50 protein-coding genes and 5 pseudogenes (1 of these 55 cut by a window edge) are annotated in these 56,299 nt (G+C 70.9%); 24 read left to right on the top strand and 31 right to left on the bottom strand.

The features are described from left to right. The 3 genes from AB0C75_RS24950 to AB0C75_RS24940 all read left to right on the top strand — a co-directional run. Positions 1-934: the 3' portion of an amidohydrolase gene (locus AB0C75_RS24950; protein WP_362893920.1), read on the top strand. 290 nt of this gene lie to the left of the window's left edge; only the last 934 of its 1,224 coding nucleotides appear in the window; the start codon falls outside the window, past its left edge; the stop codon is at positions 932-934. Between the two features lie 397 nt (positions 935-1,331). After that, a complete protein-coding gene (locus tag AB0C75_RS24945; protein ID WP_362893919.1) occupies positions 1,332-2,657 on the top strand; it encodes a hypothetical protein in 1,326 nt (441 codons plus the stop codon). Further along, entirely contained in the window at positions 2,654-3,886 is a 1,233-nt protein-coding gene (locus AB0C75_RS24940) for an MFS transporter (protein ID WP_362893918.1), read from the top strand. Before AB0C75_RS24945 ends, AB0C75_RS24940 begins: the two co-directional genes overlap by 4 nt. 204 nt (positions 3,887-4,090) lie before the next feature. Here AB0C75_RS24940 and AB0C75_RS24935 read toward each other — a convergent pair whose 3' ends face one another. From AB0C75_RS24935 to AB0C75_RS24890, 10 genes are read right to left on the bottom strand one after another with little or no spacing between them, the layout of a single operon-like run. Further along, positions 4,091-4,984 (bottom strand): aminoglycoside phosphotransferase family protein, encoded by an 894-nt coding sequence (locus tag AB0C75_RS24935; RefSeq protein WP_362893917.1) that lies wholly within the window; start codon positions 4,982-4,984, stop codon positions 4,091-4,093. 14 nt (positions 4,985-4,998) lie between these two features. Continuing rightward, entirely contained in the window at positions 4,999-6,282 is a 1,284-nt protein-coding gene (locus AB0C75_RS24930) for an MFS transporter (protein ID WP_362893916.1), read from the bottom strand. After that, complete coding sequence (locus AB0C75_RS24925) at positions 6,275-7,459, bottom strand: ATP-grasp domain-containing protein (RefSeq protein ID WP_362893915.1); 1,185 nt, start codon at positions 7,457-7,459, stop codon at positions 6,275-6,277. Before AB0C75_RS24925 ends, AB0C75_RS24930 begins: the two co-directional genes overlap by 8 nt. Further along, complete coding sequence (locus AB0C75_RS24920) at positions 7,456-8,679, bottom strand: ATP-grasp domain-containing protein (RefSeq protein WP_362893914.1); 1,224 nt, start codon at positions 8,677-8,679, stop codon at positions 7,456-7,458. The genes AB0C75_RS24925 and AB0C75_RS24920 overlap by 4 nt, the downstream gene beginning before the upstream one ends. Positions 8,680-8,727: 48 nt before the next feature. Continuing rightward, complete coding sequence (locus AB0C75_RS24915) at positions 8,728-9,954, bottom strand: ATP-grasp domain-containing protein (RefSeq protein ID WP_362893913.1); 1,227 nt, start codon at positions 9,952-9,954, stop codon at positions 8,728-8,730. Positions 9,955-10,002: 48 nt separating this feature from the next. After that, on the bottom strand, positions 10,003-10,794 hold the full coding sequence (locus AB0C75_RS24910; protein ID WP_362893912.1) for an SDR family NAD(P)-dependent oxidoreductase: 792 nt from the start codon (positions 10,792-10,794) through the stop codon (positions 10,003-10,005). 43 nt (positions 10,795-10,837) lie between these two features. Further along, positions 10,838-11,830, bottom strand: coding sequence for an aldo/keto reductase (locus AB0C75_RS24905; protein ID WP_362893911.1), 993 nt, complete (start codon positions 11,828-11,830; stop codon positions 10,838-10,840). Further along, positions 11,812-13,101, bottom strand: coding sequence for an FAD-binding protein (locus tag AB0C75_RS24900; protein ID WP_362893910.1), 1,290 nt, complete (start codon positions 13,099-13,101; stop codon positions 11,812-11,814). The genes AB0C75_RS24905 and AB0C75_RS24900 overlap by 19 nt, the downstream gene beginning before the upstream one ends. Further along, the gene (locus AB0C75_RS24895; RefSeq protein ID WP_362893909.1) at positions 13,098-14,147 is read right to left on the bottom strand and encodes a polysaccharide deacetylase family protein; all 1,050 of its coding nucleotides are present in this window, start codon (positions 14,145-14,147) and stop codon (positions 13,098-13,100) included. Before AB0C75_RS24895 ends, AB0C75_RS24900 begins: the two co-directional genes overlap by 4 nt. Positions 14,148-14,158: 11 nt before the next feature. Further along, positions 14,159-14,968, bottom strand: a complete 810-nt coding sequence (locus AB0C75_RS24890; RefSeq protein WP_362893908.1) for a phytanoyl-CoA dioxygenase family protein — start codon at positions 14,966-14,968, stop codon at positions 14,159-14,161. A gap of 202 nt (positions 14,969-15,170) precedes the next feature. Between AB0C75_RS24890 and AB0C75_RS24885 the strand changes: the two genes are divergently transcribed. Then, positions 15,171-16,421, top strand: a complete 1,251-nt coding sequence (locus AB0C75_RS24885) for an ATP-grasp domain-containing protein (protein ID WP_362893907.1) — start codon at positions 15,171-15,173, stop codon at positions 16,419-16,421. Between the two features lie 66 nt (positions 16,422-16,487). Here the strand turns inward: AB0C75_RS24885 and AB0C75_RS24880 are convergent, their stop codons facing one another. Then, positions 16,488-17,366, bottom strand: coding sequence for an aminoglycoside phosphotransferase family protein (locus AB0C75_RS24880; protein WP_362893906.1), 879 nt, complete (start codon positions 17,364-17,366; stop codon positions 16,488-16,490). Between the two features lie 15 nt (positions 17,367-17,381). Beyond that, positions 17,382-17,600 carry a hypothetical protein gene (locus AB0C75_RS24875; RefSeq protein ID WP_362893905.1) on the bottom strand — a complete coding sequence of 73 codons (219 nt, stop codon included), beginning with the start codon at positions 17,598-17,600 and terminating at the stop codon, positions 17,382-17,384. A 295-nt stretch (positions 17,601-17,895) separates the two neighbouring features. On the opposite strand from AB0C75_RS24875, the gene AB0C75_RS24870 reads away from it, so the two are divergent. Further along, a complete protein-coding gene (locus AB0C75_RS24870) occupies positions 17,896-19,125 on the top strand; it encodes a helix-turn-helix domain-containing protein (RefSeq protein WP_362893904.1) in 1,230 nt (409 codons plus the stop codon). 148 nt (positions 19,126-19,273) lie between these two features. On the opposite strand, the gene AB0C75_RS24865 is transcribed toward AB0C75_RS24870, so the two are convergent. From AB0C75_RS24865 to AB0C75_RS24850, 4 genes are all read right to left on the bottom strand, one after another. Next, a complete protein-coding gene (locus tag AB0C75_RS24865; protein WP_362893903.1) occupies positions 19,274-20,284 on the bottom strand; it encodes an alpha/beta hydrolase in 1,011 nt (336 codons plus the stop codon). A gap of 239 nt (positions 20,285-20,523) precedes the next feature. Next, positions 20,524-20,943 carry a RidA family protein gene (locus AB0C75_RS24860; protein WP_362893902.1) on the bottom strand — a complete coding sequence of 140 codons (420 nt, stop codon included), beginning with the start codon at positions 20,941-20,943 and terminating at the stop codon, positions 20,524-20,526. An 89-nt stretch (positions 20,944-21,032) separates the two neighbouring features. After that, on the bottom strand, positions 21,033-22,205 hold the full coding sequence (locus tag AB0C75_RS24855) for a cytochrome P450 (protein WP_362893901.1): 1,173 nt from the start codon (positions 22,203-22,205) through the stop codon (positions 21,033-21,035). Then, entirely contained in the window at positions 22,202-25,405 is a 3,204-nt protein-coding gene (locus AB0C75_RS24850; RefSeq protein ID WP_362893900.1) for an amino acid adenylation domain-containing protein, read from the bottom strand. Before AB0C75_RS24850 ends, AB0C75_RS24855 begins: the two co-directional genes overlap by 4 nt. Positions 25,406-25,588: 183 nt before the next feature. On the opposite strand from AB0C75_RS24850, the gene AB0C75_RS24845 reads away from it, so the two are divergent. Next, entirely contained in the window at positions 25,589-28,564 is a 2,976-nt protein-coding gene (locus AB0C75_RS24845) for a type I polyketide synthase (protein ID WP_362893899.1), read from the top strand. Positions 28,565-28,655: 91 nt separating this feature from the next. Here AB0C75_RS24845 and AB0C75_RS24840 read toward each other — a convergent pair whose 3' ends face one another. Beyond that, on the bottom strand, positions 28,656-30,659 hold the full coding sequence (locus tag AB0C75_RS24840; RefSeq protein ID WP_362893898.1) for a prolyl oligopeptidase family serine peptidase: 2,004 nt from the start codon (positions 30,657-30,659) through the stop codon (positions 28,656-28,658). A 43-nt stretch (positions 30,660-30,702) separates the two neighbouring features. Next, the gene (locus AB0C75_RS24835; protein WP_362893897.1) at positions 30,703-31,599 is read right to left on the bottom strand and encodes a TauD/TfdA family dioxygenase; all 897 of its coding nucleotides are present in this window, start codon (positions 31,597-31,599) and stop codon (positions 30,703-30,705) included. A gap of 180 nt (positions 31,600-31,779) precedes the next feature. Here AB0C75_RS24835 and AB0C75_RS24830 point away from each other — a divergent pair, with 180 nt between their 5' ends. From AB0C75_RS24830 to AB0C75_RS24805, 6 genes are read left to right on the top strand one after another with little or no spacing between them, the layout of a single operon-like run. Beyond that, positions 31,780-33,792 carry a non-ribosomal peptide synthetase gene (locus tag AB0C75_RS24830; protein ID WP_362893896.1) on the top strand — a complete coding sequence of 671 codons (2,013 nt, stop codon included), beginning with the start codon at positions 31,780-31,782 and terminating at the stop codon, positions 33,790-33,792. Next, positions 33,789-34,583 (top strand): thioesterase domain-containing protein, encoded by a 795-nt coding sequence (locus AB0C75_RS24825; RefSeq protein WP_362893895.1) that lies wholly within the window; start codon positions 33,789-33,791, stop codon positions 34,581-34,583. The genes AB0C75_RS24830 and AB0C75_RS24825 overlap by 4 nt, the downstream gene beginning before the upstream one ends. 58 nt (positions 34,584-34,641) lie before the next feature. Beyond that, the gene (locus AB0C75_RS24820) at positions 34,642-35,631 is read left to right on the top strand and encodes a cupin domain-containing protein (RefSeq protein ID WP_362893894.1); all 990 of its coding nucleotides are present in this window, start codon (positions 34,642-34,644) and stop codon (positions 35,629-35,631) included. Then, positions 35,628-36,947, top strand: a complete 1,320-nt coding sequence (locus tag AB0C75_RS24815) for an MFS transporter (protein ID WP_362893893.1) — start codon at positions 35,628-35,630, stop codon at positions 36,945-36,947. Before AB0C75_RS24820 ends, AB0C75_RS24815 begins: the two co-directional genes overlap by 4 nt. Continuing rightward, entirely contained in the window at positions 36,944-37,081 is a 138-nt protein-coding gene (locus tag AB0C75_RS24810; protein ID WP_362893892.1) for a hypothetical protein, read from the top strand. Before AB0C75_RS24815 ends, AB0C75_RS24810 begins: the two co-directional genes overlap by 4 nt. A 4-nt stretch (positions 37,082-37,085) precedes the next feature. Further along, the gene (locus tag AB0C75_RS24805; RefSeq protein WP_362893891.1) at positions 37,086-38,468 is read left to right on the top strand and encodes a YcaO-like family protein; all 1,383 of its coding nucleotides are present in this window, start codon (positions 37,086-37,088) and stop codon (positions 38,466-38,468) included. Between the two features lie 237 nt (positions 38,469-38,705). On the opposite strand, the gene AB0C75_RS24800 is transcribed toward AB0C75_RS24805, so the two are convergent. Then, positions 38,706-39,611, bottom strand: a complete 906-nt coding sequence (locus AB0C75_RS24800) for a helix-turn-helix transcriptional regulator (RefSeq protein ID WP_362893890.1) — start codon at positions 39,609-39,611, stop codon at positions 38,706-38,708. A 161-nt stretch (positions 39,612-39,772) separates the two neighbouring features. Here AB0C75_RS24800 and AB0C75_RS24795 point away from each other — a divergent pair, with 161 nt between their 5' ends. From AB0C75_RS24795 to AB0C75_RS24785, 3 genes are read left to right on the top strand one after another with little or no spacing between them, the layout of a single operon-like run. Next, complete coding sequence (locus AB0C75_RS24795) at positions 39,773-40,555, top strand: SDR family oxidoreductase (protein ID WP_362893889.1); 783 nt, start codon at positions 39,773-39,775, stop codon at positions 40,553-40,555. Positions 40,556-40,596: 41 nt separating this feature from the next. After that, positions 40,597-41,511 (top strand): SDR family oxidoreductase, encoded by a 915-nt coding sequence (locus AB0C75_RS24790; protein WP_362893888.1) that lies wholly within the window; start codon positions 40,597-40,599, stop codon positions 41,509-41,511. Between the two features lie 36 nt (positions 41,512-41,547). Next, positions 41,548-41,778 carry a 4-oxalocrotonate tautomerase family protein gene (locus tag AB0C75_RS24785; protein ID WP_362893887.1) on the top strand — a complete coding sequence of 77 codons (231 nt, stop codon included), beginning with the start codon at positions 41,548-41,550 and terminating at the stop codon, positions 41,776-41,778. A 377-nt stretch (positions 41,779-42,155) separates the two neighbouring features. Here AB0C75_RS24785 and AB0C75_RS24780 read toward each other — a convergent pair whose 3' ends face one another. The 3 genes from AB0C75_RS24780 to AB0C75_RS24770 all read right to left on the bottom strand — a co-directional run bounded on the left by AB0C75_RS24780 (position 42,156) and on the right by AB0C75_RS24770 (position 44,078). Then, entirely contained in the window at positions 42,156-43,295 is a 1,140-nt protein-coding gene (locus tag AB0C75_RS24780; RefSeq protein WP_362893886.1) for a serine hydrolase domain-containing protein, read from the bottom strand. Between the two features lie 174 nt (positions 43,296-43,469). After that, positions 43,470-43,880, bottom strand: a complete 411-nt coding sequence (locus AB0C75_RS24775; RefSeq protein WP_362893885.1) for a MerR family transcriptional regulator — start codon at positions 43,878-43,880, stop codon at positions 43,470-43,472. 69 nt (positions 43,881-43,949) lie between these two features. Continuing rightward, positions 43,950-44,078, bottom strand: a complete 129-nt coding sequence (locus tag AB0C75_RS24770; protein WP_362893884.1) for a hypothetical protein — start codon at positions 44,076-44,078, stop codon at positions 43,950-43,952. Between AB0C75_RS24770 and AB0C75_RS24765 the strand changes: the two genes are divergently transcribed. Beyond that, positions 44,077-45,015 (top strand): alpha/beta hydrolase, encoded by a 939-nt coding sequence (locus AB0C75_RS24765; protein WP_362893883.1) that lies wholly within the window; start codon positions 44,077-44,079, stop codon positions 45,013-45,015. The two genes, AB0C75_RS24770 and AB0C75_RS24765, sit on opposite strands and share 2 nt — an antisense overlap. Before the next feature lie 142 nt (positions 45,016-45,157). Next, positions 45,158-45,335: pseudogene (locus AB0C75_RS24760) on the top strand (transposase); the annotation flags it as partial. Between the two features lie 1,242 nt (positions 45,336-46,577). Here AB0C75_RS24760 and AB0C75_RS24755 read toward each other — a convergent pair. Next, a complete protein-coding gene (locus AB0C75_RS24755) occupies positions 46,578-46,946 on the bottom strand; it encodes a hypothetical protein (RefSeq protein WP_362893882.1) in 369 nt (122 codons plus the stop codon). Positions 46,947-46,954: 8 nt separating this feature from the next. After that, positions 46,955-47,212: a hypothetical protein gene (locus tag AB0C75_RS24750; RefSeq protein ID WP_331763007.1), complete on the bottom strand. Its 258-nt coding sequence runs from the start codon at positions 47,210-47,212 to the stop codon at positions 46,955-46,957. Between the two features lie 250 nt (positions 47,213-47,462). Between AB0C75_RS24750 and AB0C75_RS24745 the strand changes: the two genes are divergently transcribed. From AB0C75_RS24745 to AB0C75_RS24725, 5 genes and pseudogenes are all read left to right on the top strand, one after another. Beyond that, the gene (locus AB0C75_RS24745; RefSeq protein ID WP_362893881.1) at positions 47,463-47,609 is read left to right on the top strand and encodes a hypothetical protein; all 147 of its coding nucleotides are present in this window, start codon (positions 47,463-47,465) and stop codon (positions 47,607-47,609) included. A 35-nt stretch (positions 47,610-47,644) separates the two neighbouring features. Next, positions 47,645-47,812, top strand: coding sequence for a hypothetical protein (locus AB0C75_RS24740; protein WP_362893880.1), 168 nt, complete (start codon positions 47,645-47,647; stop codon positions 47,810-47,812). A gap of 207 nt (positions 47,813-48,019) precedes the next feature. Beyond that, positions 48,020-49,504: an aldehyde dehydrogenase family protein gene (locus AB0C75_RS24735; protein WP_362893879.1), complete on the top strand. Its 1,485-nt coding sequence runs from the start codon at positions 48,020-48,022 to the stop codon at positions 49,502-49,504. Positions 49,505-49,990: 486 nt separating this feature from the next. Then, a complete protein-coding gene (locus AB0C75_RS24730; RefSeq protein WP_362893878.1) occupies positions 49,991-50,164 on the top strand; it encodes a hypothetical protein in 174 nt (57 codons plus the stop codon). A 224-nt stretch (positions 50,165-50,388) separates the two neighbouring features. Next, positions 50,389-51,417: pseudogene (locus AB0C75_RS24725) on the top strand (Tn3 family transposase); the annotation flags it as partial. A 365-nt stretch (positions 51,418-51,782) separates the two neighbouring features. On the opposite strand, the pseudogene AB0C75_RS24720 reads toward AB0C75_RS24725, so the two are convergent. The 5 genes and pseudogenes from AB0C75_RS24720 to AB0C75_RS24700 form a co-directional block, all read right to left on the bottom strand. Beyond that, positions 51,783-51,947: pseudogene (locus AB0C75_RS24720) on the bottom strand (hypothetical protein); the annotation flags it as partial. After that, positions 51,925-52,671: an SDR family oxidoreductase gene (locus AB0C75_RS24715; RefSeq protein ID WP_362893877.1), complete on the bottom strand. Its 747-nt coding sequence runs from the start codon at positions 52,669-52,671 to the stop codon at positions 51,925-51,927. The pseudogene AB0C75_RS24720 and the gene AB0C75_RS24715, both read right to left, overlap by 23 nt. 69 nt (positions 52,672-52,740) lie before the next feature. Beyond that, the gene (locus AB0C75_RS24710) at positions 52,741-53,811 is read right to left on the bottom strand and encodes an aldo/keto reductase (protein ID WP_362893876.1); all 1,071 of its coding nucleotides are present in this window, start codon (positions 53,809-53,811) and stop codon (positions 52,741-52,743) included. A 69-nt stretch (positions 53,812-53,880) separates the two neighbouring features. Next, positions 53,881-54,045 carry an SDR family oxidoreductase gene (locus tag AB0C75_RS24705; protein WP_362893875.1) on the bottom strand — a complete coding sequence of 55 codons (165 nt, stop codon included), beginning with the start codon at positions 54,043-54,045 and terminating at the stop codon, positions 53,881-53,883. 65 nt (positions 54,046-54,110) lie between these two features. After that, a pseudogene (locus AB0C75_RS24700) lies at positions 54,111-54,605 on the bottom strand (SDR family NAD(P)-dependent oxidoreductase); the annotation flags it as partial. A 138-nt stretch (positions 54,606-54,743) separates the two neighbouring features. On the opposite strand from AB0C75_RS24700, the gene AB0C75_RS24695 reads away from it, so the two are divergent. Beyond that, positions 54,744-55,307: a TetR/AcrR family transcriptional regulator gene (locus AB0C75_RS24695; RefSeq protein WP_362893874.1), complete on the top strand. Its 564-nt coding sequence runs from the start codon at positions 54,744-54,746 to the stop codon at positions 55,305-55,307. A gap of 34 nt (positions 55,308-55,341) precedes the next feature. Then, a pseudogene (locus AB0C75_RS24690) lies at positions 55,342-55,440 on the top strand (arsenic resistance protein); the annotation flags it as partial. 218 nt (positions 55,441-55,658) lie between these two features. On the opposite strand, the gene AB0C75_RS24685 reads toward AB0C75_RS24690, so the two are convergent. Next, complete coding sequence (locus AB0C75_RS24685; protein ID WP_362893873.1) at positions 55,659-55,952, bottom strand: IS3 family transposase; 294 nt, start codon at positions 55,950-55,952, stop codon at positions 55,659-55,661. Beyond that, complete coding sequence (locus AB0C75_RS24680; RefSeq protein ID WP_362893872.1) at positions 55,949-56,257, bottom strand: transposase; 309 nt, start codon at positions 56,255-56,257, stop codon at positions 55,949-55,951. Before AB0C75_RS24680 ends, AB0C75_RS24685 begins: the two co-directional genes overlap by 4 nt. Positions 56,258-56,299: the final 42 nt, after the last annotated feature.

Raw genomic sequence — 56,299 nt, 5'->3', positions numbered from 1 at the left:
CGCCTGCGGCCACAACGTGAACGCCGCTGCAGCCGTCGGCGCGGCCCTCGCCCTCGGCCAGCTCGCCGAGGCCCTGGACGTGAGCGTCAAGGTCCTGGGTACTCCAGCCGAAGAGACCTTCGGCGGCAAGATCAGCCTGATCGACAGCGGACACTTCGACGACGCGTCGCTGGCGATGATGGCCCACGCAGCGAACCACGATGCCGTCGGCGGACGCTCGCTCGCCCTGTGCCGGTGGGACGTCACCTTCACCGGGGTGCCCGCCCACGCCGCGGCCGCACCCGAGCGCGGCGTCAACGCACTCGACGCCCTCGTGATCGCGCAGACGGCCATCGCACTGGCCCGACAACAACTCCCGTCGCGTTCCGTCATCTCGACGATCACGACCGAAGGCGGCAGCGCGGTCAACGTGATTCCCGAGCGGGCCCGGGCCGCGATCGAGATGCGCTCTCCCTCCATCGACGAACTCCGAGTGATCCAACGACGAGTCCGCGCCTGCCTTGAGGCAGGCGCCCTTGCCACGGGCTGCGCCATGGACCTCACCCGGGTCGGCAACGATTTCGCCGACCTCCGTCAAGACACCTCGCTGACCGCGTTCTACCGGGACGCGATGTCCTCCCGCGGCCGAACCGTGGAGGTGACCGATGCCGCCCTCGCGTCGACCGACATGGGCAACGTGTCCCACCTCGTCCCGGCCATCCACCCGCTACTCGGGTACGACGTGGACGGCACGACCCCGCATACCGCCGCCTTCGCGGACCACGGCACGTCGCCGTCCGCGGACGAGGCGATCCTCGACGGCGCGTTCGGCCTTGCCCTCACCGCGGCGCGTGCCGCGCTGGATCCTGCCGAACGCGAGCGCCTGATCCATGGTGCAGCCCTCCGCACAGGGACGGCTCCGCGAAGGGCGGCGAACCGTCACGCCACGACATGACGTACCAGATGGTCTGGCCGACGGCCGGCCTCCGACGGCCTGTGGGGTCACCGCCCAGCGCATCGAGGTCTCCGGCGGCAGCTGCCCCAATGCCTGGGGCAGTTGGCGTGCTCCCAGGCTCATGTGGACAGCCATGATGAGTTCGCCTGCCAGTTCCCCCCGCCGCAACTCGGCAGCCCTCTTGCGGAGTTGTACAAGTTCGGCTCGCTCGTAGCCCAAGCCCCCTCCCTGCCCACGGCCGGACTCCTCCAGGAGCCCGGCCACTCTTCTGCCAGTGCTGGGCAATCAAGTTTGCCATAATTGACAACGCGCTTCCAGCGCTGGGTTAATGAGTCACTGCAATATTGCCAAAGCTGGCAATATTGGGCATGGCTTCAGAGTGCGAGGAAGGAAACGCATGGAGAACGCAAGCCCTCCCAGGATCCTGGTCGTGGGCCTCGACCGCTACGGCATGCGGGCATGCGTCCGCCTCGGCCTGGAGGTCACCGTTGTCTGCGGGGCCGCCGCCTGGGACCAGGGCAGCATCGCGATACCGGACGAGGTCACGGTGATCCGTGTCGACGACCACACCAGCGCCGAGGACGTCCTGATGGCGCTCGCCCGCTCCGGGCTGACCTCCGAGTCCTTCGACGCCGTGTACACCACCGCCGAGGGATCCCTGGTGATGGTCGGTCTGCTGGCTGCGCACCTCGGCCTGCCGGCCGTCCCGCCCGAGGTCGCCGTACGGTTCCGGGACAAGGCGGTACAGAAGCGCGAGATCAGGGCGGCCGGGTTGGCCACGGCGGGAGCCTTGGTCGTCGACGACGTGCACGACGTCGACGGGATCACGGAACTCGGCTCCGCCAACGCCGTGCTGAAGCCGGTCGCGGGAGCGGCCACCGAGCGGACGTCCGTCGTCTCCTCGGTGGCAGAGCTGCGCCAACGCGGTGAGGAGTACCGGCGGGCGGGCACCGCGCAGCGCACCTTCATCCTGGAGGAGTTCGTCCGGGGAGACGAATGGATCGCCGACGGCGTGCTGTTCGAAGGCGAGCTGCTGTTCTGCGCCCTCGGCCGGTACGGCGACCCGTGCCTGGCTTCGGTGGACAGCGGACGCCCCCTCAATTTCCGCCACTTCGACCCCGCGGACGAGAGCTGGGCCTACGAACGGGCCCTTCCCGTGATCAACGGCTCGCTCGCGGCGCTGGGCCTGCGGGACGGGGTGTTCCACATGGAGCTCTTCCACGACCCCGATACCGGTGTGCTCACCTTCGGCGAGTGCGCCGCGCGCCGGGGCGGCGCACTCCTGCAGGAGGTCGTGCACGCGAAGTTCAACGTCGACCTGGCCGCGTGCGCGATCCAGGTCGCACTCGGGTGCCGCCCCGAGATCGACATCAAGATCCGCCCGGGAGCCGTCGGCGGCGCGTATCTGACCGCCGGTGCGGGGCTGCTGCTCGACTGCCCCTCGGCGGATCAGGTCATGGCGCGGCCGGGGGTGGAGTTCGTCCGGATCGAGCGGCCCGTCGGCGAGCGCACCCCGGCCGTCTCCGGTACGAACCACCGGATCGGTCAGTTCATGGTGGCGGCGGACACCGCCGAGGAACTGCAGCAGCGGTTCGCCAAGGTCTGGGACTGGTTCGGTCCGCAAGTGAAGATCGTCCCGGACGGCCTCACACCGCGCGAACTGCGCGCGATCCAGACCACGCTGCGCCCCGGCGTTCGCTTCGGGGATGCACTGTGGCGGTGACAACGAATGCGCCCGCACCCGTCCGCAGAGGCCTGCGTGGGCTCCTGCCCGCATCGCCGGCGCAGCGGATCCTGACCTTCGCCACCTTCGCCAACAGCTTCGGCGGCGGGATGTTCACCACCGCCAGCGCCCTGTACTTCACGCGCGTCGTGGGGTTGCCTGCCGGGCAGGTGGCCATCGGCCTGTTCGGCGGGGCGATGGCGGGCCTCATGGCCGGTGTCCTGGTCGGCCGACTGGCGGACCAGTGGGGACCCAAACGTGTCCAGGTCACGGTCATGCTCTGCGGTGGGGCGGTGATCTCCTGCTTCACCCTGATCGGTTCCTTCTGGTCCTTCTTCGCGGTATCACTGGTCGCGGGGATGATCATTCCCGCGGACGTGGCCAGCAAGGCGCCACTCATCCGCTCGGTGGCCGACGGAAATCCCACGGTGCTCATCGGCTATCTGCGGTCAGTGACCAACCTGGCCCTCGCGTTCGGCTCGGTCGTGGCCGGCTTCGCGATCCAGATCGACAGCCGTCCCGCGTATCTGGCCCTGGTGATCTGCCGGGCCCTGGCCTACGTGGGCTGCGGCCTCATCCTCCTGCGGCTGCCGGGGATCGCGGCCGCCGCAGGCAGGAGGGAACGCGGCTGGGCCGCACTGCGCGACCGCACCTACCTCAGCGCCACCCTCGCCAATGCGGTGCTGTCGCTGAACTACGCCGTGCCCGGATTCCTGCTGCCGCTGTGGATCGTCGCCCAGACGAGCGCCCCCCGGTGGGTGGTCTCGGCGGTCCTGGTGCTCAACATGTCCTTCGTGGTGCTGCTGCAGGTCAAGGTGAGCCGCGGCGTGCACGATACGCGCACGGCCGGTCAGCGCATGGCCTGGGCCGGCACGGCCTTCGCCGCCGGGCTCACGCTCATGGCATTGGCGGACGGCCCCTCCCGCTGGACGGCGACGGGGATGCTCCTGGGCGGCATGGCCGTCTTCGCCCTCGGCGAGCTCTGGTTCGCGGCCGCCTCGACCCAGTACTGCTTCGGGCTCGCGCCGGCCCACCTCCAGGGACAGTACGCCGGGGTGTTCGGGCTGGGCAGCGGGGTGGTCCAGGCGGTCGCCCCTGCGGTGCTGAGTCTGCTGCCGCTCGGAATGGGGCTGCCCGGCTGGCTGGTGATCGGTGCACTCCTGATGTCCGTCGGCCTGGGCAGCCGGCTGCTGGTGGCCTGGGCGGGCAGGACCCGGCCGACGGCGTGAATCCGGGTACGGAGCTGGTCCGGAGGCGGACTTCCGGCCCAGCTCCCGCGCGACCGGCCGTTCTCCCGGCGGTACGGGACCACCCACCACCCCATGAGCAGCCCGGAGCGCCCTGCTCCGGGCTGCCGCCGTTTGTGCGGCCCCGCTACGCCGAATCCCCGCTGCCAGTGGCTGGCAACGGGGACTCGGAATGGGGGGGAACCGTCAGGGACGGTGGTGATCGGCGATGGCCTCGACCGCCGTGCGGTGGCCGATCCCCGCCAGGACAGGGTTGATGCCGCGGTAGTAGTGCTCCGCGGTGAGCCCGAAGCGCAGGGCCCAGCCGCGCCCGCGGCCCCATGTCGGTCCGTCCGCGCCCGCCGCCTCGCGGAACACCTCGCGGGTATCGGCGGTCAGCAGGGACCAGGCTGCCATCATGTCGCACGCGGGGTCACCGACCCCCACGAGCCCGAAGTCGATGACAGCCGTGAGCCGGCCCCGGTGGCCGAGGAGATTCCCGGGCAGGAGGTCGCCGTGCAGCCAGACGGGTGCGCCCTCCCACCGGGGTGCCCGTACGGCCGCCTCCCACGCGGCGGTCGCGGCCTCCGCGTCCAGCGTGCCGTCGGCGCCCAGGTCCCGGATCGCCGCGCGGACCTCGTCGTCGGCGGTGTCCACCGGCCCGCCGCGGAACGACCGCGGCGCCCCGGTGGTGTCGACGCGACGAAGCGCCGCGACGAAGCGCCCCAATCCGGCTGCCGCTTCGCGCAGTTCGGCCGGCGGCAGGTCATGCAGGTTCTCGCCGTCGAGCCAGCGGTACACCGACCAGGCGAACGGGTACCCCTGGCCCGGCGCCCCGTGCCCCAGCGGCACGGGTACGTCCAGCGGCAGGTGCGGTGCGAGGTGCGGCAGCCACCGCTGCTCCCTGCCGACGTGCCCTGCGGCATCGGGAACGCGGGGCAGCCGTACGGCCATGTCCTCGCCCAGCCGGTACATCGCGTTGTCCGTACCGGCCGAGCGCACCTTCCGTACCGGCAGCTCTGCCCACCGCGGAAACTGGGCCGCGACCAGCCGTCCCACGAGCGACTCGTCGATGTCGATCTCGTCGGCACGCGTCTTCACACCGGACACCCCTGTCAGGACGATGGCGGCTCCGTCTCCGGCAGCCTCGTACAAGCCACGACGAACAGCACCCATCCCGCGAGCGACGCGACCGCGAAGACCAGGAGCGAGTTCCACAGCCCCAGTCGCTCGCCCATCACGCCCCCGAGGAACGCGCCGAGCGGGAACGGCCCGTACGTGAGCATCCGGTACGCCGCGGTCGCCCGGCCCAGCACTTCCGGCGGGATCACAGTCTGCCGGAATGCCACGACGTGCACGTTGTAGATGGTCAGGCCGAACCCGTAGACGGCGAACGTCAACGTGGCCAGCGTGAAGTTCCAGCCGGTGCCGGTCCCGGTCGGCAGCAGGAGCATCGGCGCGATGGACGAGGCGCTGCTGGCCAGGATCAGGACCCTGGGGAACCCGAAACGGTTGCCGGCCCGCTTGGCCACCGCCGCCCCGGCGAGCGAGGCGACGCTGCCGAAGGCGAGGACGAAGCCGACCCCGCCCGCGTCCATGTGGAGCTCCTTGACCGCGTATACCAGGAACAGCGTGAGGATCGCCTGTTCACACATGTTGAACCAGCCGGCCCGCAGGCTCAGCATGCGCAGGATCCGGTTGCGCCACAGCAGCCCGAAGCTGGTGAGGATGTCGGCCAGGCGGGGCCTGTTCGCCGCCTTCGGGTCGCGGGCCGGCTCCCGGTGCCGGATCAGGAAGATCGCCACGAACGCGGCCAGGTAGGCCACGACGTTCGTCAGGATCGCGAACCACGCGCCCAGCACCTTGATCAGCAGGCCTCCCACACCGGAGCCGCCGATCTGGGCGACGGCGTAGGAGCCCTGCAGCTTGCTGTTGGCGTCCACGAGGTGCTGCTTCGGCACGAGCGCCGGGAGGTACGCCAGGTAGCCGACGTCGAACACCGCGGTGCCCGAGCCGACCGCGAACGCGATCACGCACAGTGCGGGGACGCTGAGGCTGTCGGTCAGGTAGAGCACCGGCACCATGGCCAGGGCCACGGCCCGCACCAGGTTGGCCACCAGGATGATCAACCGGCGGTCGAACATGTCGATCACCAGGCCGGCGAACGGGGTCACACACAGCGCCGGCAGGAACTGCATCGCCGTGACGAGGCCGACCTGCGACACGCTGCCGCCCAGGGCGCCCAGCACCAGCAGCGGGAGGGCCAGCTGGGTCACCTGGGAACCCAGCGCTGCGACGGTTTCGCCCGACCAGAGCTTGAGGAAGTCGTGGTTCTGCCACAGGCCCCGGCCGGGGCCGGCCGGCGCGCTCGTCGGCCGGGCCTCCTGAGTGCTACTCACCGCGGTACTCCTCGGCGCCGTTGTCGATGGCGGCCAGTGCCGCCGCGGTCTCCTCGCGGGTACCGGCGAAGATCGCGTACCCCAGCCGGTCCTCCGGGCCGCGCGGCACCCGCGCCACCGTCCCCTCGCCCGCGAAGTAGCGCAGTTCCCGCAGTGTGTCCCCCAGCGGCGGCAGGCTCGCCGTCTCCCACGTCACCGGGTGGCGGAACGGCGTTCGGCCGTCACCGACGAAGAACCGGATGGCCGAGGACTCGGCGGCCGGTGTCCCTTGGACCGTCCGTTCGCCCACCACCGCGGCGAGTTCCGCGGTGTTCAGGTTCCAGCCGGTGGCCAGCTCGACGAGCCGGGGGATCTGGCCGCCCGCCGGGCGCCCCGCGACCTCCATCACGACAGGACCCGTCTCGGTCATGCGGAACTCCGTGTGGGAGACGCCCGCCTCCATGCCGAGCGCGTCGAGCGTGCGGACCGTCGCCTCCGAGAGCAGCTCGCGCTCCGCGTCAGAGACCGCCGCCGGGGACACATGGCCGACCTCGATGCAGTACGGCGGCCGAGTCAGGTACTTGTCGGTGATCGCGAGGATCTGGGTCTCACCGGGCGCCCACGTCACCGCCTCGACGCTGTACTCCTTGCCGGTGACATAGCGGTCCACGGCAACCCGCCCGCTCGCCGACAGCGCGGCGGCGGCCCGGAAGGCCTCGGGGAGGCCGTCCGGATCATCGACGACCCGGACCCCGCCGCTGCCGCCGTAGTCCGTGGGCTTGACGACGACCGGGATGCGGCCGCCAGCGAGCGAGACGCACTCCTCCACGGTGCGGGCCACGCCGAGCTGGGGCGAGGGGACACCCTGCTCCCGCAGCCGGCCGTGCATGACGCCCTTGTCGCGGAAGTGGCCGACCGGCATTCGCGGCGCCGGAACTCCGAGCTTGCGCGCGACCTCCCGGGCGATGTCGGTGGACAGCTCTTCCCAGCAGAGGATCGCGTCCCACGCGAACTCGGCCGAGCTCGCCGCTTCGAGCATCGAGTCGACGGAGAACCGGTCGCCCGCACGCCACCAGTCGCACTGGTTGACCGGGACGCGGTGCGGGAGGTCGATGATCCCGACGAAGTGCCCCGCGTCGCGCAACGACTTGAGTCCGAACTCCTTGTTGTCGCCGAGTCCGGCGATCAGCACCTTCACAGCGCTTCCGCCTTTCCGCCGAACAGGCCGAAGCCCTGTTCCAACTGCCGGAACGCGGACTCGACCGAGCAGCGCAGCAGACCCGCGGCGTCGAGCTCCTTGACCCAGCGCTTGCCCGCCTCCAGGTCGCCGATGGTGGTGACCAGCTGCATGCGGTCGGTGTTGATGAAGCAGCGGTTGGTGGGCTTGCGCGCGGTCACCCGCATGACCTCGGCGCCCTCGGGGTGCGCGGGCACCTCGACGCCGGGGATCTCGGTCGACGGCAGCTCGATCGCCACCGCGCGCGTCCGTGCCTGCGGCAGCGGCTCGCCGAGCGCGGACGCGGTGAACACCGCGTGCGGGTCGGTGCCGCTGCCGGTAGCGCCCAGGTCGGACAGGCCGCCGAGACGCGGGTTGATCTCAAGGACGACGATGTCGTCCCCGACCACCGCGAAGTCGACCTGCCACGGGCCGTACGGCGCGAAGTTGTCCTGGATGTCGGTGAGGAAGGCGTCGAGGCGCGCCGCAGCACGCTCGGGGAGCGCGTACGGGGTGACCCGCGCCCGCTTCGAGGGGTCGAGCCCCGCGTCCAGCGGACCCATGGACACGACCGGCCAGCGCATCAGCTCGCCGTCCGCGCTGATCAGCTCGATGCCGGTCTCCTCACCCACCTTGAACGCCTGCACGATCGAGGGGAACGCCAGGCCCTTGGCGAGTATCGCGTCGAGCTCCTCGGGCGAGGCCGCGAAGAAGCGGCCGTCGCCCGCCTGGGCCTGGGCCTCCTTGATCACCAGCGGAAAGCCCAGCTCCCTGGCGGCGCCGGCGACCGCGGAGACGTCCGCGCAGACCGCTCCGGCCGGGACCGGCCAACCACGCGCCACGCCGGTCTCGTGCAGCTTGACCTTGTCGCAGGCGACCTCCGCGAATTCGGCGGAGTGGGCCACGAACCGGCCGTTCCAGCGCGCGGCGGCACGGCCGTAGACGATGGGCAGCTGCTCCTGGCCGTGGGCGTACGGGTTGGCGATGGCCACGTCGGGTCGCTCGGCGTCCAGGACGCGGACCACGTCGTCCGCGTCCCAGTCCAGGCTCAGCAGCTTGACCTCGACGCCTGTGGCGTCGAATTCCAGGGCCGCGTCGAACTCGACGGCCGAGTACACGACGAAGTCCGTGTAACCGCGGTCGCGCAGTACCGGCAGGAACCTGGCGATCTTGTACTCGCCGAAGATCAGGGCCTTCTTCATGGGTGTCTCCATCTGTGGGGGCAACGGGGGAGAAGGGGGTTAAGGGGCTCAGAAGGCCAGGGGTGCGCCGAGTACGGCCGTGTTGTCGGCGAGCTTCAGCAGCCGTGCGTCGATCTCCTCGATACCGGAGCCGGTGGCGATGACGTATCCGGCGCGGCCCAGGAACTGCCGGGGAGGCAGCCGCAGCTCGGTGCCCGGCTCGCTGACACGCTGCACCTCGTGCACCCAGGGCTCGTCGACGAGCGCGGCAGGAACCTCTATGTCCTCGAAGGTCAGGTCTTCGGCGGGATAGAGGAATCGGATGCCCACCAGCTGGCTGGGCGCGGGGATCGGATCGGGCTCTCGGCCGGTGGCGACCGCGCCGAGGACCGCCCCGACGGACAGGCCCGGAATCGCGATCTCGGCCAGGCGAGGGATCAGCTCGCCGCCGAGGCGGCCGTTGACCTCGACCACCTTGGGGCCGTCGGCGGTCAGCATCAGCTCGGTGTGGGTGACCGTACGGTCGATGCCCAGAGAGAGGTTGGACCGGACCACCACCTCGCGGACGGCGGCCTCCGTCTCGGGGGCGAGGACCGTGCCGACGACGTGCGCGACCTCCTCGAAGAACGGCGCGTAGCCGGTGCGCTTCAGCGCGATCGCGTACGGCTCGACCCTGCCGTCGAGCACCCAGCTGTCCACGCTGATTTCCGGACCCACGAGGAACTCCTCGATGAGGACGAGGCCGTCCTCGATGGCCGCGTTCTCCGAGCTGCGGGCGAAGTCGAACGCCGTCCGCAGCTCGGCCTCGGAGCGGACGATCTGTACGGCGACGCTCGCGGCCCGGCCACGGGGCTTGACCACCACGGGGTAGCCGATGGCGTCGGCGGCGTTCACCGCCTCGGCGACGGAGCCCGCGAGGCCGAACCGTGCCGACGGCACGCCCGCCTCCTGGAAACGCTTGCGCTGCTCCGCCTTGTCGCGGCACGCCCGCGCCGCCTCGACCGGCATGGTCGGCACGCCCAGCCGGGCGCCGACCGCGGCGGCCCGCGCGATCAGCATCTCCTCCCAGGTGATGACACCGATGATCCGGTTTCCCGCGGCCAGTTCGTCGGCGGCCGAGAGGACGGCCGCCTCGTCCTGGAGGTCGGCCTCGCGGTACTCGTCCGTGTACGGCAGTTGCCAGTCCAGCGGGCGCTGTCCGATGAGGACGACGCGGTAGTTCTCGGCCAGCCCGCGGAGCGCGTACTCCCGGAAGTGCGGGTAGCCCGAGCCGATGACGAGAACGCTTTCCAACATGTGCTTACTCCTCATGAGGTCGTGGGGGCTGTGGCGTTCACCCGGCACTCACCGGGAGACCCGTTGCGCGTCGACGATCTGCCGGCCGCTGTCGTTCGGGGCGCCCTGCCCCTGGAGCCAGGCCGCGGCGGCGGGGAACTGCACCGACAGGGCGCAGCGCAGCCGCAGCTTGAGCGGCGCGATGTTGATCTCGCCGCGGTTGTGTTGGATGGCCCGGAGCACCGCCGATGCCACCTGGTCCGGTGTGACTGCCCGAGCGCCGCGCGGTAGCGGTGCCCCGGTCCTGGCGAACATTCCTGCCTCGGCGACGAAGCCGGGCTGGATCAGCGACACCCCGACGCCGACCGGACGCAGGTCCAGCCGCAGCGCGTGGGCAAAGCCCCGCAGCCCGAACTTCGACGCCGTGTACAGCGACGAGTCCGGGGTGGCGGCCTTCCCCGACATCGATCCCACGAACGCGAGCTGGCCGCGGCCCGCGTCGGCCATCGCCGGCGCGAGCAGCCGGGCCAGCACGACCGATGAGCGCAGGTTCACCGCCAGGGCGCGGTCGATCTGCTCGGGCGTGTACTCCAGCAGGTTGCCGCTGGCCGGCAGGGCGGCGTTCGCCACCAGGATCCCGGTCCCGGCGCACGCCTTCGCGAGGTGTTCCACGTCGTACGGGTCGGCGAGGTCGGCGGCCACCCACCGGGCGCCGAGCGGGTCGGCGAGTGCGCGCAGGTCGTCGGCGTCGCGGCCGGTCACGATCAGGTCGGCGCCGGCCTCGGCCAGCCGGGCGGCGAGCGCCCGGCCGATGCCTCCGGTCGCACCGGTGAGGAGGACGGTCTCTCCGGCGATCTTCATCCTGCGGCTCCTGGGAAGGGGAAGGTGGCTCCGCGGTCTTCGGTCACCAGAGGTGATGTACCTGGGCGCGGATCCGGCGGTCGTACAGCTCGCGCAACCGATCGAGGGTTTCCGCGGACAGCGGTTCCATGGACCCGACCGCCGCGTTGGATCGGGCCTGCGCCACAGAGGTGGCACCCGGGATCACCGTGGTCACACCCTCCTGCTGGGTGACCCAGCGCAGGGCGAGCTGCGCGGGTGAGGCACCCGTGGGCACCATGCCGGTGAATTCGCCCGCGGCTGCGAGGCCGGTCTCGTAGTCGACGCCGGAGAAGGTCTCGCCGACGTCGAACTGCTCGCCGTGCCGGTTGTAGTTGCGGTGGTCGCTCTCGGCGAAGACGGTGTCGCGCCGGAACTTCCCGGACAGCAGGCCGGAGGCCAGCGGCACCCGGGCGATGATGCCCACGCCCGCGGCCCGGGCGGTCGGCAGCACCTGTTCCAGCGGCTTGCGCCGGAACACGTTGAGGATGATCTGCACCGACGCGACGTTCGGCCGCGCGATCGCGGTCATCGCCTGGGCACAGGTCTCCACGCTGACGCCGTACGCCTTGATCCGTCCCTCGTCGACGAGTACGTCCAGAGCGTCGAAGACCGCGTCGGACGCGAACACAGCGTCCGGTGGGGTGTGCAGCTGCACGAGGTCGAGTGTGTCGACCCCCAGGTTCGTCCGGGAGCGGTCGGTCCAGGCTCGGAAGTTCTCCAGGGTGAACGCCCCGAGTTCCTGCGCGCCGCGACGCCCCAGCTTGGTTGCCACGGTGGGCTGTTCGCCCCGCGACGTACGGAACTCCCGGAGGAATCGCCCGACCAGCCGCTCGCTGCGGCCGTCGCCGTAGACGTCGGCGGTGTCGAGGAAGTCGACGCCCGCCTCGACGGCTGCGTCGAGGATGGCCCGGACGTCGTGCTCGCGCACGTGGGCCCATCCGTCGCCGAACTGCCAGGTGCCGAGACCGACGACGGAGACCTTCCGGCCGGTCTTGGTCAGAAGTCGCTCTTCCATACGCGTGCCTTCCTCGAACGTTGGGACAAGGGGTCTGGACCGGGGGAAAAGAGCCCGTCGACGAAGTCGTTGGCGAACTTCCCGTCGGGGTCGGACTTCGCCAGCAACTCCGCGAAATCGGACGCGCGCCGGTAGCAGGACCGGATGTCGGCGCCGGTCATGGCCGTCAGCTTCGCCCAGTGGGGCCGTGCCCCCAGCGGCGCCAGGAGCTCCTCCACGGCGGCGATCACCGGCAGCACGCGCGGGGCGTCCTTGACCCAGGTGAAGTGGAACGCCACGGAGTCCCGTTCGTACGCCGGGCTCAGCCACAGGTCGTCGCCCCGCACGGTGCGTACCTCGGCCACGTGCAGGACCGGCCCGAGGAGGCCGCCGATCCCGCGCAGCGCGTCGAACGCGGCCGGTGCGGCGGCGCGCGGCAGGAAGTACTCGGACTGCAGTTCGTCACCCGCGTCCGGGGTGGCGCCCGGACGGATGTGCGGCAGCCGCAGGTGCCAGGGGCCCGGTGCCCCCAGCTGGGCCGTGCACGACGCCGGGTCGGCTCCGGGCACCGGATTCAGTGGACCCTGCGCGGGGGTCCCGAGGTCCAGCCCGGCCTCGGGCCGGTCGGTGCGGCGCTTGAGCCACACGGACGCGTCGTCGCCCCAGGTGGTGAACACGCTGACGCTGTACGCGGCGCCCGACACCTCGTCGAACCGGTCCCGTATCTCCTCCAGCGGCACCGCCGTCCGCACCGACTGGGCCACCTCGAACGTCGGCTCGATCTCCAGGGTCACCCGGGTGGCGACACCCAGCGCTCCGAGGGAGACCACCGATCCGGCGAAGGTGTCCCGGTCCACGTCGCGGCGCAGCTCGACCAGGTCGCCCTCGGGGCCGACCAGCTCCAGCCCGGCCACGGCGGCTGCCAGGCTCCGCTGAGCGTCACCGGACCCGTGGGTGCCGGTGGCGGTCGCCCCGGCGACGGACAGGTCCGGCAGGGACGCCAGGTTCGCCAGCGCGTGGCCCGCCCGGTGCAGTTCGGCGGCCACGTCGGCGTACCGCATTCCGGCGGTCACCGTGGCGGTGCCTGCCTCCGCGTCGATGTCGATGGCCGGCGGCAGAGCGTCGAGCCGGATGAACCCGCCCGCTGTTGCCAGGACCCCGTTGAAGGAGTGGCCGGCGCCGAGCGCGCGGACCCGTTCGCTGCCCGCGACGATGCGGCGCAGCTCGTCGACGGACCTGGGCCGCGCGGTCCGGGTCTCACCGAAGTCGATGTTGCCCGCCCAGTTCCTCATGAGGCTGCCACCAGCCCGGACCGGGTCCGCTCGATCATGTCGTCGACGCGTACGAACTCGTATCCGCGCTCCAGCAGGCCTTCGATGATGGGCGGGAGCGAGGCCACGGTGGGCGAGCGGTCGCCGCCGCCGTCGTGAAGCAGGATCACTGAGCCGGGCCGGACCTCGGCCAGCACGTCGCGCGCGATGGCGTCGGCCGGTCGCAGGGCCCAGTCGTCCGGCGCGACGTCCCACAGCACGGTGGTGGCGTCGAAGTCCGCGAGCCAGTTCATCACCTGTGGTGTCCGCGATCCGTACGGAGGCCGGAACAGCCGGGGTGCCTCACCTCCGCTCGCGTCGGCGAGCGCCTCCGCGGTGCGGTTGATCTGCTCGGCCAACTGGGGCCGCGACAGCTCGGGCAGGAACGGGTGCGACCAGGTGTGGTTGCCGATGGCGTGGCCCTGCTCGCGCATCCGGGTCAGGTACTCGGCGCACCCGCCCGCGTGGAGCCCGACACAGAAGAACGTCGCCGGGACGCCGTAGCGCTCCAGGATGTCGAGGATCTGCCCGGTGTGGAGCGGCAGCGGTCCGTCGTCGAAGGTGAGCGCAACCTCGCGGCGCTCGCGCCCGCCGTGGCTGAAGAAGCGGCCCGCCAGGCCGAGTTCGCGGTCCTCGTCGGCCGACGAGGCGATCTGGGCAGCCAGCTCCTCCTCACGTCCGGTCTGGGTACCCCGATGGGCCTCCAGCCGCACCAGGCCCCGCCCGCCGCGCAGGCTCGCGAGGGCCAGTTCCTCCGCCGGGACCGAGCCCAGCAGCGGCCGGTCCGGCAGCAGCCACGGATCGGCGCGGTGCACGCGCAGGCCGGCCGCCATCATGCGGCCGTCCAGCGTGCCGTTGGTGCTCTCCACGACGATGCCGAGCCGGTCACCGAGCTCACGCAGCTGCGCGATGAGTTCGTCCGCACGGTGCGAGGCGTAGTCGCCGAGCACGGGGACGCGCCGGCCGTCGGGTCCGACCACGGCGAGGCGGTACCCGCCCGCGTGCCAGGAGATTCCCGCGTGCAGCATCTGGTCCTCCCTCACTCGGGCTGGGCGTATTCGCTGAAGTGGTGCTCGGCGAAGAGCTCCGGCCAGTCCGCGCCGGCGAGACCGAGCAGGCGCGCTCGCTGCAACATCTCCCGCCAGTACGGCTTGACCGGCGGCCACAGCGCCCCGGCCTCGCAGTAGGAGGCGTCGACGAAATAGCGTGGGCGGCCCGGGAACTGCGGCTTCGCCCGGCGGGCGTGGAAGAGGGCGGAGTGCAGCAGCACGGTCGATCCGGCGGGCAGCTCCTCCAGGTACACCTCGCCGGGCAGTACGTCGGTGCCCAGGTGGGCGCGCGCCGTCTTCTCCGCCACCTCGCGGTGCGATCCGGGCAGCACGGCCAGCCCGGCCATGTCCGGGTCGATGCCGTCGAGATAGTGCAGCGCGTGGACCATCGTGTGGGCCCGGTGCGACGGGGAGCGCTGCTCGTAGTCGTGGTGCCACCCCTTGCCGGGGAGGTCCGGGGCGTGCCGGTCGCTGTGCATGTGGTGGAAGCCGAAACCGGGCCCCAGCAGTTGTCCGATGACGTGCAGCAGTGGTTTGTGGGTGAGGAGTTCACCGTGGGCGGGGAGGTCGAGCTCCAGGACGTCCGGCACCCCGTGGGTGGCGTAGTCGACCACGGAGGCGATGGACCGGGCCCGCAGCCCGGTGTCGACCCAGGTGTCGACTTCCTGTTTGACCTGGGACACCAGGTCGTTCGGGAGGAAGCCTGGCAGAACGAGGAAACCGGACCGGTCGAACTGGGCCCTCTGGGTGTCGTCGAGTTCGGGCAGCCGGGTGGGTGTGTGCAACGTCTGCACGGACATGAGTGAGAGCTCCGTTCTTGAATGATGAACTGGCCGGTCGCACGCCCGGGACACGGTGGAGTGTCGGACGTCTGTGGCGACCGGATGCTTCGGCTCAATCGAGCGGCTCTGCCCAGAAGAGTGACAGAACTTGCCTAGGTGGTCAATAATCTTGGCAATCGATATTGCCCAACATGGCAACTCAGCGCTCCACGGAGGTAGCATGCGAGCTGATCACCCCCTGGTCGTCCTCGTCGACGCGTACGGAACGGGCAGACACCTCCGGGCGGCCTTTGCCGGACTCGGCGCCCAGGTCGTGCACCTGTCCAGCACGCCTGAACCCCTGAAGTCCTTGAAAGCGCCGTACCTGGGCAATTACACGGCGGCCCTGGTCGCCGCCGGCCCGGCCGAGACCGCCCGTCGGCTGGCCGCGCTGCGCCCGGCGGCCGTGGTGGCCGGTCAGGAGCCCGGCGTACCGCTCGCCGACGTCCTGTCCGAAATGCTCGGCCTGCCGACCAACGGCTCCGCCCTGTCGGCGGCACGCCGCGACAAGTACCAGATGATCGAAGCCGTCCGGAAGGCCGGCGTGCGCTGCGCCCGCCAGTTCCGGTCGGACGACGTCGACGCCGTCGTCGCCTGGGCTCGGGAGCAGGCCGGCCGGCCGGTCGTGATCAAGCCGCTGGCAGCCTCCGGCTCCCAAGGCGTATCCATCTGCTCCGACCCGGCCCGGGTGCGCGGCGCCGCTGAGGCGATCCTCGGCACCGTCACCATGTACGGAGAGACCAACGCCGAAGTCCTGGCGCAGTCCTACCTCGCGGGCACCGAGTACATCGTGGACACCGTCTCCTGCCGGGGAGAGCGCTACAACGCCGGTGTGTGGCAATGCGACAAGCGACGCGTCGGTACCCGCAACATCCCCCACCGCGCCCTGCTCGTCGCGCCGGGCGATCCGGTGGTCGCCGAGCTGACCGCCTACACCCATGAGGTGCTGGACGCTCTCGGCATCGAGTTCGGCGCCGCGCACGCCGAGGTGATGATGACGGCCGACGGGCCCGCGCTCGTCGAGATCGGCGCCCGCGTGAACGGGACCATGCACCCGGATTTCGACGCCGGGAGCTTCGGCGCGGACCAGGCCCGGGCGAGCGCGTTCGCCTGGCTGCGGCCGGACGCGTTCGCCGAGGAGTTCGCGGGCCGTACGTACCGCAAGCTCCGGGAGGGGTTCGTGTACCACGTGGCCACGGACCTCTCGGGCGTCGTGGAATCCGTGGACGCCGCGGCCCTGGCACGAATCGACGCGGTCGAGTCCGTACGCGCCGTCACGGTGAAGCCCGGCCCCGGCGACCGGCTCCGGCCCACCATCGATCTGCCGTCCAGCCCGCTGACCGTGCACATGGCCCATGCCGACGCGACCGCCCTGGCCCGCGACCAGGCCCGGGTGCTGGAGCTGTCCAAGGAGGTGTTCCGGCTCGGGTAGCCGGCGGAAACGCGAAAGGAGGGGCGGGCGCGAAGTATCGCGCCCGCCCCTCCTTGTGCCGGAGCCTCAGCCTGTGAGGACCTGTCGGATCACGTAGCGGGCGTTGGCGGAGATGACCGGATTCGTCTGCCGGTAGTAGGGCAGTTGGATGACGGCCATCGACAGCGCCCACCCGCGGCCGCGGGCCCACGTGGCGTCGTCGGTGTCCACCGCCTCGCGAAAGACCTGCCGCGCGGCGGGCGGCAGCAGGTTCCATGCCGGGATCAGGTCGACGGCGGGATCACCGAGGCCTGCGGTCCCGAAGTCGATCACAGCGGCCAGTCGGCCGCCCGCGCCCAGCAGGTTGCTCGGCATGAGGTCGGAGTGGATCCACCGCGGCTCCCCCGGGCACTCGGGGGCGGCGAGCGCCTCCTCCCACGCGGCGAGCATCACGTCGGCGTCGAACGGCTCGTCCGTGTGCCGCAGTTGCTCGATCGCGCCACGGGTCTCCGCGTCGGCGGCGGCCAGCGGTTTGCCCCGGTGGGCCGGGGGTCCCTCGCTGTGATCCGCCGCGCGCATCGCGGTGACGAAGCCCGCGAGGTCGCGGGCCAGCCGCGCGGGCTCGTCCGCCCGGCCCTCGATCAGCACCTCACCGTCGATCCACCGGTGCACGGCCCACCCCCACGGGTAGCCCTCGGCGGCTTTGCCCAGCCCGACGACCTCCGGGATAGGCACGGGCACCAGGGGAGCCAGTCGCGGCAGCCAGTAGGCCTCCCGCTCCAGGGTTCTGGCGCCGCCCGAGGTGAGCGGCAGCCGTACGGTCAGCCCGGTGCCGACCCGGTAGATCGCGTTGACGGTCCCACCGGACTCCAGGCGCCGTACCGGCAGGTCCGCCCACTGGGGGAACTGGCCGCGCAGGAGCCGCAGGACCAGGTCCTCATCGGTGTCCGCCTCGTCTGCGTGCATCTTGGCCATGTGTCGTCAGGGCCAGTCGATGTCGCCGGTCTTGCCGCCACGGGTGCCGATGGCGGTGGCGGGCGGTGTCGGCCAGTCGATGGGGTCGCCCGTGGCGGTGGGACCGGCGCTGACGATCCGGGTGGCGGGCGGCGCCGGCCAGTCGATGTCCGTCGCGGAGGCTGTGCCGGCCGCGGCGACGGAGAGCAGGACTGCTGCAGAGGCGGCGAGGATGATTCTACGCATGATCAGCTCCGTAGGAAGAACCCATGACACGGGATCGGTGGGTGGAGGTATCGGCTTGAATCCGCTGAGCGGTTCGGCCTTGATGAACCTAGATCCACCGAGCCGCAATGGCAAGCTGATTTGCCAAGTATTGCCAAGCGTTCTCCTGGGTTTGCGGGGGTGTGGGGCGAGCTGAGGGGCCTGTAAGGCACGAAGCGGGCAAGTTATTTGCCAGCGGGTTCGGAGGGAGCTACGATGCCTACTGAAGCGTTCGGGGGCGATCAGCTGTATTTGATAATTGATTGACAGGATTCATATGACAGACGAGTCGTCTTTCGGGGCGCGCCTCAAGGCTCTGAGGCTCCAGCGGGGACTATCCCAGGCTTCGCTGGCCGGCGAGGAGATTTCCACCGGATATCTGTCGCGCCTGGAGTCGGGTGCGCGCCGGCCCACCGAGCGAGTGCTCACCTACCTCGCCAAACAGCTGGGCGTGGACCGCACGGCCTTCGACGCCATGCCCGCCGCGGCCCCCGCCATGGGCGGCAGCTCGCTGACGCGGGCGCTGAGCATCGCGGCCTCCTCCGACAGCGACGAGTCCGTCGAGGAACTCATCGACGTACTCGCGGCCGGAGGGGCGGAGGATCCGTCCCTCCGCTGGCAGGCCCTGTGGGTGATCGCCGGATACCGGTCCCGCCACGGCGAGCGAGCCGAGGAGCAGGCATGCCTGGAGGAGCTGGCCCAAGTGGCCGATGAGCTCGGGTTCCCCGCGCTGCAGTGCCGGTCCGACACTCGGCTTGCCCGGTGCCTGCGCTCGGTGGGGGAGGTCGACCGGGCACTCGAACTCGCCGAGAGCGCGTACCGCGTCGCCAGGGACGCCGGCCTCTCCGTCGACGACACCGGGACTGCCCTGCTGGCGCTGGTGTCAGCCGAGGCGGAGTCCGGCCGGCTGACCGACGCCAGGGTGCACGCCCAGGAACTCGTCGAACTCGTGGCGGGCAGGTCGGACGCACTGCGCGCCGAGGCCCTGTGGTCGGCGGCCACCGTCTGCTCCCGCCAAGGGGACGACGAGGCCGTACACGCGTACCTGGAACAGGCCATGCAGGAGCTCGACAGCCGTGTCGACCCCGTGCTGTGGGCGCGGCTCAGACTCGCCGCGGCCTCGCTGTACCTGCAGTCCAGGCCCGTCCTCACCCAGAAGGCCCGCACGTGCCTGACGCAGGCCGAGGCGGCGCTCTCGCTCATCGGTACGCCGGCCCACCAGCAGGAACTGCTGGTGATCCAGGCCCACCTCGCGTTCGAGGACGGCCGCTACGCGGACGCCCGCTCCGCCCACGACCGGCTGGATTTCGACAACCTGCGGCTCACCTACCGCGACCGGATCCGGCTGCAGACGCTCGATAGCCTGCTGCTGATCGTCGAGGGCCACCAGCAGCAGGGGCGCGCCCGGCTGAAGGAGCTGGGCGAGGAAGCCCGCCGTGCCTCGAACATGGACCTGGCCGCCGAGATCTGGCGAGTCCTGGCCGAGACGCTGGAGAACGCCGAGTAGGCGAGCACCGACCGGAGCTGACCGGCCGCGAACGCCGCCGGCAGCGCGCTTACGGACATGCCTCGGGGCCCTGACTCAAGTCGGGGCCCCGAGGCATCGGTGTCGACGGGCACGGGTGTCGGCCGACAGGACAGGAGCGGCGCAACCCTCACCCGGCGAGTACGCGGCGCATCCACGCCACCCGCGCCCGGTGCGCGGCCCGTGAGACGACCGCGTCCGGAACCCACTCGTCGAAGCTGTGGAAAGCCCCTGACCACACGTGGAGTTCGGCCTCGCCACCGGTCTGCCAGATACGGGACGCGTAGGCGATCCCCTCGTCGCGCAGCGCCTCCACGGAACCGACCTCGATGAAGGCCGGTGGAAGGCCGGAAAGGTCCTCGGCCCGGTTCGGGGCCGCGTAGCAGGAGACTCCCGGCGCGCCGCGCCGCTCGCCCAGCAGGGCAGTCCATCCCGCCCGGTTGGACTCTCCGTCCCAGAGCCCCACCCGCGCCATCTGCCCGGCCGAGAACGTGCCGCACCGGTCGTCGAGCATCGGGAACTGCAGTACCTGGCCCACCGGGCGTGGACCGGAGCGGTCCCGCGCCAGCAGCGCGAGGCCCGCGGCGAGTGCCCCGCCGGCGCTGTTGCCGCTGAGGAAGACGCGGTCCGGGTCGAGGCCGAGGTCTCCGGCGTGCTCCGCCAGCCAGCACAGCCCGGCGTAGCAGTCCTCCACCGGCGCCGGGTCCGGGTGCTCCGGCGCCAGCCGGTACTCGACGGAGACCACGGCCGCCCCCAGCTCCTGGGCCCGGTCCAGCTCGCCGACCAGTTCGGTGCTGCGGTGACTGCCGGCCACCATGCCGCCGCCGTGCATGTGGTAGATGACCGGCACGGGCCCCGCGACCGACGCCGGCCGGCAGATCAGCAGGGTGATCGGGGGAGTGCCGGCCGGGCCGGGCACCGATCGCTCCTCGATCAGATACGCCCCGTCACGGCGTATCTGATCGTCGCTCAGCCGCCCCGAGGCGGAGCGAAGGCGCCGGTCCGGGATCAGCTCGGGGGTCAGGGGCATCGGGAGCTCGTCGAGGATCCGGTGGATCGGCTCGGCCAGGTCGGTGTCGAAGGGCGGCGGCGGAGCCTGCAGCCCGGCCTGCCGGAGGGAGGGGGAGGTGGTGGGAGGCATGGTGTCCTGCCTTTCAGGTATGGGCGCTCTGGTCGTTCGCAGGACCTCGACCACAGCGGTGCGCTGTTGATCGGCCTGCTGGGCCGGCCACCCCTCCGGCTCCCGCGCGCCGACGCCTCGACGTCGGGTGCGCGGTGAGGCGCGACGGAGGGTGCGCGGTGAGGCGCGACGGAGGGTGCTTTCGCGTGTCGCTTCTCGTTACGGGAGCGGCGGCACGAGGGAGAGGCTCCTTGTCCGGGCTACTCGATGGGGAGCAGGGCGAGAGCGTCCACTTCAAGCAGCAGATCGGGGCGGTAGAGCGCCACGATCTGGACCACCGTGCTCGTCGGCGGGCGCTCGGAGTCGATGAACTCGTCGCGTGCTGCCAGGATGTGGGGGACGAAGGCGATGTCGGTGACGAAGTAGGTCAGCTTGATGACGTCGTTGAACGTCGCTCCGGCAGCGGCGAGGCAGCGCTCCATGTTGGTGAAGACCTGCCGGGCCTGAGCCGTGGGGTCACCGGGGCCGACCAGTTCGCCGTCGGTGTCGAAGGCCATCTGGCCGGCGATCGCGGCCACCCGTCCAGGCCCGGTGATCACATGGGTGTACCCGGAGCTGGGGGCGACCCCGGCGGGGTGCGACAGATGCACGAGGCCGGGCATCTTCTTCTTGTCCGTCATGTCTTCACTCCTGGACGGGTCGTGAGGTGGGTGGGATTGCGGTAGCAGGAAGGTGTACGAGGGAGGGGCGCCACGGTCCCGGGAGGCCGTCACTTCGCAGTGAGACGCACCGGCAGCGTCTCGGGGCCGCCCACCTCGATGGAGCGCAGCCGTCGGACAGGGCCGCTCTGTTCGATCCGGCTCACGGTGTCGAGCAGTTCCGTGAACAGGACGCGCATCTCGGCCCTCGCCAGCGTGCTGCCGATGCAGAAGTGCTCCCCGGCGGCCAGGGAGATGTGCCGGTTCGGGCTGCGGGTGATGTCGAAGCGATACGGATCGGTGAACACGTCCTCGTCGCGGTTGGCCGAGGGCAGCCACAGGGCGATGCGGTCGCCGGCCTCGATCCGCGTGCCCCGGATCTCCACGGAGCGGGTGGCGACCCGCATGCTGTGCGTCGCGCTGGAAGTCCAGCGCAGGATCTCCTCGATGGTGCCGGGCATCAGGCTCCGGTCGGCGGCCAGCCGCTGCCACTGGCCGGGGTGCTCCAGGAAGGCTTGCATGCCCCCGATCAGGGCCAGCCGACCGTTCTCGGTGGCCCCGATGAGGTTCTCGCAGTTGAAGACTGCCTCCTCCTCGGTCAGCAGTTCCCCGTCCACCGTGCCGTTGACGAGGGCGCTCACCAGGTCGTCGGTCGGCTCCTCCATCCGCCGGTAGAGCAGCTCCATGAAGTACTCGACGAGCATGGGGTGGGAGACCAGCGACGTATGGGCCTCGAATGCCTCGTTCGTCCACCGGTACAGGTTCTCGTGGTCCCGCTCGGGGATGCCCAGGATGTGGCAGATCACCGACAGTGACAGCCGTCCTGCCACGTCGTCCGCGAAATCGCACGTGCCGAGTTGCACGGCCCGCCCGAGGACCCTGCGCGTCGCCGCCCGGATGTAGACCTCCAGGCCCCGTACCGCGCGGGTGTTGAACCAGTCCGCCATCAGACCGCGCAGCTGCTTGTGCCGCGGGGCGTCGGTCAGAGCGAGCGTCATACCGCCGCCCGGGTCATCGCCGGCGCGCAGCAGTACGCCGCGCGCCGAGCTGAAGGCTGCCGCGTCCCGGTACACCGACCGGATGTCCTCATGACGGGTCAGCGACCAGAACGCGGGCAGTTCCGCCGCCTCGTGGCGGTGCACCGGGGCGTGCGCGCGCATCCACTGCCACACGGCGTGCGGATCACCGCAGGCGTGCAGGCCGGGGTCGGTCAGCAGGGCGGGCGATACGGCGGTCGTTGTCATGGCGTGACTCCTGGGAAGAGGGTGCGCACACGCTCCGTGAGGCGCTTGGAGACTTCCCGGGCGGTGCTCTCCGCGACGGCTTCGGGCCGGAAGGCGGTGTGCACGAACAGTCCGCCGTCGTCCGCGGGCCACAGCTCGGTGTGCAGTTCGAGGGGCAGGTCCAAGTAGGGCTGTCGCAGCAAGGTGGTCTTCGCGCCCACGAGTTCCAGCCTCGGAGCGAGGTTGTTCTGGTAGGCGAAGAGGGTCTGGTACAGCGGGGGCCGGCGGCTGCGCGGCGGATCCACCAGAGCCAGGACGTCCGGGAACGGCACGTCCTGAGCGGCGAAGGCGCGTGCGGTGGTCCTGGCGACCCGCGCGACTGCGGCCCCGTCGCCGTCCAGGGCTGCCCCGCGCAGCCGCAGGGCCAGCATGTTGATGTGGCATCCGACAGCGCGCTCCAGTTCCGCGCCGTCGCGCTGGGAGACAGGGACGCCGACGGCGAAGTCCCGCTGCCCGGTCGCCTCCGACAGGCTCGCCGCCCACAGGGAGAGCAGGACGACGAAACGGGTGACCCCCGCCGCGGTGGCCGCGGCGTCGACCCCGGCCAGGTCCTCGGCGTCCAGTACGGCCTCGACCAGCCCCGGCGCCCTCGCCTCCGCCGCCTCGGGGCCGACCGGCGGCCACCTCACCTCCGGTACATCGGTCAAATCGGCCCGCAGGAAAGCGTGGTGGCTCCCCGCCGCGGCCTCCCGCAGATGCGCCTCGCGCTCCCGGTGCACCGCCGCCAGCGTGGGTCGGGGGCCCAGTACGGGGGTACCGGAGCCCACCGCCGTGCGGTACGCGGCGCTCAGGTCGTCGGCGAGGATCCCCTCCGACCAGCCGTCGAAGGCGACGTGATGTACCACGCAGCCGAAGACCGCGGTGCTCACGCCCGGCTCCGGGCCGGTGACGGGAACCAGGACGGTGCGCCACACCTCCCCGACATCTGGGGCCAGTTCCCCGGAGAGCTCGGCGCGGGCCGCGCGTACGGACGCGGCGACGGACTCCCTGGCGGGCAGCACCTCCAGGGGCGGCGGGGGGATGTCCACGAGTTCCGCGGCGGGCCGCGGATCGAGTACGTACGCGGCGCGCAGGGACTCGTGCCGCCGGTGCACCTCGGCGACGGCCGCCTCCAGTGCGGCACGGGACAGTTCGCCGTCGATGGCCCAGGTCAGCAGGCAGTGTCCCGTACGGTCCGCCGGATCCAGCAACTGCGGTGTGAGGTACATCAACTGCATGGCCGACAGGGGAGTGTCGGAGGAGCCCGCGGAGTCGGTGTGGCCGGCCGGCGCGGCGGCGCCGTCGGAGCCCGCGGCGGCCGGAGCCGGAGCCTGCGCGGCGGCCAGCCTGCGGGCGAGGCCCGAGGCCGTCGGATCTTGGTACAGCCAGGAGACCGGGACCGGCCGGGACAGCCCGGCCGCGAGCCGTGCGCAGAGCCGGCCCGCGCCGAGCGAGGTCCCGCCGAGGTGGACGAAGGGCACATCGAGTGGGACCTCGGCGAGTTCCAGGACGGAGGCGAAGCACTCCGCGACGGCCCGCAGCACGGGGTCGTGCAGCTCGGAGGGCCGGATGCCGGGCGGGGCCGGGTGCGCGGCCTCCCGCGGCAGGCCGCCGGGAGCGTCCGGCCCGGCCGCCTCGGCCAGCGCAAGCAGGGCCCGTTCGTCCAGCTTGCCCTGCGTGGTGACGGGGAAGGCGTCGACGCTGACCACCGCGGCTGGCCGCTGGTAGGCGACCAGGGCCCCGCCCAGCACGGCGAGCGCGCCGTCCAGCGGGTCCCCCTGCCGCACCGGCACACAGAAGGCGACCAGTTCGCGCTCGCCGTGCGCGGTGTTGCCGCGGGCCAGCACCCGGCAGTGCCGCACGGCAGGCAGGAGTCGCTCCAGCTGGCGCTCGACCTCCGCCGGCTCGACGCGGTGGCCGCGGATCTTCAGCTGCCGGTCGGACCGGCCCCGGTAGTGCAGCAGACCGTCCGGGTCCCAGCGGCCGAGGTCTCCGGTGCGGTAGACCCGCACCTCGCGCCCGTCGATGCGTACGTCGGTGAACTTCCGCGCGGTCAGCGCGTCATCGCCCAGGTAGCCGAGCGCCAGCCCGTCGCCCGCGAGGCAGATCTCCCCGGTCTCCTCCACCGCGCACGGCCGGGTCCCGTCCAGGACGTGGACCTGCGTACCGGGCACCGGACGCCCGAGGGGAATGCCCCCGGCGAGGTCGCAGTCGGGTGCCGTGACGCGGTGTGTGGTGGCGAAGACCGTGGACTCGACCGGGCCGTAGCCGTTGAGCAGTGCGATGCCCGGGTGCCGGCGCAGGAACCGGCGGACGTGGCCGGCCGAGAGCCTCTCGCCGCCGATCGCGACCTGACGCAGACCGCCGAAGGCGTCCGGGGCCTCGTCCACGATCATGTTGAACAGGCTGCTGGTCAGCCAGACGGTGTCCGCGCCGTGCCGGGACGCCGCGTCGCGCAGGGCCACGGGGGAGAGGTAGGGGTCCGTCACGATCAGCGAAGTGCCGCCGTTGAGCAGCACCGACCACAGTTCGAGTGAGAAGGCGTCCCAAGGGGTGGCGGCGGCCAGCGGCATCACCGTGCCGGCGGTGAACTCGGCGAAGGTACCCGGCTGGAAGAGGCGTGCGGTCGCCCGGTGCGGGCTGAGCACGCCCTTGGGCCGGCCCGTGGTCCCGGAGGTGAAGAAGACGCACGCCGGATCGCCGGAGCCGACGGCCACGGGCGTGAAGCCGGCGGGGACGGCCGCCCTTCCTGCTGCCTTCCCGGAGGGCGGCGACCACACGGGCAGCGGGTGGCCTTCCGGCGCTTCCCGGCCGTCGCCGGCGATAAGGAGGGGCGGCCGCAGGTCGCGCAGCACGTCCCGCAGTCGGTCCGCGGGCCAGTCGGGGGCCAGCAGGGCGTAGGCCGCCCCGGCCTTCAGGACCGCGAGGAGTGCGGTGACCAGCTCCGTGCTCCTCGGCAGCAGTACGGGCACCAGTGCGCCGGGGATGACACCCGCGGCGACGAGCCCCGCGGCCCAGGCGTCGGCCGTCGCGTCGAGCTCCGCGTACGTGGTCGCGCGGTGTCCTTCGACGAGGGCGACCGCCTCGGGGCGCGCCGCCGCCCTGCGGGCGAACGCCTCGTGCAGTCCCCCGCCGGGCGCGGTGTTCCGCGGGCCGGCAGTCCATTTCGGGTCTGGTCGCACGCCGTCCTTCTCCCCTCTCTGTTCCGGATGCCCACCGGTCAGGCAACTTGATGGCAATGACATTGCCATCAAGTTGCCTTGTCTGGCAACCTTGCTGATCCGTACTGGCGGGCTTCCGGCGCGGGCCGGGACCAGCGCCCCGCGGCCCCGCAGGGCGCCGCAGGGTCGACAGAAGGTGGGCACATGACGCGCGACCGTTCCCTCGACATAGCCGTGACCGGGGTTTCCGGCCGGTTTCCCGGCTCCTCCGATCTGGCCGGGTGGTGGGAGGCGCTCGTGAAGGGACGAGTCCTCACCACGCGGTTCGACAAACGAAGGCTGCGCGAGGCCGGGGTGCCCCAGAGCCTGGTGGACGACCCCGATTTCGTGCCGGTGCACGGGCATCTCGCCGACGCCGACCGCTTCGAGAACGCCCTGTTCCGGGTGAGCCCGCGCGAGGCCGAGATGATGGACCCGCAGCACCGGCTGATGCTGGAGTGCGCGTGGGCGGCCCTGGAGGACGCGGGGACCAGCCCTCCGGACACCACGCTCACCACCGGCGTGTACGCCTCCGCCAGCGGCAGCGGCTACCTGCGCGCCATGCTGGCCGGAGGCGGGCTGGACCCCATGACCCTCGAAGACGCCATCCACGGCAACGAGCCGGACTTCATGGCGAGCCTCATCTCCTACAAGCTCGATCTGACCGGGCCCGCGATCGCCGTCCAGACCGCCTGCTCCTCCTCCCTGGTCGCCCTCCACACGGCCGTCCAGGCGCTGCTGAACGGCGAATGCGACCAGGCCCTCGTGGTGGGCGCCGGCGTTGCCCACCCCCAGGCCGGGCACCTGCACGTGTCCGGCGGGATCCACAGCGCCGCGGGGGCCTGCCGGCCGTTCGACGAACACGCCGACGGCGTGGTGGCGGGCTCCGGGGTGGCTTGCGTCGTCCTACGGCGACTGGAGGACTCGCTCGCGGACGGTGTGGAGCCGTACGGCGTCGTCCTCGGCACCGCCGTCAACAACGACGGGTCGGCCAAGGCCGGTTACTACGCCCCCTCCGCCGACGGACAGGAAGCCGTCATCCGGGCTGCCCTGGAGGCCGCGGACGTCGACGGCGCGAGCATCGGCTACCTGGAGACGCACGGGACCGGCACCCGGGTCGGTGACCCCATCGAGTGGTCCGCCGCCTCGTCTGCCCTGCGCACCGCGGGTGCCGCCCCCGGCCAGGTCGCCGTGGGGGCGCTCAAGGCGAACACCGGCCACCTCGACAACGCCGCGGGGCTCGCCGGACTGATCAAGGCCCTGTTCGTCGTACGCGAGGGCGTGATCCCGCCAGTCGCCGGATTCACCCGGCTGAACCCCTTGCTGGACACGGAGGACTCACCGCTGTACGTCCCCGGCGCCGCGGCGCCGTGGTCAGGCCCCGAGCCGAGGCGGGCCGGGGTCAGCTCCTTCGGTGTGGGCGGCACGAACGCGCACGCCGTCGTCGAGGCGCCGCCCGCCCCCGCGCCCCGGTCCGACGGGCAGGACCAGTCCCGGGCCGGGTACCTCGCCCTGCTCTCCGCAGCGGACGGTGAGGCCCTCGCGCGCTCCGCCGACCGCCTCGGCCGCCACCTCGTCGCCCACACCCCGGCGCCGGCCGACGTCACCCGCACCCTCGCCACCGGCCGGGCCGCCCTGCCCGAACGCCTCGCCGTGGCGGGCCGGACCACCGCCGACCTCGCCGACCGCCTCACCGCCCCCGCAGGTACCGGCGTCGCGCGCGGCCGCACCCCTGAGGCCGGCCCGGCCCCCCTCGTTCTCGCCTTCCCCGGCCAGGGAGCCCAGCGCCCGGGCATGGCCCTGCCGTTCTCCCAGGCCCTGCCCGGCTTCGCCGAGTCCCTCACCGAGTGCCTCGGAGCGTTCGAGCCCGGCCTGGCCGTCGAGCTCGAACGCGCGCTGCACGACCCCGGATTCCCCGAGCAGGAGCTCGCCCGGACCCGGCTGGCCCAGCCCGCGCTCTTCGCGGTCGAGTACGCGGTCGCCGCGGCGCTGCGCCGCCTCGGCCTGGTCCCGCAGGCCGTGATCGGCCACAGCCTCGGCGAGGTCACTGCCGCCTGTGTGGCGGGCGTGCTGGAACTGCCCGACGCGGCCCGGTTCGTGACCCTGCGCGGGCGCGCCATGCAGGACTGCCCGGAGGGCGCCATGCTGGCCCTCGCCTGCGGCGAGGACACGGCCCGCGAACTGCTGGCCGCCGCCGGCCTGCCCCTGGAGCTCGCGGCGGTCAACTCCCCCGACGGCACCGTAGTGGCCGGCACCCCCGAGGCGGTCGGGGAGCTCGACACCTGGCTCGCCGGACGTACCGCCACGCAGCGGCTGCGCACCACGCGGGCCTTCCACTCGGCCCTGATCGAGCCGGCCGTCCCGCTGCTCGCCGCGGAGCTGTCCCGGATCGCCGTGCACCCGCCGACGCTCCCGTGGGCCGCCAACGACGGTCGGTTCCTCCTGCCCGGTACCGAAGTCGCGCCGGACTTCTTCGCCGCCGCTGCCCGCAACCCCGTTCGGTTCACCCAGGCCCTCGACGCCCTCGCGCGGTACCTCCCCGGCGCACTGGTCGTGGAGGCAGGCCCCGGCCGTACGCTGTCGGCCCTGGCGGAGGCCGCGGACCTGGCCGCCGTCCCACTTGCCACCGGCCGCGCCGCCAGTGCCGAGGACGTGCTCACCGCGCTGGGGGCGCTCTGGACGATGGGCCAGCCGCTCGCCGCCGACCGCCTCTGCGGCCGGGGCCGCCCCGTACGCCTGCCCGGCTACTCCTTCGCGGGGCCGCGCCGGACCGCGCCTGAGGCCGTGCCGCCGTCGGACGCCCGCTGCCGCATCGAGGGCGCCCCCGGGCCGGCGGCCCCGCGGCCCGAGCCCGTCGACGCCGGTGGGCGGCCCGCCGCCCCGGGCCCCCTCGACGTGCCCGCGCGGGTCGCCGGGCTCTGGGCGGAGCTGCTCGGTCATCAGGAGATCGCCGAGAGCGCCGACTTCTTCGCGCTGGGCGGCGACTCCCTGCTCGTCACCCGCCTCGCGCGCAGGCTCAGTGCCGAGCTGGGCGTACGGGTCCCGATCCGCGAACTGCTCCTCGCCCGTACGCTCGACCGACAGGCGGAGGTCGTCGCCGCTCTCGCCGCCTCGGCGCCGTCCCCCGCCGCGGCCGGCTGACCACACGCGAGCGCCCGCACACGGAGGCCGCCCCCGGATCATCCGGGGGCGGCCTCCGTGTGCGGGCGGGGGAGTTCGGCGGCGCCGACCGTCAGGCCCGCCGGGCCGCCGAGAGGTCGGTCCGGGGTATGCCCGGCGCCTCGAAGCCGAAGACCTGCCCGTAGGCGGAGAGCTCGGCGTGCAGACAGGCGACAACGGTCTGCGCCATGCGGAAGCCGTGCTGCTCGTCCTTGAACGCGAGGTATGCGTGCGGCACTCCGTTCTCCCGCATCCGCTCCAGGAACCGTTCGGTCTGTTGCGGGGGACACACGGTGTCCTCAAGCCCCTGCAGCAGCACGAACGGCGCGCGCACCCGGTCGGCGCGCCGCAGCGGCGACACCTGTGCGTAGCGCGCGGCGGCCTGCGGCCACGGGCCGATCAGGCTTTCGAGGTAGCGGGACTCGAAGTCGTGCGTGCCCTGCGCACGCCACTCCTCCGGGTCCAGGAGCGGAAAATAGATCCCGGCGACCCGGTACAGCTCCGGTTCGGCGGCCAGCGAGGCGGCGGCGGTCCAGCCGCCCGCGCTGCCGCCGCGGATGCCGATGCGCCCGGGGTCGGCCTTTCCCTGTGCGACCAGTCCGCGGATCGCGGTCGCGCAGTCGCGTACGTCGACCACGCCCCAGCCCTCCCTCAGCCGTTCGCGGTAGGCGCGCCCGAAACCGGTGGATCCGCCGTACTGGACGTCCACCACGCCGATGCCCCGACTGGTGAAGAAGGCGGTGGAGAGGTCTGCCACCAGCTGGCTGCGGGTGGTGGGACCGCCGTGCGCCTGCACCACGTACGGGGGCAGTTCCCCCTCCGGAGCGGTGAAGCCGGGGTGGTGTGGCGGGTACACGTACGCGTGCACCTCCTCGCCCTCCGGGCCGCGGAACACCGTGTGGTGGCCCGGAGGCAAGTGGTCCGCGTACGAGGTGTCCGCGGCGCGCAGCACCTCCGGTGCCCCACGGTCCTGCCCGATCAGCAGCAGCTCGCCCCGGCTGCGCGGACCGGCGGCCGAGGCCACCACCCGGCGGCCGTCGGTGGCCAGTGCCGCCCATTCCGTGAGCTCCTCGCGGCCGTCCAGGTCCCGCAGCGAGCCGTCGGCCTCCAGCAGCGCGAGCCGCCGCGCGCCCACCCCGTGCGTGACGAACATCCGGCCGCCGCCCACCGGGAGGAACCACTGCGCGCCGATGCGCCACAGCGCCTCGCCGAACTCCTCCTCCCGCGCGCACAGCGGACGCGCGGAGCCGTCGAGGCCCAGTTCGTACAGGTTCCACCAGCCGGTGGTGTCGCTCAGCACGTACAGCACGCCGGGCCGGTCCGGGGCCCACTCCGCCTGGCTCACGGCGACGCCGGGCCCGCCCGTCAGCACGCGGGCGGGGCCCAGCGTGCCGTCCGGGCCGACCGGCGCGCACATCAGCTCCGTACCGTCCCAGGGCATCCGCGGATGGTCCCACCCGAGCCAGCACGCGTACCGGCCGTCCGGGGAGACCTTGGGGCCGGTCATCAGGTGGTGGCTCGCGGCCAGGACCCGCACGGCCGCCGGATCCGTGGCCGCCGAGCCGTCCAGCGGCAGGGCGACCAGGTCCCGGCGGACCTGGGCGCGGTCCGGGGTGAGGGCGACCTCGCGCAGGCACCAGACCTCGTCCCCGACGAGGGAGAAGTCGGCGTAGTGCGCCCCGCCGGGCAGCGCGGGCTCCGGGCTGATCGGCTCTGGACCGATCGATTCCTGTGGGCCGCCGGGCACCGCCCGGTACACCCGCTGGTCGTCCCAGTGGGTGAACACGAACCCGGCGGCAGGGTCCGCACCCAGCGGCAGCCACGGCCGCCCGCCGTACTCGATGACCCGGGTGCGCACGTTCCACCCGGGCCCCAGTACGTCGCCGACCGCGCCGTCGGGCGCCCGGCGCACCAGCACCACACGTCCCGACTCGCCGGGGCGCCACTCGGTCCACCACACCTCCTCGCCGACGAAGGCGGGCCACTCGACCTTCTTCTGTCCGGCGGCCGCCGCGTCGGCGCCGATCGGTGAGGTCCAGGTTCCGTAAGGGGACGTGCGCACCTGTGTCTCCGTCATGTCAGAGGTTGTGGTCTGTCGCGTCCGGGCGGCGCCCGGACGCTCAGTCCCGGCCCGTGCTGTAGGCGGAGGTGTCGCCGCGCAGGGCCACGCTGGGCCGGCCGTCCACGCCGACCGGCGTGGGGGCCACGACGGTGACGCGCTCGCCGCGGCGGTACTGGTTGCCGTAGTCGTAGATGGCGTAGTGCGCCGTCGACTGGTTGTCCCACATGGCGATGTCGCCGACCCGCCACTGCCAGCGCACGGTGTGCTCCGGCTTGATCAGGTACTCCTGCATGACCCTGATCAGGTCGCGGGAGGCCTGCGGGGCGTACCCCACCACCCGGCGGGCGAACCCGCCGAGCAGCAGCGACCGTTCGCCCGTCTCGGGGTGGACCCGGACCGCGGGGTGCTCCGCCTCGTACGGGGTCGAGATGTAGGCCCCGCGCTCGATGACGGTGTCGTCGGTGAAGTCGCAGTCGTTGCTGTGGACTATCCGCAGCTGGTCGGCGAACTGGCGCAGCTCCGCGGGCATGCTGGCGTACGCGGCAGCGGCGTTGGCCCACACGGTGTCCCCGCCCACCGGGGGGATCACCTTGCTGTGCAGGAACGCGAAGGCGGGCGGGCGTTCGATGAACGTGAGGTCCGTGTGCCAGTGGTTGGCACGGGTGCCCTGCTTCGAGTCCATCTCGCGCAGGTTCGGACGGCCGTCGGGGGCGTCGTAGATCGGGTGCCCGAGCGTCAGCTTGCCGAAGCGCGAGGCGAAGACGGTCTGCGCGGCGTAGTCCAGGTCCTGGTCGCGCAGGAACACCACCTTGTACTGGAGCAGGGCGGCGCGGATCCGGGCCACCGTCTCGTCGCTCAGCTCGCCGCCCGCATCCACGCCGCCGATTACGGCGCCGACGTTCCCGGTCAGCGGAGTGACCGTCACTCCGGTCTGCTCCCGCAGGGTTTCAGTCATGGTTCTTGCCCTTCCCATGGCGAATTCCGGGTCACCGGGCGTCCGGTTCACCGGATTGACTTTCCACAGCTGGCAAGAGGTTGCCATAATTGTGACTCATCTGGCAATGTTGTCAGGCATGAAGCTCCTGAAGACGCGGACCGGCTCTTTGCCGTCTCGACGAACAGCGGAGGACTCCTGATGGCCACGCCGACTCTGATCGCCCCTCCGGGGCCCCCGGCCGGCGCGCCCCGCCCCACCGGAGAGGGCGAGCCCCTGCCCGTCGGCTCGCGGCCGCCGGTGCACGAACTCGTCGCGGAATTCGCCCGGGCCGCCCCCGCCCGCACCGCCGTCAGCAGCGGCGCGAGAAGCATCACGTACGGGGACCTGGATGCCTGGGCCGCAGGCGTCGAGGCCGCGCTCACCGAGGTCGGTGTCCGCCACGGCGGACGCGTCGGCGTGCTCGTCGAGCCGTCCCTCGCGATGGTCGCCGCGGTACTCGGCACGATGCGCTGCGGAGCCGCCTACGTACCCGTGGACGTCTCACACCCCGATCTGCGCCTCACCGACATCCTGACGGACGCCCAAGTGGACGCCGTCCTCGTCACCGACGCCTTCCGCCCCCGCCTCAGCGGACTGGACGTCCCCCTCGTCGACACCGGGTCCGCCGCCCAGGAACCGGCGGCCGGTCCCGCGGGCGGCGCGGCCCGCAGCCGCGAGCCGGAGTCGCCCGGCGTCCCGGTCGCGGCCGACGACGCCGCGTACCTGATCTACACCTCGGGCAGCACAGGCGAGCCCAAGGGCGTCGTCGTCGAACACGGCCAGCTGGCGGCCTCCACCCTGGCCCGCCGCACGGTCTACCCCGGCCGGCCCGTCTTCCTGCTCGTCTCCCCGCTGGCCTTTGACTCGTCGGTGGCCGGGCTCTGGGGCACCCTCACCGCAGGTGGTCACCTGGTCGTCGCCACCCCGGACGAAGTCCGCGACCCGGAGCTGCTGGTCGAACTCATCGAGCGCCACCAGGTCACCCAACTGCTGTGCGTGCCCTCCCTCTACAGCGTCCTGCTCGACGCCGCGCGCTCCCTCGGGGGCGAGCGTCTGAGTTCCCTGGAGACCGTCGTCGTCGCGGGCGAACCCCTGCCGCCCGAACTCGTCGACCGCCACTTCGCCCTGCGCACCGCCCCCACCGTGCTGGTCAACGAGTACGGACCCACCGAGGCGACGGTCTGGGCCAGTTACCGGCGCTTCGACGCCCCCGGCCCCGTCTCCATCGGCAGGGCGGTCCCCGGTGCACGGCTCCATCTGCTCGACGACCAACTGCGTCCGGTGCCGCCGGGCACCGAGGGCGAGCTGTTCATCGGCGGTGCCGGGGTGTCCCGCGGCTACCACGGCCGGCCGGAGGCCACCGCCCACGCCTTCCTCGACGATCCGTTCGCGGCCACGCCCGGAGCCCGGATGTACCGCACGGGCGACCGCGCCCGCTGGAACGCCGACGGCACCCTCGCCTTCCTCGGCCGCCGCGACCATCAGGTCAAGGTCCGCGGCCACCGGGTGGAACTCCCGGTGGTCGAGGCGCACTTGTCCGCCCTGCCCGGCGTACGGGAGGCCGTCGTCGTCCCGGACGCCGCCGGCACCTCCCTGACCGGCTTCGTCCTCGCCCCGTCCGACCCGGTACCGGCCCCCGAATCCCTGCGCGAGCAGCTCGCCACCCGGCTGTCGGCCGCCATGGTCCCCGCTCGGATCGTCTGCCTCGACGCGTTTCCCCGCACCGTCAACGGCAAGGCGGACCGGGTGGCTCTGCGGGCCCGGGCCGATGAACGATCCGCCGCCATCGCCGCCGCTCCCGAAGCCGCCGCCCCTGACGCCGCCGCGCCGACGCCCCCGGGCGACCTGACCGCACAGGTTGCCGCCGCCTGGGCCGAGGTCCTGAAGGCCCCGCACGTGCCGCTGGACGTCAACTTCTTCGACCTCGGCGGCCACTCCCTCGCGATGTTCCAGCTCCGTGAGGCCCTGGAAAGCCATACCGGCAAACGGCCGCCGGTGATCGCGCTGTTCAAGCACACCACCGTCGCCGCGCAGGTCGCGATGCTGCGCGACGGCGACGGTTCCGTCGAGGGCGCCGACGGCACCGGCTCGGCCGCGCGCCGCACCGCCGCGCGCCGCGCCCGCGTCCTGCGCGCCCGACGGCAGGACCCGGCTCAGGAGGCCGCCAAGTGACCACCGACCTCATGACTCCGCACCCCGCGACCACCGACACCGCCCTGTGGCTGCACCGCACCGCCCCGGTCGCCGCCCCGGTCGCCCGCCTGATCTGCTTCCCCCACGCCGGGGGATCCGCGTCCTTCTTCCGGGACTGGGGTCACCGGATCCCCGGGGTCGAGGTGTACGCCGTCCGCTACCCCGGCCGCGCCGAGCGCCTTGCCGAGCCGGTGGCGCCCGATCTGCGCGACCTTGCCCGGGCCATCGCCGACGCCGTGGCCGTCCTCGCCGACCGCCCCCTCGCCCTGTTCGGCCACAGCATGGGCGCACCGATCGCCCTGGAGACCGCGGCGGCGCTGGAGGCCCGAGGGATCGACCCCGTCCACCTGTTCGCGTCGGGCTCTCGCGACGCCCCGTACCCGTCCCCCGAGGACTGGGCCGACCCGGACGAGGAGGACGACCCGGCCGTCATCGAACGCCTTCTCACCCTCGGCGGCACCGACCCCGAACTGGCCGCCGACCCGGAGTTCCAGGAGCTGGTCCTGCCGTACGTACGGGCGGACGCGCACATGTTCCACGCCTACGCCCCCGGCTCCACACCCGGGACTGCCCCGCGCGTGCGGTGTCCGGTCACCACCCTCACCGGCGACGCCGACGCGGACGCCGACTGCCGGCCCTGGAGCGAGCTGACCACGGGCGGCGTCCGTGAACAGGGCGTGCTGGGCGACCACTTCTACCTGGTCACCCAGCCTCCCCACGCCCTGATCCGGGAAACCCTGGCCGGGGCGCCCGGCCCGGCGGCCGGCTGACCCGCCGCATCCAGCACCCCCTTGCTCACCCGCCCCCGTCGAGGAACCCGGAGTAGCTGTGGAAACACTTGAGGCGAGCGCACACGACTGCACCGCCGCCGACGGGCTCGCCGGTCTGCTGTCCCCGCTCGCCGAGCCGGAGTTCCTCCGTCACCGGCTGGGGTCCGAACCCGTCGTGATCCGCGGACGGGAACGCCGCTTCCGCGGCCTCTTCGGCTGGCCGCAGCTCAACGAGGTCCTCGCGGCGGCCCGCACCGATGCCTCCCGCATCCACCTGGTGCGGTCCGCCGACGGGGTGCCCCTCACCTCCTGCGCCGAGCCCGTCCCTCAGCTGTCCCCGCGCGGGCGCCCCTCGCGGCTGCGCCCTGATCGGCTGTACGAAACACTCAGCGCCGGCAGCACCCTGGTCATCGACGGCATCGAGGAACTCCACGCTCCGCTGCGGGCCCTGGTCACCGCGGTGGAGGGCTCCCTGCGCTCGCCCCTCCAAGCCAACCTCTACGTGAATCTGGGCGGGGCCGAACAAGGCTTCCACACGCACTGGGACGACCACGACGTGTTCATCCTCCAGGCCGAGGGCGCCAAGCACTGGGACATCCACCCGCCGACCGAGGACTACCCCGTCGGAGTCCTCAGCGCCCCGGCCCGGCCGGCCGAGAACGCCGCCACCTGGTCCGGCGAACTGACCGACGGCGACGTGCTCTACCTGCCGCGCGGCTGGTGGCACACCGTCAAGGCGGTCGAGGGCCGCCCCTCGGTCCACCTGACCCTCGGCACCCGGCTGCCCTCCGCCGGAGACCTGCTGCGGCGCCTGCTCGTCCACCTGGCCCGCAACCACTCCCTCGTACGCCAAGACCTGCCGAGGTTCACCGAGGCGGACCACGCGCGGGACTGGTACGAGGCGCTGCGCGAGGTGCTGGTCGCCACCGCTTGCGAGCCCGGCCTCCTGGATAAGCTGGCGAGGGAGGCCGACGGCGGCCCTGCGGTCAGGCCGCAGTTCAGCCTCCCGTACCACTGGCCGGTCACGGACCCGGTCGGCAGCCGGTGACCTGCCCGGCGGGGGCTCGTCTGAGGGCCCCGGCGGCCGTACGTGGCCTGCCGTCGGCGTTCTGGTGGATCTGGCTGAGCGTCCTGGTGAACTGGATCGGCGGCTTCGCCGGTCCCATGCTGGCCCTGTCGCTGACCGCGGGTCGCGGATACTCGGCGGCGTACGCGGGGCTTGTCATGTCCCTCGTCGGGCTCGGTGGGATCGCCGGCACGTTCCTGGGCGGGGCGCTCGCCGACCGGATCGGGCGCCGTACGACCATGTTCGCCGCTCACCTCTGGACGGCGGCGAGCATGGTCCTGCTCGGTGTGAGCGGCGAGGCGGGGGCCGTGGCCGCGTCCGCCCTGGCCATGGGGCTCGGTGCCACTGCGGTCCGGCCGGCGATGCAGGCCTCGCTCACGGACCTCGTCCCGCCCGAGGACCGCCAGCGGGCCTTCGCCCTGAACTACTGGGCGCTGAACGCGGGGGGAGCGATCGCGGCGGTGCTGGCGGGCCTCATGGTCGGCCACGGCTACACCCTTGTCTTCCTGGCCGACGGCGCCGCGACACTCCTCTGCGGGATCCTGGTACTGGCGAAGGTCCCCGAAACCCGTCCCGCCCCGGCCGAGCGGCCTGCGGCTTCGTCCGCGCCTGCGTCCGCGCCTGCCTCCCGGCCAGTACACCGCGACGGCTCCTTCATGCTCTTCGTCCTGATGACCGTGCTCTTCGCTGTGGTCTTCAAGCAGGGGTCCTCCACCCTGCCCGTCGTCATGACCCGCGAGGGGCACTCGCCCGAGATGTACAGCCTGGTCAGCGCCGCGAACGGGCTGATGGTCGTTGTCCTGCAGATCCCTCTGACCCGGCTGGTGAGCGGACGCTCGCGTCCCATGGTCCTGCTCGCCGCCGGCCTGCTCCTCGGCTGGGGCTTCGGCCTGACGATGCTCGCGGACAGCGTCGCGGCCTTCGCCTGCACGGTCCTCATCTGGACCCTGGGCGAAATCCTGCAGGCCCCGGCCGGCATAGCAGTCACGGCCGACCGCGCCCCCGCCCACCAACGCGGCCGCTACCAGGGGATGTACGGGGGCGCCTGGTCGACCGCCGCGTTCGTGGCTCCCGTGGGCGGAGGCTGGGTCATCGACCAGTGGGGCGCCACCACGCTGTGGACCCTGTGCGCGGTCCTCGCCACCACGGCGGGCATCGGCTGCGCACTGGTCACCGGCCGCCACAAGGACTTCCGTACGGGCCGTCCGAGCCCCGTACGGGACGGAAGCGGCACGCCGCTTCCAACCGCCTCCTCCGGACCCGGAAGAGGAACCGCAAACGAAGGGAACGCGTCATGAACGAGCAGTTCATCGTCGACAACTGCGTCGCCGCCTACATCGACACCGAGGAGTTCGTCGTCAACAACTGCGTGGCCGCCTACGTCGACGCCGAGGAGTTCATCGTCGACAACTGCGTCGCCGCGTACGTGTGAGCCGATGACACCCACCCGTACCTCGGAGTCCGGCCCGGACAGCGACCGCTGTCCGGCGCCGGGCACCGGCCCGCATCCGTCCATGGTCTCCAGAACGCGGGTCCTCACCGGGCCCGCCGGCACCCCGCCCGCCCTCCACCTGGCTGTGAGCGACCTTGCCGACCCCGGCCCGGACCGGCCGTGGCACGCCGACAGGCAGGCGTTCGGCACTTCCTGGGCCGGCCCCGAACAGGCCCGCCGCTCCGCCGAGGGCGAAGCCGTCGAGCGGTTCTCCGGCTCCGTACCGCCACCCCCGGAGCGGGTCCGCTACGCGAGCTACGAAGAGCTGACCCGCCGGGGCATCCTCGCGCTGGACCCCCGCCGGCTCGTCCTGTACTCGCCCCGCCAGTACGCAACTCCCGGCTTTCCGTTCCGTCCCTTCCTACGGGACTCCCCGGCCCACTGGATCGAGGGCCGCTTCGCCGATGGCGACGAGCCCGTCCAGGTGCCCGCCTTCCTTGTGTACACGGCCTGGCGGCGGATGCCGCACGAGCGGCCGGAGCCGCTGTACGCCTTCCCCGCCCTGGGCGGCACCGCCGCGGGCCCCACTCCCGGACACGCGCTGCGCGCCGGGCTGGAGGAGGTGGTCGAACGCGACGCGGCCGCCGTGTGGTGGGCCCATGCCCAGCCGCTGCCGGCCCTGGAGCCGACCGCGTATCTGCGCGGCCTGACCGGGGGAGCTTCCCGTGGCTTCGACATCCGACTGACATACCTCGAGAACGAGTTCGATGCCCCGGTACTCGCCGCCGGCGTGCGCAGCCGCGACGAGGGCTGGCTGACGTACGGGTTCGCCGTGCGCTCCGACCCGGTCGAGGCCGCGGCCAAGGCGCTGGCCGAGGCGTACACCCTGCACCTCACCTGCCGCACCCTGGACAACCCGGCGGCGACCGTTCGGACCCCGGGCCGGCCTTCCCCGCTCAAACCCTGGCGCGCCGACCGCGGTTACCTCGACTCCTACCGCGCCGACGGCTCGGACGTCGTCGAGCAGCTGTGCCAGCAACAGCTCTACCTGGACCGGCGGGCAGCCGACCGCGTCGCGCCGTGGACCTGGGATCTTCCGGAGGGGAGCTGGAGCAACGTGCCGCGCATCGGCGCGCCCGACAGCCTGCTCGACCGAGTCCGTGCACGCGGGTACGAGGTCATCACCGTGGACATCACCACCCCGGAAGCCTCGGCCGCGGGCATGCACGCGGTACGCACCCTCGTCCCCGGCACGGCCGGCGCCGCCCCGGCCGCCTACCCCGCCCTCGGCGCCCACCGCCTGCAACGAGCCGGCACCCACCTGGGCTGGACCCCCTACGACCGCCCTGAGACCGAACTCAACACCTTCCCCATGCCGCACTCCTGAGCTTGACCCGGGTCTGTCAAACGAGCGGCTCCGGTCCGTAATCGGTGGTAGCGCCGTGCAGTGATCACTGGAGGAGGATCCTCGGCTTCGATCTCTCTCGGCCTGGAGAAGCTGCCGAGCGGAGTCCGAGCAGCGGATGGCGGTCTTCTCATCGATGCCGAAGACGCGGAACCGAACGTCATGCAGCGCTGTACGCCACCTGACCGTAGCCACTGGGAGGGCGCCGGGCTCCCGAGGTCAGCGTTGCGATCCGGATTCCGCCGCGGGCCACCGCTCCGGTGTCATGTACTCCGTGACGCCGAGCTCCTGGGTTCCTACGACGGACAGCAGTTCCAGCTGCTCGGCTCCCGGGCTTCCGGGTGGAGCGGTGAACCACAGCAGGCGTTGGCGTCCGTCCTCGCTGAGGAGGTTGTAGCAATCGAGTTCGATGACGCCGAGCATGGGGTGGACGATCCTCTTGTGGTCCATGCGGCGCACTGCGACGTCGTGGGTGTCCCAAAGGGCTGCGAACTCCTGGCTGCGGCGGCGTAGCACGGCGACCATCTTCGTGACCTCCGTGTCCCGGCCACGCCGGGCTGCCGCTGCCTGGAGGTCGGCCACGAACACCCGGGAGTGCTGCGGGTGGTCCTCGGGCGGGTAGATCTCGCGCGCCCGCGGGTCGGTGAACCAGCGGTACACGAAGCTCGCCGACGGGCCGCGGTGTGCAGGGGACCCACCGAGCAGGGTCAGGGCCAGGGCGTTCTCCACCAGGGTTTCGTGCAGATCGGTGATGACGCGCGCGGGAGTGTTGGACAGCCGGTCCAGGAGTCCGAGGAGCGCGGGCTGCACGTGTGCCGATGGTCCGTGTACGGACGGAGGGATCGGCCGTTCGGCCAGGTAGAACAGGTGGTCGCGCTCGTCGCCGTTCAGGCGCAGGGCCCGGGCGAGGGCGGCCAGGGTCTGGGCCGACGGCTGCACCCTGTTCTTCGTGCTGCCCCGTTCCAGCTCGGTGTAGTAGTCGGCCGACAGTCCTGCCAGCTGGGCGACTTCCTCGCGGCGCAGCCCGGGGACGCGCCGGCGCGGGCCTTGAGGGAGACCGGCTTCGGCGGGACGGATGCGGTCGCGGCGTGTCCTGAGGAAGGCGCCGAGTTCTGGAAGGTTCATCCCTCCATGGTCGCTCGTACGCCGGAGCGCAGCCAGGGGGTGGCATCCCCTGGGTAAACGCAGCCCTGGCTGGGAATGGGGGGACCGGCGGATCGTGGAGGACGCAGCAGGGCAACGGCAAGGCCGCTGCCCCGCCCCCCCATCCACCACAGGAGTCAACGATGCCTATCCCCACCACCCTCGACGGGACCGCTGCCTCGTCCCAGCCCTCCGCCCCACCCCGTGTCGCGATCGTCACCGGCGGCTCGCGCGGCATCGGCCGCCGGACCGTCGGCCGGCTGGCCGCCGACGGGTACGCCGTCGTGGTCGGCTACGCCGGCAACCGGGACGAGGCCGAGGCAGCAGTGAAGGAGGCCGTCACCGGTGGCGGCCGGGCGATCGCGGTACGCGCCGACGTCGCCGACGAACACGCGGTCGCGGCCTTGTTCGACACGGCCGAAGCAGAGTTCGGCGGGGTCGACGTCGTCGTGCACGCGGCCGGGCGGATGCAGCTGGCACCGATCGCCGAGCTGGACCTGGCCGTCCTGGACGACCTGCACCGCGTCAATATCCGCGGCACGTTCGTCGTCGTCCAGCAGGCCGCCCGTCGGGTGCGCCCCGGCGGCGCGATCGTGACGTTCTCCACGTCCGTGGTGGGGCTTGCCTTCCCGGGTTACGGCGCGTACGCCGCCGGCAAGGGCGCGGTCGAGGCGCTGACGCTGATCCTGGCCCGGGAGCTGCGGGGCCGCGACGTCACCGCCAACGCCGTCGCGCCCGGCCCCACGGCCACCGACCTGTTCCTGGACGGCAAGGACGAGGAGACCATCGCCCGCCTGGCCGCCCAGCCTCCGCTGGAGCGCCTCGGTACCCCGGCCGACATCGCCGAGGTCGTGGCGTTCCTGGCCGCACCGGCCGGCCACTGGATCAACGGACAGGTCGTCCGCGCCAACGGCGGAATCATCTGAACCGCCTGCGGCCACTCCATCGATCGACGAAAGGCTCAGTTGTGAAACACGACGACAACAGTGGGAAGGTCATCCTGGTCACCGGGGCCTCCAGCGGTATCGGGGCGCTCTCCGTGCGTGCTCTGGCCCGCGCCGGTCACACCGTGTACGCGGGCATCCGCCGGACCACGACCCGCAACGCGACCGCGGTGGCCGACCTGACGCGCTACGGCACCGACCACCAGGCCGATGTGCACGCCGTCGAGCTGGACGTCACCTCCCAGGACTCCGCCGACGCCGCAGTCGACCGGATCCTCGCCGAGCGTGGCCGGCTGGACGTGGTCGTGCACAACGCCGGGCACATGGTCCTGGGCGCCGCCGAGGCGTTCACCACCGAGCAGTTCGCGGACCTGTACGACGTGAACGTCCTGGGTACCCAGCGCGTCAACCGCGCCGCCCTGCCGAAGCTGCGTGAGCAGGGATCGGGGCTGCTGGTGTGGATCGGCAGCTCCAGCAGCCGCGGCGGCTGCCCGCCGTTTCTGGCCCCGTACTTCGCCGCCAAGGCCGCGATGGACGCCCTGGCCGTCAGCTACGCCGCCGAGGTGCTCCCGTTCGGCATCGACACCGCGATCGTGGTGCCCGGTGCGTTCACCACCGGCACCAACCACTTCGCCAACGCGGGCGCCCCCGCCGACACCGGCCGTGCGGAACTCTACGAGCAGCGTCACCGACCCCTGATGGACGATCTGGGCAAGCGCCTGGCCGCGCTCGTCCCTTCGGGCGCCGATGTGGCCGAGGTCGCTGAAGCCGTCGCGCGCCTGGTCGCGATGGAGCAAGGCACCCGGCCCCTGCGGACCCACATCGACCCCAGCCGGGACGGCAGCGAGGTCGTCTCCGCGGTCGCCGACCGCGTCCGCGCCGACTTCTTCCGCCGCATCGGACTGGACAGCCTGCTCACCGCAGGCAGCTCCCTGTAACACCCCACTGAGAAACTGGGAAAGGAACGACCAGCCATGCCTTTCGCGAACTTCAAGGTCCCCGAGAAGACCCTCACCCCGAAGCAGAAGGAGGAGATCGTCACCCGCACCACCGAGCTGTACGTAGAGCTCTACGGCGAGCGCGCCCGCAACAACACCATGGTGCTGGTGGAAGAGGTCGCCGACGGCGGCTGGGGCATCTCCGGCAACGTGCTGACCCTCGCCACGCTCGGCGAGGCGGCACCGACCGACACCAGCGACGCCTGACCACCACGAAGTGACAGGTAACTCAGCGTGTAGTCAGGGCCTTTTGTTTCTCAATCGGGTGGCCATGAGCGGCCTTGGGGCACAGCGGTACAGCGGTTGACGCCAAGCCGGTGATCATGGGCTTCCAGCACAGTCGATCAGCTTGGCGCCGGGGTTCGGCGGAAGTGCTGCCGTTCGCCGACTCCGGTGAGGCACCGGAACTGCTGGAGCTGCTCGCGGCCGAACGCGACCGCCTCGACCGGCAGATGACGGACCTGCGGGACACGTGCGCAACCGGCTGCACGACCGCATCACCGAGGCGCGGAATCAAGTGCAACGCGATCTGTGACGCAGCGCTTCATGTACGCACGCGGTAGCTGTACGGGAACATGCCCTGATCAGGGCAGCTGGTCGTAGACGGTTCGGACGTAGGTCGCGCTGCGGTCGGAGCCGAGGAGGCCCGGTCCCATCTTGTTCATGACGTAGGAGATGGTCATGCGCCGGTCGAGATCCGCGATGATCACCGAGCCGCCCCAGCCGCCCCAGAACGCGATCCTGCCGTCAGGGATCCAGGGCAGGGTGTCCTTCTTCGGCAATGCGAAGCCGACACCCCAGCGAGACGGCAGGCCGTTGACGAGGTCGACGCCGTCCGCCTGCACGTCGAAGATGAGGTCGATCGTCTTCTCGCTGAGCAGCCGGATGCCGTCGACCTGACCGCCGCAGGCGAGCGCGGACAGGATGCGTGCGACGGAGCGGGCATTACCGTGGCCGTTAGCCGCACCGATGTCCGCGGCCCGCCAGGCCGGGGTGTTCGCGGTTGCCGCCGCCACCGCCGGGCCGATCAGGGTCTTGTAGGCGGGACCGGCTGTCCCGAGGGCCGCCGGATCGAATGGCAGCGGGGGCGGCGGCACGATGTCCGCGACACGCGTCCAGTCCGCTTCGGCTGCGCCTATCTGGAAGTCCGCTCCCAGCGGGCGGGCGATCTCCTCGGCGACGAACTGCCGCAGGGACCGGCCGGTGATCCTGTGCACGAGTTCCCCGATGAGGTGCCCGTAGTTCATCACGTGGTAGCCGGAGGCTGTGCCCGGCTTCCACCACGGGGTTTGCGCGGCCATTCGGGCCGCCGCCCCGGGCGTGTCGTACAGGTCCTCCACGGTCGCCGGCTGCTCGAGCCCGGAGACACCGGAGGTGTGGGAGAGCAGATGACGGACTTCGACGTCCCGCTTGCCGCCTGCGGCAAACTCGGGCCAGTACCGTGCCACTGGCGCGTACACGTCGAGGTCGCCCCGGTCCACCAGCATGAGCGCGGCGAGACTGGTGACGGTCTTCGTGATCGACCACACATTGGTGAGGGTGTCCTCCTCCCAGGTGGCGGTGCGGGCGACGTCGCGGTGCCCGCCCCACAGATCCACAACGTGCTCACCGTCGATGTCCACGACCAGCGAGGCGCCGATTTCCTCACCGGATGCGATGTTCTGCTGCAGTGACTCCCGTAGGCCCGCGAAGCGGGGCTCGGACGTACCGTGGATTGTGATCATGGCGTGCTGTCCTTCGTCGATGTTGCTGGCCAGGCGGCCCCGGTGTGCCACACGGGCGAGACTCATGCCCTGTGGGGGTACGCCGCCGAGACGGCTCCGGTATGTGTGGCCGACACCGTCAGTGTCCGAGGCTGACACCGGTGTGAAGGTCAAGCGGTGCAGGTCACGGCGCTTTCAAGCGCTGTCCTCCCCTGCGAGGCCCGGTGCGTGTTCCTGCTGCCCGTTGGTCTCGCGCAGGGCCGCGAGATAGTCGGCGATCGCGTCCCTGTTGCGGGTCAGACAGTCGATGCGTGCCGTGAGGCTGGCCTGCTCGGCTTCCAGTAGCGCCACCATCTCCGGTGTCAGACCGGAGAAGCGGATGGTGCTGTGCGGGGTGGAGATGCACGGCAGGACCTGCTGAATCAGGCGGGTCGGCAGACCGGCCTGCAGAAGGTCTCGGATCTGCACAATCCGCCCCAGGGCATTTTCGTCGTACTCCCGGTAGCCGTTTTCGGAGCGACCGGGCGCGATCAGACCCTGCTGTTCGTAGTACCGCAGCAGCCGCGGAGTCGTTCCCGTGCGCTGCGCCGCCTCTCCGATGCGCATGCCCTCGATCTTAGGGCAAGGCAGCCTCCAGAAGGCCGTGACCTGCACGGTTTGACCTTGACATCAGTGTCAGGGGTGGACGCTGACGACGTTGGCGAGGTCCACCGGAACCGTCTCGGCGGCGTACCCCCACAGGGCATAAGTCTCGCCCGTGTGGCACACCGGGGCCGCGCAATCAGTGGCATCGACGAAAGACATGAGCACCATGAACTTGACACCAGAAGCCGCAGCACTGCTGGAACGCTGGATGCAAGCGGCCAGCGGCATCGCTCCTGCGCTTACAGGGGAAGGCGACCTCAGCTGGGCGGAAGTGCGGGACAACTACGGCAAGGAACTCGCCGCCGCTCTCCCGGCACCGCAAGGCGTGACCTTCGAGAGGACCGAGCTCGATGGCGTGCCGACCATGCTGGTGGTGCCAGAGGAAGTGACCGATGACCGGACACTGCTCTACATCCACGGCGGAGGCTACGTACACGGGGCGGTCGAGGCCTATGTCGGACTGACCGGCCACTACGCCAAACGCCTGCGGGCACGGGTGTTTGTGCCCGACTACCGCCAGGCACCCGAGCATCCTTTTCCCATCCCCATCGACGACGTGTTCACCGCCTACCGGGCGCTCCTCGCGGCGGGGACCGCTCCTGAGAAGGTCGCGATCTCGGGTGACTCCGCCGGGGGCGCGATGGTGATCACGGTCATGCGCAAGGCACGCGACGCGGGCATGCCGTTGCCCGTGGCGGGCGTCTCCCTCTCGCCCTGGGCCGACCTGACGCACTCCGGCTCCTCGGTCCAGAGCCGCAACGGCCTCGACCCATTGACAAGCGGAGAATTCCTGGAGAAGCTCGCTCGCGCGTTCCTGGGCAACGCGCTGCCGACCGATCCGGACGCCTCGCCCATCTTCGCCGATGTGCGCGGCCTGGCCCCGACCTTGATCCAGATCGGTGAGAACGAAGTGATGCTCAGCAGCGGCATCACGCTCGCCGGACGGCTCGCAGAACAACGCGTCCGCACCACCCTTGAGGTATGGCCACATATGTTCCACGTCTGGCACCTGCTGGCCGGCCACATGGCCGAGGCCGACGAGGCCCTCGACAACGCTGTCTCCTTCATCACGCGGGAGTACGAGCGAGCGCGCTGAGCTTGATCTTTATCTTCCGGCCTCGAATGGTGTCCCGAACTGAGTCGCTCACCTGGGGTTCGCCGGACGCGGGGCGGCCTTTGTCTGATCATGTGCTCCGTCCAAGGGTGCACGTGACCACGACGAAGGCCGTGAGGGTCTGATGCCTGACGCTGTCCGGAGGGAAGCGTTCGCGGAAGCGTCACGCTTACGAGTGTCTGACCGCTCGGCGTGACGAGTTGTTCGAGCTGGCGGACGCGGTGCTGTGTGCGGAAGGTGCGGTGGAGTCCCCGGTGGACTTGACGCTGTTGCCCGAGCATCGTCGTGGGCACGGAGCAATGAGCACGGTGCATCGTGAAAACTGCATGCCAGTCGGCCTGGTGTGCGTAGGCGAGGGGAGGTAGCCGGTGATCACCGCCGGGTCGGCGTCCGAACTGCTGTCGTCGAGGCCGACGAACCCCAGGTCGGCGATGGCGCCGAGCCCGGCCGCCCGCAGCTTGGCGGTGAGCTTGTCGTGGCGGCAGGCGGTGATCTCCGAGGACCGCAGCGGTTCCAGTTTGCCGCGCACCTCTGTGTCCAGGCCCAGACGCTCGCCAACCGCCCTGACCTGCACCGGGCCGTCGGTCTCCCGCGCGATCGCGAGGATCTTGCGGTAGTCGCCGGGCAGTGCGCCCTTGTCGGCCGCGTCGCTGCGGTGCGGGATGAGCAGGACCGCCCGCCCGGCCACCCTCGCCGACACCGGAGCGGCGGATTCGGCCGCCTCGGCGTCGGCCTCTGCCTGAGCCTGCTCGGCCAGACGATTCAACACCCGCTCCGCAATCGCCAGTTCGTCCCGCTCGCCCTGGACCTCCTGAAGCTCTTGGCCAACCGCTCCGCGAGGGTGTCCAGTTCAGCCCGGCGAGCGATGATCCACTGCCGCTCCCGCATCCTGCAGCCTCCCGCCCTCTCGTGGCGTGCCGACCTGCTGACGGATCGTAGGGTGGGCAGATCGCGGGCGCAGCCGACCCCGGTATCCCGCCGGAACCAGACCTGCCCGATGATCTACGCCCTGGTCATCGGCCGCCGACCGGCGCGAGTGCCCCACTCGCCACTCACACCAGGTCCGTGACCTGCGACTTCACGCCGCACACCACTCAATGAACCCGGTCAGCCTCCGAGTCCACCTGCGAGAGATCGGCGTCCCGCCGCAGCGAGGCAGGATCTCCGCCATCCGCCAGATTGTCCTCCAAGCCCCGGCGCCCGTTATCGCGAAGGCCTTCGGTTACCACGACAAGACAACCACCCGCCTGGTCACCGAAGTCGGAGGACCTGGAGCCGATACGCCCCTGGCGACCACTCACGGTGACACCAGACCGACCTCAACGAGGAATACGCGACACCTCAGCATGCGAGCCCACCAGTCCCAAGGCCGCTCGCCCACTCAGGCAACGGCCTGCACGGCTTCAGCGACCCGGACCGCACCACACGCGATATGAACCGAGGCCCGATTTCCTGGCTGGGCCGACCATGACCACCTGCGGATTTCTTCACGGTGAGGCCTACCCCGCCAGACTGCGGGGTCGCACTCCCCCTCCAGGGCACGCTCAGGATGTGAGATCCAGGACCCTGACCGGTGCGCCGACCCACCGGCCAGGGGCGGTCGTCGCGACGACCGCCCCGTCCGGACGGTCAGGGGTCGGTTGTGCCGCGTACTGACTGTGGGCAACGGCCCAGGTTTCCTGTCGTGCCACGGCCAGTGCCGCGGCAAGGTCAAGATCCAGGACCGTGATGCCGGGCAAGGATGCAAGGTGCTCGGCCGTACCGGGCCGCGCACGGTCGGCTTCGACGAGCGCGCACACCGGAACGTACAGGAACCAGCCCGACTCCGCGTGAGCACGGTGGATGAGTCGGGAGGCCAGGACGTTCCCCTGCCCTGCCGCAGCCATCGCTGTGTCGTCCAGAACAATGTGCATGGCGTCGCTCACCGGCCGGTCACCTGCGCCAGACGCCGGTCCAGCTCAAGATCCAGGTCATCCTGTTCCGAAGGAGTCGGGGAATAGCCGCTCCACTCCTTCAACGCCACCAGAGCCCTCTCCGCACGCTCTGCGCGCTCCGCCGGAGTCAGCAGCGTCTCGGCCAGACGCGCCAGATAGGCGCGCAGCGAGAGCCCCTCCGCAGCCGCGATCGCGGCGAGCCGGTCCTTGGCCTCTTCAGGGATCCGGACATTGGCATCAGACATCATCGTGCTCCTTCCCATCCCACCAGAGTACGGGTACGTACCCGTACCCGTACCTGCACGGGCTCGGGCTCGGGCCCAGGATCGAGGCAGTGCAGGTACGGCGGTGGACGCCGGGTGCCCGGAGGGTGATGGCCTGATCATCTACCCGGAGAAACTCGGTGGACGCTGCCAGACAGAACAGTTGGTTTGCTTCTGGCTGGAGGGGCGCTTACTGTCGAACAGACGGAACAGTCTGTTTAAGGAGATGCCAATGCGTCCCACCACCGGATGGGCAGCGGACGGCACGCCCGGCGCACTGCGTAGCGGCCCGATCGAGCGTCGCGGCCTGCGCGCCGACGACCTCGCCGTGCGGGTCGACCACGGCCCGCCACCGTGGAGACCACCGACCTTCTCGTGAGGCGCGAGAAGCCCAGCTCCGTCGGCAGCCGCTGCATGCCCGCAACTGACGCCTCGCTGGACTTCTGCGCTGCCCACGACAACAGCGCGGACATCGAACTGCTGCCGTCCTCGCAGGTGAACGAAGCCCTGGAGCGCCCGCGCCGCAACGACGTGCGCTACCCGTTCGTCCTCGACATGGCCGACCTCGCTGACCTGGCCTGAACACTCACACCCGCGCCGCCTGCCGCGCAGACACCCGCCCGCTTCGACTTGTGGCACACCATCCGCAACCGGCACATGCCCGATGGCCTGCCGACTGCGCCAGGACGTCCACTTCAGCACGCCCAGGACGGCCTTCATATTGCCGGCCAAGAGGCGCCCGATCACCACGACGGGTACCCCACCCCTCGAAGAGAAAGACTTCTCGCTATGACCACCCCCTCCACTCCCACTACTTCTCGCCCCTCTCCCACGTTCGCCGGAGAACCGCGCGGTCTGTTCATCGACGGAACGGAGCAGCCTGCCGCCGACGGCGCAGTCGTGGCCTCCATCGATCCGATGACGGGTGCCGAGCTGACCACGGTCGCGGTAGCTGGGCGCGCAGATGTCGATGCCGCCGTGGCTGCTGCGCGTCGCGCCTTCGAAGACCCTGCCTGGGCGGCCATCAGCCCCGACGAGCGCAGCCGCGTGCTGTACCAGATCGCCGATGTCATCGAGTCGCACGCCGACGAGCTGGCCACTCTGGACTCCCTGGAAATGGGAGGACCGGTGTCGCTGACACGATGGATGGTCGATCACACCGTCGAGGTCTACCGCCACTATGCGGGCTGGCCGACCCGGATCTACGGAGCTACTGCCCCCTCGGCCCCCGGCCACCTTCAGTACACCAGGCGCTCCCCGCTGGGTGTGGTTGCCGCGGTCGCCGGCTGGAACGGTCCCCTCCTGCAGATGGGCTACAAGATCGCCCCTGCTCTGGCCACCGGGAACACGGTCGTCGCCAAGCCTTCGGAGCAAACCTCCCTGAGCGTGCTGCGCATGGCGGAGCTCGTGCATGAGCACACCGACCTTCCCGACGGCGTCCTCAACATCATCACCGGCCCGGGGCAGAGCACCGGCGAAGCCCTGATCACCCACCGGGACGTCAACAAGATCAGCTTCACCGGGTCCACCGCCGTGGGCAAGCACGTCCTGGAGACCTCCGCCCGCGACCTCAAGCGCGTCACCCTCGAACTAGGTGGCAAGTCGCCGTTCATCGTCTTCGAAGACGCCGACCTGGAGGCCGCCGCGGCAGCCTCCGCGCTTGCCTTCTGCGCCGGCAGCGGCCAGAGTTGCGTGGCTGGCACCCGCGTACTGGTCCAAGAGTCCGTGCGCGAGGAGTTCACCCGCCTCCTGGCCGCGAGCACGGCCAAGATCCCGATGGGTGACCCCTTCGACCCGCAGGTCCTCATGGGCCCCCTGGCTTCTCGTGGTCACTACGAGAAGGTGACCGCCTACATCGACCTGGCCCGTAAGGAAGGGGGCGAGATCATCGGCGACCCCCACGACGAGACCGATGACCTCTTCGTCGGCCCCACCCTGGTCACCGGACTCGACAACACCTCACGCGTCGCCCGGGAAGAGATCTTCGGCCCCGTTGCCGTCCTGCTGCCGTTCCGCGACATGGACGAGGCGGTGCACATCGCCAACGACACCGTCTACGGCCTCGCTGCCACCGTGTTCACCACCGATCTCAGCCGCGCCCACACCATGGCCGACCGCCTCCAGGCAGGAACCGTGTGGATCAACACGGTCAATCAGATGAGCAGCGGCCCCCTGCCCTTCGGCGGGTTCAAGCAGTCCGGCATCGGACGGGAACACGGCACCGATGTCATCGATGCCTACACGGAGACCAAGGCCATCGTCGTCAACCTCTGACGCTCTCCAAGGCCGGACTGATTCCTGCCACCGGTAGCAACGACGTCTCACCCGACTGGAACGAGGCGATGTTTGCTACCGGCTCGTCCTGGCCGTGGGCTCGTCAATGGGCGTGTGCATCGTGAAGTTGCAGGTCACGGGTATGGCGTGACAGGCGTGAGAGGCTCGCGGGCAGGTCCGGGGCGGTTGTCCATCGACAAGGTCATCGGGCAGCGGGCGACTTCTAGGTTCGTGAGAACGAGCAGGGCCCTGTAGTCGAATTGCGGCTTACGCCTTAGTAGGCCCTGTTCTCGTATAGCTACGGCGAACGGACATGTAGCGCTGTGTGCCTGCCGTGGTCGTCGTTTCCCCTCGCCTGGCGCCTCGTTGGGCTGAACGAGTGATCTCGGGCGTGGGGCGAGGAGTACGGGTGCGGCAGGACTGGGAGCCGGAGGACCTGATCGAGGTCTGGACTCGTCGAAGGAGTACCCGGCGAACCTGGAGCGGATGACACCCGCCCGGCGCCTGACGCTGCTGGCGACGCTGTGCCATGTGCGGCAGACGGAGATCACCGACTCACTGGTGGACCTGTTCATCCAGCTCGTACTGAAGATCAACACGAGGGCGGAGCGGAAGGTCGACAAGGAGCTGAATGCCGAGCTGAAGAAGATCCGGGGCTAGGAGGGCATGCTGCTGCGGGTCGCCGAGGCGGCGTTGTCCGAACCGTCCGGCACGGTGCGGCGAGTTATCTACCCGGTGGTCGGCGGGGAGAAGACGTTGAAGGCGCTGGCGGCGGAGGCCGCGGCGAACGAGGCGCGCTACAAGGCGCGGGTCCGTACGGTGCTGCGGTCGTCGTACTCGGCGCACTGGCGGCGGATGCTCTCGCCGCTGCTGGGCTCGCTGGAATGGAAGTGCAACAACACCGCTTACCGGCCGGTGATGGACGCGATCGACCTGCTCAAGCGGTATCTGGAGCAGCCGTTGAAGGAGGGGGCGTTCTTCGATCCGGCGGAGAGTGTGCCACTGACGGGGTGGTGCCCGAGCAGTGGCGGGCGGCGGTGGTGGACGACAAGGGGCGGGTCGAGCGCATCCCGTACGAACTGTGCGCGGAGGAGCCTGAGAACCTGGTGGCGGTCAAGGGCGAGATCGAACGGCGCTGGGGCACCATCGACCTGCTGGACATCCTGAAGTACGCCGAGTTCGACGCGGACTTCATCGCTGAGTTCACCTCAGTGGCCACCAGGGAGAACCTGTCCAAGGACGTGCTGCGGCGCCGCCTGCTGCTGGTGCTGTTCGGTCTGGGCACCAACATGGGCATCAAGCGGGTCGCGGTGACTGGCAAGCACGGCGAGTCCGAGGCGACGCTGCGGCGGGTGCGGCACCTGTTCGTCAACCGGACCAACATGCGCGCGGCCCTGCGCAAGCTGGTGAACGCCACCTTCGCTGCCCGGGACGAGATGTGGTGGGGCACCGGTACGGCGTGCGCCTCCGACAGCCGCAAGTTCGGCGCCTGGTCCTCGAACCTGATGACCGAGTGGCACCAGCGCTACCGCGGCCCCGGGGTGATGATCTACTGGCACGTCGAGCGGAAGTCGGTCTGCATCTACTCGCAGCTCAAGAGCTGTTCGGCCTCCGAAGTCGCCTCGATGATCGAGGGCGTGCTGCGGCACTGCACCGACATGGACGTCGACCGGCAGTACACCGACACCCACGGCGCCTCCATCGTCGGCTTCGCCTTCGCTCACATGCTCGACTTCAAGCTGATGCCGAGGCTGAAGAACATCGGCTCCGCGAAGCTGTACCGGCTGGCCGCCGGGCAGGACGAGAAGTGGCCGAACCTCGCACCGGTGCTGTCCACCAAGACGATCAACTGGGACCTGATCGCCCAGCAGTGCGACCAGATCGTGAAGTACACCACCGCCCTGCGCCTGGGCACCGCCGAAGCCGAGCAGGTCCTGCGCCGCTTCACCCGCGGCGGCCCCAAGCACCCCACTCCAGGTCGTGGAGAACTGGAACTCCGCGAACAAGGACCTCTTCTACGGCAAGGACGGCGACCTGGCCGGCGCGGACAAGGAGTCCCAGGAGGTCAGCATGCTCGCGCTGCATCTGTATGCAGGCGCTCGGCTGGGGTTTCCCAGCCGAGCGTTTTGCGTGGGCGGCCATCGAGTTCGGCGGCGACGGCGTCAAGATGCTCGCACCAGGAGGTTGTCGCGGCCCACGAAGACACGCCGGCTGAACCTTCCCCCGGCCCCTCGTGGATCTCTTGGCGCATTTCGACGTCGGCGAGGTAGTCGCAGACGAACGCGGTCCGCACCGCCCGCCCGAGTTCTTCGATGGCCTGGTAACTGCTCGCGGCCTGATCGACACGACCACGTATTGCAGCGCCCCCTGAAACCGCCGTGGTAGAGGGCCTTACGCCCGTGGCGGGACGGCAGACGAGCTCAGAGCTGGGTTTCGCCGCCATCCACGGCCAGCTCGATGCCGGTGGTGTACGTGGCATCGAAGGCGAGGAATGCGGCCGCCTTGGCGAACTCTTCGACGGTGCCGTAGCGCTTCATGGGGTTGCTCGCGGTCCGCTCCGCCCTGAACTGGTCAGCGGCCTCTTTGGACAAGCTCATCGTTTCCAGAATCCCCGAGTCGATGGGACCCGGGCTGATCGCATTGACACGGATTCCCCGCAGAAGCAGCTCGCGGGAGAAGGAGCGGGCCATCGAGCGCAGCGCCGCCTTGCCGGCCGCATAGACGCTGGTGTCCACCATGCCAATGACGTTCGCGATCGAGGTGGTGAGGACTGTGCCGGCGTTCGCGCTCAGCAGCGGAGCGAGCTTCTGCACAGTGAAGAAGGCGCCCTTGACGTTGATCGCGAACAGCTCGTCGTACACGTCCTCGGTCGTCGACTCGAGGGGCGTGAGGGGTGAGATGCCGGCGTTGACGAACAAAGCCTCGATCGAGCCGAGCTCGCTCTTTACACGGCCGGCGAGCATATCCAGGTCGGACAGTGAGGCCACATCCGCCCGGACGGCCACGGCATTCTCGCCGAGCCGCTCGCGTGCCGCGTCGAGCTTGGCCTGAGAACGGCCGGTGATCACCACGCGGGCTCCGCCTCGCACCAGCAGCTCCGCCAGCGCGAGCCCCATGCCGCTGCTGCCACCCGTGATCACCACATTTTTGTCGCTGTACTTACCCATACCGAGGTGTCTCCGTTCCATTATCAAAAACATGTCGATATATCTGGATCTCGCTTTTCATGAAGCGAATCAGCCGAGGGTTTCGATCTTCATGTCGCCTGTGGTGACCGTGCGGATGTGATCGCTGGCGAGCAGGTCGTGCGGATTGCCGAGGTCGATGGCGCTGACCTCGTCGAGGCGGGCCAGGTGGGAAGGAGTGAGGTCGACCTGCAGGGCGCCGAGGTTGTCCTCCAGTTGCGCGATGGTGCGGGCGCCGATGATGGGCGCCGTCACGCCCGGGGCGTTCAGGGTCCAGGCCAGTGCGACCTGGGCGGGTGTGCGGCCCAGCTCTGAGGCCACCTCCTTCACTGCATCGGCAATGGCGAGGTTGCGGTCGGTGACCCATCCCAGGGCGGCGTTGAGGTTCTTGCGGTTGCCGGCGGTTTCGCCGACAACGGAGCCCGCCGGGTTCTGGTCCTCCCGGCTGTACTTGCCGGTGAGCACCCCGCCGCCCAACGGGGAGAAGGGAACCACGCCGAGTCCCATCTCGCGTGCCATCGGGATCAGGTCACGCTCTGCGGTGCGCCCGATCAGGCTGTACTCGGTCTCCAGTGCGACCAGTGGCGACCAGCCGCGCAGATCGGCGATCGCCTGCATGCGCGACACCTGCCAGGCCGGGGCGCTGGAGATCGCCACGTACAGCACCTTGCCCTGCCTCACCAGGTCGTCCAAGCCCCGCAGGATCTCCTCCACCGGCGTCCTGAAGTCCCATACGTTCACGTAGAGCAGATCGATGTAGTCGGTGTTCAGCTGCCGCATGCTGGCTTCCACCGAAGCCAGCATGCTCTTGCGGTGGGTACCCCCGGAATTCGGGTCACCGGGCTGGCGCAGCGTCGAGTACTTCGTCGCCAGCACCATCTTGTCGCGGTTGGTGCGGGCGAATTCGCCGAGCAGTCGCTCGGAGCTGCCGTTGGTGTAGGTGCTGGCGGTGTCGAAGAAGTTGCCGCCGAGCTCGGTGTAGCGGTCGAAGAGCTTGCGCGCCTCGTCGCGCTCGGCGCCCCAGCCCCACTCGGTGCCGAAGGTCGCCGTGCCCAGCGCCAGCGGTGAGACCCGGAGTCCGGAACGGCCCAGCAGCCTATAAGTGTCGAGAGTGAGTGCCATCGTGTTCTCCTGTGAGGTGCAGTTCGTGGCGTTCGAGAGGTGCGGATTGGTGGTCGACTCGCCCGGGCTTCAGGCGCCGAGCCCGTAGCCGCCGGCCGCGGTGATGTCCTGGCCGGTGATGTAGCCGGCGGCGCCCGAGGCGAGGAAGGCGACTGCTTCCGCGACCTCCTGGCTGGATCCAAAGCGCTCGAAGGGGATCTTCGAGCGCATGGCGTCCCGGCCGCTCTCGGGCACCCCCAGCTTGTTGAGCAGCGGGTGTCGGTGACCCCGGGGCTCACGGCGTTGACGCGAATCCTGCGTGGGGCCAGTTCGAGCGCGAGCGAGGGCAGCATGGCCAGCAACGCGCCGCGTGTCGCCGCCCCCACCGTGGCGCCAGGGGTGCCGCGACGGGATCCGATGCCGACGGTCAGCACGATCGAGCCGCCGTCGTTCATGAGGGAAAGGGCCTTTTGGAGGGTGAAGTACTGGCCCTTGAAGTTGAGGTCGGCGTGCTCGTCGAACGATTCCTCCGTCACCTCGGCAACCGGTGCCGGACGGAAGATCCCGGCGTTGAGGAAGAGCAGGTCCAGCGATCCGAACCGCGCCGACACCGCCGACATCAGGGCGTCGGTGTCGGAGAGCACGCGCCCGTCGGATCGGACGACGAGCACGTCGCCGGGGAGCTCGGACTGCGCCCGCGCGAGGGACTCGGGATTCTGTCCGGTGACCGCGACCTGGTAGCCGCGGGCGTGCAGCAACTCGGCCGTCGCTCTGCCGATCCCGGTCGTCCCCCCGGTGATGAGAGCTGTAGGCATGGCAAACCTTTCGTCGCTGAAGCGACGGGTGAGACCACCCGTAATCGGGGAGCTCCCCGTTTATCTCACCGTACACTGAATCGGGGAGGTCCCCGAATCGTTCCCGAGCCTCATCCGACACTCACGATCGCGAAGGTCATGACACCTCCACGCAGCACCCTGCGCGCCGACGCGCAGCGCAACCGCGAGCAGCTGATCGCCACGGCCGCCGAAGCCTTCGCGTCCGGACGCGCGATCTCGCTGGACGCGATCGCCAAACGCGCGGGAGTGGGGAACGCCACCCTGTACCGGCACTTCCCCACCCGAGAGGATCTGGTCGAAGAGGTCTACCGGGACCAGATCCGGCCCTTGCGCGAAGATGCGCGCACCCTGCTGGCTACCAAGCCGCCCGCGCAGGCCCTCCACGCGTGGATGCTCCGATTCGCCGACTGGGCCGGTGAACGACGCGGCATCTGCGAGGCACTGGTCGCCATGAGCGCTTCCGGCCGCTTCGGCACCGGACCGGTCTGCGACGAGGTCCAGCAGGTCCTGGCGATGGTGCTCGAGGCCGGCGCCACAGCAGGAGAACTGCGCAGCGACATCGACCCGGTCGAGGTAGGCGGCATCCTCGCCGGTTTGCTCTCCGTGGCCGGCGCACCCGAGCAGCACCCCCAGCTGAACCGAATGCTGGACGTCGTCGTCGACGGACTCAGGCCCCGCTAAGCGATACGCCAGCGGTTCGGCGAGGCGTCGGCCTATGCCGGACGGCATGGCTGCGGCCGCGGCGGTCGTGGCGCCCCAGACCTTAGTGAGGACCGTCGGGATGGTTGCCTACGTTCGGCTCGTTCCCCGCCTCGCGATAGCGCCCGAACGGCTCGTCAGGTGTTCCTGCCGTCGCCACTCAAGGGGGACCACCGAGGCGCGCGGCAGCCGGAGCGCGCCCCGGCACCATCCTGGCGAGTCACCAGGCGCGCCGGAAGTCCGACAAGGCAACCTCGAAGCTGAATCGCTGCCGCCGCCGATCGCTGTGCCGTCGACCCTCGCGCCTGCTCCAGACCCGAGCCTCACCCTGCGCTACATGTCCGTTCGCTGTAGCTTTACGAGACCAGGGCCGACACGACGACGGCCGCACTCGGCACCCTCACGCTTGAGCACGGCATGCACGCGTGGGGCCCCGTAGGTTCCGCGTGATTTCGCATGAACCTCGGTGATCTGCTCGGTCAGCTCGGCATCCCGCACCGCTCGGGGGCCGGGCAGGCCGGAGCGACGGTCATAGAAGGCGGTCCGGGAGACCTTCATCAGCTCACACGCCCGTTTGACGCTGTGACCTGCACGCTTCTCCGCCTCGATGAACGGGTGCACCGTCACCGGGTCTCCTTCGCGAAGAAAGCTGTGGCCCGCTTGAGGACGTCGACGTCCTCGCGCAGCCGCCGGTTCTGCCGCCGCAACGCGGTCAGCTCCTCGCGTTCGCTGCTGGTCAGCCCGTTGTGCTCTCCCACGTCAACCTCGGCCTGCTTCACCCAGTCCCGCACCGCGGTGTCGGTCAGGAAGTCCTTGGCGACCTGACCGACCGAGCGGTCACCCCGTCGGCACAGCCCGACGATCTCGGCCTTGAACTCTGGCGTGAACGAACGACGAGGGCGGCGAGGCTTCTTCTTCCCCATGCTCTCCATGATGGACATCCTCCCGGGGCTGAACCCCAGATCTCGAATGTC

The sequence above is a fragment of the Streptomyces sp. NPDC048565 genome (assembly GCF_040650935.1).
In the GTDB taxonomy this organism is placed as follows: domain Bacteria; phylum Actinomycetota; class Actinomycetes; order Streptomycetales; family Streptomycetaceae; genus Streptomyces.
This window is presented reverse-complemented; position numbering and strand designations above follow the sequence as displayed.

Bases quoted from the DNA above. Each gene is read 5' to 3' on its own strand.
- AB0C75_RS24945 (WP_362893919.1), top strand. From the start codon at position 1,332: ATGGAGAACGCAAGCCCTCCCAGGATCCTGGTCGTGGGCCTCGACCGC.
- AB0C75_RS24920 (WP_362893914.1), bottom strand. From the start codon at position 8,679: ATGAAGAAGGCCCTGATCTTCGGCGAGTACAAGATCGCCAGGTTCCTG.
- AB0C75_RS24915 (WP_362893913.1), bottom strand. From the start codon at position 9,954: ATGTTGGAAAGCGTTCTCGTCATCGGCTCGGGCTACCCGCACTTCCGG.
- AB0C75_RS24910 (WP_362893912.1), bottom strand. From the start codon at position 10,794: ATGAAGATCGCCGGAGAGACCGTCCTCCTCACCGGTGCGACCGGAGGC.
- AB0C75_RS24905 (WP_362893911.1), bottom strand. From the start codon at position 11,830: ATGGAAGAGCGACTTCTGACCAAGACCGGCCGGAAGGTCTCCGTCGTC.
- AB0C75_RS24900 (WP_362893910.1), bottom strand. From the start codon at position 13,101: ATGAGGAACTGGGCGGGCAACATCGACTTCGGTGAGACCCGGACCGCG.
- AB0C75_RS24895 (WP_362893909.1), bottom strand. From the start codon at position 14,147: ATGCTGCACGCGGGAATCTCCTGGCACGCGGGCGGGTACCGCCTCGCC.
- AB0C75_RS24890 (WP_362893908.1), bottom strand. From the start codon at position 14,968: ATGTCCGTGCAGACGTTGCACACACCCACCCGGCTGCCCGAACTCGAC.
- AB0C75_RS24885 (WP_362893907.1), top strand. From the start codon at position 15,171: ATGCGAGCTGATCACCCCCTGGTCGTCCTCGTCGACGCGTACGGAACG.
- AB0C75_RS24880 (WP_362893906.1), bottom strand. From the start codon at position 17,366: ATGCACGCAGACGAGGCGGACACCGATGAGGACCTGGTCCTGCGGCTC.
- AB0C75_RS24875 (WP_362893905.1), bottom strand. From the start codon at position 17,600: ATGCGTAGAATCATCCTCGCCGCCTCTGCAGCAGTCCTGCTCTCCGTC.
- AB0C75_RS24870 (WP_362893904.1), top strand. From the start codon at position 17,896: ATGACAGACGAGTCGTCTTTCGGGGCGCGCCTCAAGGCTCTGAGGCTC.
- AB0C75_RS24865 (WP_362893903.1), bottom strand. From the start codon at position 20,284: ATGCCTCCCACCACCTCCCCCTCCCTCCGGCAGGCCGGGCTGCAGGCT.
- AB0C75_RS24860 (WP_362893902.1), bottom strand. From the start codon at position 20,943: ATGACGGACAAGAAGAAGATGCCCGGCCTCGTGCATCTGTCGCACCCC.
- AB0C75_RS24855 (WP_362893901.1), bottom strand. From the start codon at position 22,205: ATGACAACGACCGCCGTATCGCCCGCCCTGCTGACCGACCCCGGCCTG.
- AB0C75_RS24845 (WP_362893899.1), top strand. From the start codon at position 25,589: ATGACGCGCGACCGTTCCCTCGACATAGCCGTGACCGGGGTTTCCGGC.
- AB0C75_RS24840 (WP_362893898.1), bottom strand. From the start codon at position 30,659: ATGACGGAGACACAGGTGCGCACGTCCCCTTACGGAACCTGGACCTCA.
- AB0C75_RS24835 (WP_362893897.1), bottom strand. From the start codon at position 31,599: ATGACTGAAACCCTGCGGGAGCAGACCGGAGTGACGGTCACTCCGCTG.
- AB0C75_RS24830 (WP_362893896.1), top strand. From the start codon at position 31,780: ATGGCCACGCCGACTCTGATCGCCCCTCCGGGGCCCCCGGCCGGCGCG.
- AB0C75_RS24810 (WP_362893892.1), top strand. From the start codon at position 36,944: ATGAACGAGCAGTTCATCGTCGACAACTGCGTCGCCGCCTACATCGAC.
- AB0C75_RS24805 (WP_362893891.1), top strand. From the start codon at position 37,086: ATGACACCCACCCGTACCTCGGAGTCCGGCCCGGACAGCGACCGCTGT.
- AB0C75_RS24800 (WP_362893890.1), bottom strand. From the start codon at position 39,611: ATGAACCTTCCAGAACTCGGCGCCTTCCTCAGGACACGCCGCGACCGC.
- AB0C75_RS24795 (WP_362893889.1), top strand. From the start codon at position 39,773: ATGCCTATCCCCACCACCCTCGACGGGACCGCTGCCTCGTCCCAGCCC.
- AB0C75_RS24785 (WP_362893887.1), top strand. From the start codon at position 41,548: ATGCCTTTCGCGAACTTCAAGGTCCCCGAGAAGACCCTCACCCCGAAG.
- AB0C75_RS24780 (WP_362893886.1), bottom strand. From the start codon at position 43,295: ATGATCACAATCCACGGTACGTCCGAGCCCCGCTTCGCGGGCCTACGG.
- AB0C75_RS24775 (WP_362893885.1), bottom strand. From the start codon at position 43,880: ATGCGCATCGGAGAGGCGGCGCAGCGCACGGGAACGACTCCGCGGCTG.
- AB0C75_RS24765 (WP_362893883.1), top strand. From the start codon at position 44,077: ATGAGCACCATGAACTTGACACCAGAAGCCGCAGCACTGCTGGAACGC.
- AB0C75_RS24770 (WP_362893884.1), bottom strand. From the start codon at position 44,078: ATGTCTTTCGTCGATGCCACTGATTGCGCGGCCCCGGTGTGCCACACG.
- AB0C75_RS24755 (WP_362893882.1), bottom strand. From the start codon at position 46,946: ATGCACATTGTTCTGGACGACACAGCGATGGCTGCGGCAGGGCAGGGG.
- AB0C75_RS24750 (WP_331763007.1), bottom strand. From the start codon at position 47,212: ATGTCTGATGCCAATGTCCGGATCCCTGAAGAGGCCAAGGACCGGCTC.
- AB0C75_RS24745 (WP_362893881.1), top strand. From the start codon at position 47,463: ATGCGTCCCACCACCGGATGGGCAGCGGACGGCACGCCCGGCGCACTG.
- AB0C75_RS24740 (WP_362893880.1), top strand. From the start codon at position 47,645: ATGCCCGCAACTGACGCCTCGCTGGACTTCTGCGCTGCCCACGACAAC.
- AB0C75_RS24735 (WP_362893879.1), top strand. From the start codon at position 48,020: ATGACCACCCCCTCCACTCCCACTACTTCTCGCCCCTCTCCCACGTTC.
- AB0C75_RS24730 (WP_362893878.1), top strand. From the start codon at position 49,991: ATGACACCCGCCCGGCGCCTGACGCTGCTGGCGACGCTGTGCCATGTG.
- AB0C75_RS24715 (WP_362893877.1), bottom strand. From the start codon at position 52,671: ATGGGTAAGTACAGCGACAAAAATGTGGTGATCACGGGTGGCAGCAGC.
- AB0C75_RS24710 (WP_362893876.1), bottom strand. From the start codon at position 53,811: ATGGCACTCACTCTCGACACTTATAGGCTGCTGGGCCGTTCCGGACTC.
- AB0C75_RS24695 (WP_362893874.1), top strand. From the start codon at position 54,744: ATGACACCTCCACGCAGCACCCTGCGCGCCGACGCGCAGCGCAACCGC.
- AB0C75_RS24680 (WP_362893872.1), bottom strand. From the start codon at position 56,257: ATGGAGAGCATGGGGAAGAAGAAGCCTCGCCGCCCTCGTCGTTCGTTC.